This window comes from Ideonella sp. FW305-24, from assembly GCF_058788035.1.
Genome location: NZ_JBYTAI010000008.1, coordinates 166,681 through 221,449 on the forward strand (window position 1 = coordinate 166,681; position 54,769 = coordinate 221,449).

Below are 54,769 nucleotides of genomic sequence, written 5' to 3' on the forward strand. Positions count from 1 at the left end.
GGCCCTTCAGCCAGGCGGACCGCTCGACCACCCGGCGCTATGGCGGCACCGGCCTGGGCCTGGCCATCGCCCAGGAGCTGGTGCACCTGATGGGGGGCCGGCTGGAGGCCAGCAGCGAGCCCGGGCGTGGCTCGGTTTTCCTGGCCACCTTGCCAATGACGCTGGCCGCCATTTCAGCGCTGCCGGTGGCGCTGGCCGAGACGCCGGCAAGCCCGGCCGAGCAGCCGCGCCGCTTCCAGGGCCGGCGCGTGCTGCTGGCCGAGGACAACGCCGTCAACGCGATGGTGGCGCGGGCCATGCTGGAAGACCTGGGGTTCGAGGTCTTCGAGGCGGCCAACGGCAGGCAGGCCGTGGAGATGGCGCTGCGCCACGATCATGACCTGGTGCTGATGGACTGCCTGATGCCGGAGATGGACGGCTTCGAGGCCACGCGCCGGCTGCGCGAAGCCGGCCTGAACGATTTGCTGATCATTGCCCTCACCGCCAGCGCCATTTCCGGCGACATGGAGCAGTGCATCGCCGTCGGCATGAACGCCTACCTGGCCAAGCCGGTGACACGTTCGGCACTGGAAAGCATGCTGGACCTGTGGATGCCGCCGACGGTTTGAATCCGGGCGTCTGGGGCAACGACCGGACGTTTCGCGTCAAAGGCGGCAGGCTTTGGAAAATCCAGGGCCGAATTCTCCCGAATAGCCTCACGTCAAGCCGGCTGCGACCCCAAATTTCAGAAAAGCCGCGGGTCGAACTGACTACTGGTACTGTGGGTGGGCCGGGTTCAGCAGCAGGTTCATCTCCAACGGCTCGACGAACGAAGGGACCCACAGCGCAAGGCTCCGATTGCAGCCAGGCCATGCCGATGCGCTGGCTGATGGACTGGTCGTCACGCCAGTTCGCCAGCAGGGCCGAAGGGTCGGGCTGTGGCGCGGGGCAGTGGCCGATCCGCCAGACGCTGGTCAAGCCGCGCCGCCGTACTTGATGGCCAGCAGAAGGTCCCTGACGCGCTCGCCGCCGAAGGAGGTCTTGGCGGCTTCCAGCGGGCTGTCGCCTTCGAGCAGCGGGTTTGGTTTGCCCAGCCAGGCCATCGCACCCGCCGGGCACTCGAAGGTGTCCAGCGCCAGGTGCTGCAGTTCCAGCAGGCGCAACATGCTTTCGGCCGAATGGGTGGGCAACGGACGGTCGCTGGCGATCAGGCGGGCGGCTGTCGTGCGGTCCAGGTCGAGGTATTCGGCCAGCGCACCTTTGCCCAGGCCCAGGTATTTGCAGACCGGATCGATGGCCCGGCTGGAAATGCCCTGCTTATCCAGTTTGTGGTCCAGCTCCGGGCCAATCAGGAGGCCGGCCGCATCAGCCTCGGGCACGGGGTAGCGCTTGCGTGCCTCCTGCACTTGCAGTGGTGCCAGGGACAACAAGGCAGTCAGGATTGCAACATGATCTGTGCTCGGCCCTTGGCGCCACCGGTGATGCCTTGCGGCGGCCCCTGGGCGCCCGTCGGTCAGGCCGCCAGCTGGAAGCGGCGCACCGAGTGGGCCAGGCGTTCGGCCTGCTGGCTCAGCGCTTGCGCCGCGGCAGCGCTCTGCTCCACCAGTGCAGCATTCTGTTGGGTCATCTGGTCCAGTTGGGTCACGGCGATGTTCACCTGGCCGATGCCGTCGTGCTGCTCACCGGCAGCAGCAGAGATCTCGCCGATGATGTCCGAGACGCGCTGCACCGAGCCCACCAGCTCCTGCATTGTGCGGCCTGCATCCGCCACCAGCGCGGTGCCGCTGTCCACCCGCTCTGCCGAGGCGCCGATCAGGGCCTTGATTTCCTTGGCCGCCTGGGCCGAACGCTGGGCCAGCGTGCGCACTTCGCTGGCCACCACGGCGAAGCCGCGGCCCTGCTCGCCTGCGCGGGCCGCTTCCACGGCCGCGTTCAGCGCCAGGATGTTGGTCTGGAAGGCAATGCCGTCGATCACGCCGATGATGTCCACCACGCGCTTCGATGAGCTGTTGATGTCGCCCATGGTGGCGACTACCTGGGAGACGACAGCGCCGCCGCGGGCAGCCACTTCGGCGGCCGAGGCGGCCAGCTGGCTGGCCTGCCGGGCGTTGTCGGTGCTGTGGCCCACGGTGGCCGTCAGCTGCTCCATGGCCGAAGCGGTTTCCTGCAGGTTGCTGGCGGTCTGCTCGGTGCGCAGGCTCAGGTCCTGGTTGCCGGAGGCGATTTCACGGCTGGCAATGCCCATGCTGTCGGTCGAATCGCGGATGCCATGGATCATCTGGGCCAGGGCATCGCGCATCTGCGCCAGCGCGGTGAGCAACTGGCCGGTTTCGTCATGGCGGGCGGGCGGCGCGCTGCCCTGCTCTCGCAGGTCGCCAGCGGCCACGCGCTGGGCCTCGGCCACGGCGTGTCGCAGTGGCCCGGTCACGCTGCGGGTGATGGACCAGGCGCAGAACATGCCCAGGATCAGCGCCAGGCCGCCCAGCGCCAGCAGATGCTGGCGGGCCGCAGCGGCGTCTTTGTCGATGTCGGAACGCAAGCTGTCGATCTGTGCCCGCTCCGCATCCAGCAGGCCTTGCAAGGTCTCGAGATAGGCCTTGCCTGCGGGCATGAAGCTGCGCTCGAACAAGGCTTCGGCCTGGCCCGGGTCCTGGGCCTTGGTGGCGACGATCTCGTCGCGCGCTGCGACATAGCGCTTGCGCACCGTCATCACCTCTTGGTAGAGCTGGCGTTCCTGGTCGCTGCGCAGCAGCGCTTCCAGGCGCTGCGTCAGCTCGGTGATCTTGGCCGTGGCCTCCTTGTTCTCGGGCGCAAAGAAGGCGGCCAGAGAGGGGTCGGCGCTCTTCACGATCGCGGTGGTGCGGCGCACGCTGGTATGGATGCCCCGATACCAGTCGGAAACGATGCGCTCCTTGGCCAGTGGCTCGTCCATCATGTTGTGCATCGCGCGCATGGTGCTGTCCAGTCGCCACCAGGCGCTGGTCGTGATCACGATCAGCAAGGTGAGGACGGCGGCGAACCCCAGGCTGAGCCGGGTGCCGATTTTCCAGTGGGTCCAGGTGTTCATTGGGGCGCCTCTTTGGACAGCGTGTGTGGGGGAACCCCAGCATGCAAGCGGGCACGCATCAGAGCTTTCACCGCTATCGGCGCCTGTTTTCCAAGCTTGAGCAAGCTGCTCGGTCTTGGAAGCTTGAGTCCCCAATTTGTGGCGGATCAGGCCTTGTTTCGACCCGCCAAGGCGGTGCGGCGAGCGGCTGGCCTCTTCGCCAGCCCGGGCCGGATGCGTTCCAGGTGGCTGAGCAGCATGCCGGCCACGGTGCGGGCCACGGCCTGTTCGTCCAGGGCTTCGTCGAACAGCATTTCGACGGTGGCATAGATCAGCTCCACGACGATGCGGCTGGCCAGCCGCAGCTCGGCCTTGTTGGCCTGCGGCAGCGCCTGCGCCAGCAGCTCGGTCTGGGCCGCGGTGACTTCGGCATGCGAGGCCAGGCGCACCTGCTGCAGCGCGGGCACCGCGCGCAGCGCCCGCATGATCCACACGCCGCCCACGGTCTGCGCGGTGACGCGGTAGGTGTCCAGCACCAAGCCGGCCACCGCGTCTTCCAGCGCCTGCGGGCTGCCGGCAAACAGCTCGACGCTGATCCAGCGGCCCACCAGCTCGTTTTGCTGCTGCATCAGGCGCTGGCCGAGTTCGGACAGCAGTGCGTACTTGTTCGGGAAGTAGCGGTACAGGGCCGGTGGGCTCAAGCCGGCGCGCTCGCACACCAGGTTGGTCGACAGGCGCTCGATGCCCACGTCGGCCAGCGTGTGCGCCGTGACTTCCAGGATGCGCTCGTAGGTTTCCGTGGCGCGCGCCTGCGCGGGCTGTTTCTTGGTCGCCAGCGAAGGCGCGGGTTTGCGGGTAGCGGGCATCGGGTTCGGCAGGTCTGTTCGGGATTGTCCCAGCGAAAGGACGCCGGAAGAGTAGACAAAAACGATAGTCATCGCTATAAACTAGCCATGACTACCTGATGACGTTCTGATCCACCTCAAGCCTGGAGCGTTCCGATGCCAAAGATGTTTTGTTCGGTGCTGTGTTCGCTGGTGTCTGCGCTGGCCGGCGCGTCCTGTTGGGCCGCGGGGCCGGAAGAGGCCCAAGGCCTGTGGATGACGGCCGAGAAGGACGCGGTGATCGAGTTCAAGCCCTGCGCCGACCAGGCCGGCGCGCTGTGCGGCCGCATCGTCTGGGACAAGGACGCCGGCACGCCGGCCGACACCTGCGGCGTGCAGATCGCCCAGCTGGCGCGCTACGAGAACGAGGCCTGGCGCGATGGCTGGGTCTACGACCCGCGCGACAAGAAGAAATACAAGGGCGTGGTGCGCATCAAGTCGGGCGACCTGGCCATCCGCGCCTTCGTGGGCGTGGAAGTGCTGGGCCAGACCGAACTGCTCAAGCGGGTTGCCGCGCTGCCCGCGGCCCCGGTCTGCAAACCCTGACCCACCTGTCCACCCACCGGAGGAGACGACATCCATGCCCACGCCCCGTTTGCTCATCGCCGCCCTGGCCCTGGCCCTGCCCTTGGCCGCGGCCTTGCCGGCGCACGCGGAGTCCGACACCGCCAGCTTCGCGGTCGACACCTCGCTCAAGCTCAGCTCGGACCAGCGCACCCGCGGCATTTCCGATTCGCTGAAAAAGCCCGGCCTGCGCCTGAGCGTGGAGGCGGCGCACGAGAGCGGGCTGATCGGCCTGATCGAGGTGGCGACCGTCAGCAAGAAGCAGTTCCTCGAAGGCGACGGCCTGGGCTTCACGGTGGCCGGTGGCTACCGCTTTGGCGACCCGGAGGGCTGGCACTTCGGCCTGGGCCTGGCGACCGAGTTTTTCCCTGGCGCGAAGTTCGACGCACCGCACGGTTTCGACTTCGAGACCTTCACGCCCACCGACGTGCGCAGCAGCAACTTCAACAGCAAGTTCGCGGTGCTGGAGATCAACTACGGCGAGCTCGAAGGCCGGGTGCTGAACGTCATTTCCAAGACCTATCGCGGCGCGGACACCGGCGGCGTCTGCGGCACCATGCTGGCGCTGAACCCGGACCCGACGCCAGGCCTGGCCTGCTACGCCCGCGGCGACCAGAACTCGCGCGGCAGCTGGCTGTTCGACCTGGGCTACAAGTTCAACCTGGCGCCTGCCACCACGCTGAACCTGCATGCCGGCCTGCAGAAGATCAAGCACTTCAAGGAAGCCGATTTCTCGGACTACAGCATTGGCATCACCCACAAGCAATGGGGCTTCGAGTGGAACGCCGACTGGATGACCAGCAACACCAAGGCGCGCGAGCTCTACCTGGCGGTAGACGGTTCCAAGCTGCGCGCCACCGACGACAACCGCTTCGTCGTCTCGGTGCTGCGGCGCTTCTGATCCTGGTTCGTGCAGTTCATGCCACCACTCTCCGATGCGCGCCTGATCCTCGCGGTTGACCTCGGCACCTCCGGCTGCAAGTGCGCGCTGGTCTCGCTGGACGGTGTGGTCGTCGCCTGGGCCTTTCGCCCGGTGGCGCTGCGCGTGCAGGGTGCGCTGGCCGAGCAGCAGCCGGAGGACTGGTGGGCGGCCTTGCTGGGCGCCGCGGGCGAGCTGCTGGCGGCCGATACGGCGCGGCGTGCGCGCGTGGTGGCCGTCTGCTGCTCCACGCAGACGGAGGTGACGGTCTGCGTGGACAAGGCAGGCCAGGCCATCGGCCCGGCGATGAGCTGGCTGGATTCGCGCGGCGCCGTGGCCATTGCCCGCCGTGCGCGTGGCAAGCTGCTGAACATCGAAGGCTACGGGCCGCTGAAGCTGTGGCGCTGGCTGCGGTTGACCGGCGGCGCGCCGTCGGCCACCGGCCGGGACGCCGCCGGCCACATGGCCTACATCCGCGATGAAGAGCCGCAGCGCTACGCCCGCACGCACAAGTTCCTCAATGCGCTGGACTACCTGAACCTGCGCCTGACCGGCCGCTGCTGCGCGACGCAGGACGCGATGCTCACCGCCTGGGTCACCGACAACCGCGACGTGGAAAACCTGCGCTACGACGCCGGCCTGATCCGCATGCTGCGCATCGACGCCGACAAGCTGCCGCCGCTGGTCAAGTCCACAGCCATCCTCGGCCCGCTGCTGCCCGAGGTGGCGGCGGCGCTGGGGCTGCCGGCCAGCACCGTGGTGGTGGCCGGTGCGATGGACAACTCGGCGGTGGCGGTCGGCGCCGCGGTGGGCGACCATCAAGCTCACCTCTATTTAGGTACTTCTTCATGGCTGGGTGCCCATGTGCCGAAGATGAAGACCGATGTGCGCCACAAGCTCGCGGCCGTGCCCTGCGCGGTCACCGGCCGCTACCTGGCGATGGCGCTGCAGTCGACTGCCGGCGCCAACCTCTCGTTCCTGCGCGACCGCATCCTCTACCACCCCGACGAGCTGGCCAGCGACGAGGAGCACCCCGCCGTCTACGAGCTGCTGAACAAGATCGCCGCGCGGGTGCCGCCGGGTGCGCGCGGGCTGATCTACACGCCCTGGCTGATGGGTGAGCGCACGCCGGTGGACGACCCACACCTGCGTGCCGGGCTGCTGAACCTGTCGCTGGCGCATTCGCGCGAAGACATCTTCCGTGCCTTCCTCGAAGGCGTGGCGCTGAACACGCGCTGGATGCTGGAGCCGTTTGCGCGGCTGCTGGGCCGGGACGTGGGCACCATCACGGCGGTCGGTGGCGGCGCGCAGTCGGACGTCTGGTGCCAGATCATGGCCGACGTGACCGGCCAGCCGATTCGCCAGTTGGCCAGCCCGATCCAGGCCAATGCCATTGGCGCCGCCTTCATTGCCGCGGTGGCGCTGGGCGAGCTGGGATTCGATGAGCTGGACGGCATGCGGCGCGTGCGTGCGACCTACGCGCCCAACCTCGCACTGCAGCGCCTGCATCAGGACCAGTTCGAGACCTTCAAGGAAGTGCGCACCCGGCTCGCGCCGCTGTACCGCCGGCTGAACACGCCCCAGCCCGGCGCGTTGCCGGTGCCTGCCGCGCTGGAGTCCGCCGCATGAAACACGCCGCCGAACGCCAGACCGTGGTGGACCTGTGCCTGGCGCTGTCGCACCAAGGCTTTTTCGCCGGCACCGGCGGCAACCTGGCGCTGCGCATCGACGCGCAGCACTTCGCCGTCACGCCTTCGGCCACCGACTACCACGCGATGGCTGCGGCCGACGTGGCGGTGCTGCGGCTGGCCGACCTGGCGCAGCTCGAAGGCGCGCGCGCGCCATCGGTCGAAACAGGGCTGCATGCGCGTGTGCTGCGCGCCCGGCCCGACGTGGGCTGCAGCATCCACACGCACCAGCCGGTCGCCAGCGCCTGCGCGCTGCTGGGCCAGGCGCTGGCCGTGCCGCCCGCGCTGCGCGGCTCGCTGGGCCAGCGCGTGCCGGTGGTCGGCTATGCGCCTTCGGGTACCGGCTGGCTCGCGGCCAAGCTGGGCCGCGCGCTGCGGCCCGACGTGCACGCCTACCTGATGCGCAACCACGGCATCCTGTGCTGCGGCGCCGGCATCGACCAGGCGATGCGCGCGGTCGTGGACCTGGAGACGCTGGCGCATGCCGAACTGGCGCGGCGCATTGCCGAACGCGCCGCTGCCAACCTTGCCTTGCAACCTGCGCTGACACGGGTGCTGAACGCGCTGGCCGCGCAACCGATGATCGATCCGATGCCATGAACGCGTTGACCTCCGACCCCATTGCCTTTCCCGTCGCTGCAGTGGCACCTCGCCCTGCGATCTCCGCCTGGCCCGAGGTCGGCACGCTTTACCGCCGCTTCGCCGAACTGGTGAAACAGCCGATGCGGCCGATCCGCCCGGCCGAGATGGCCCGCGTGATGCGCTACTTCGATGAGCGCTGCCAGAGCTCCAGGCGCCTGGCCGAGCGGGCGCAGGCGGTGATCCCGGGCGGCGTGCAGCACAACCTGGCCTTCAACCACCCGTTCCCGCTCGCCGTCGCCCAGGCCGAAGGCGCGCACCTGACCGATGTGGACGGCAACCGCTACATCGACTTCCTGCAGGCCGGCGGCCCCACGCTGCTGGGCAGCAAGCACCCGGCGGTGCGGCAGAAGGTCAACGAGGTGCTGGACGCCTGCGGCCCGGTCACCGGCCTGCTGCATGAATACGAGGTCAAGCTGGCCGAGCTGGTCTGCAGCGTGATGCCGGGCGTGGACATGCTGCGGCTGCTGGGCTCGGGCACCGAGGCGGTGATGGGCGCGGTGCGGCTGGCGCGGGCCTACACGCGCAAGAAATGGATCGTCAAGATCGGCGGCGCGTACCACGGCTGGAGCGACCAACTGGTCTACGGCATGCGCCTGCCTGGCACCGGCCGCATGGAGGCCGTCGGCATTCCGCATGGCGTGACCGGCCACACGCAGGAGTGCCACCCGAACGACCTGGACGCGCTGCGTCGCAAGCTGCAGCTCAATCGCCTGCGCGGCGGCACTGCCGCGGTGCTGTTGGAGCCGCTGGGCCCGGAGAGCGGCACGCGCCCGGTGCACCCCGGCTACAACGCCGAGGTCCGCAAGCTCTGCGACGAGTTCGGCGCGCTGCTGATCTTCGACGAGGTCGTCACCGGCTTTCGCCTCGGCATGGGCGGCGCGCAGGCCTATTTCGGCGTCACGCCGGACCTGACGGTGCTGGGCAAATGCCTCACCGGCGGCTACCCGATGGCCGGCGCCATCGGCGGCCGCAAGGACGTGATGATGCTGCTGGTTGGCGGCATCGGCACCACCGCGCGGCGGGCGTTTGTCGGCGGCACGCTGTCGGCCAATCCACTCTCGTGCGTGGCTGGGTACTGCGCGCTGAAGGAGGCGCAGCGCTGCGACGCGGCGGGCGTGGCCGGCCGTGCCGGCGACCGGCTGCGCAAGGGGCTGGACGAGATCATCCAGCGCCGCGCGCTGCCCTACGTGGCCTACAACATGGGCTCCATCGTGCACCTGCAGACCTCGGGTGTGCTGTTGATGGACACCGGCAACCTCTACAAGCTCTGGCGCGCCAAGGACGAGGCCAAGGCCCGCAAGCACATGATGGAGGAGATGGGCGCGGCCTACACCGCGCACGGCCTGGTCACGCTGGCTGGCAGCCGCATCTACACCAGCCTGGCCGACACCGACGAGGTCATCGATGACGCCCTCAACCGCTTCGACGATGTCTTCGGCTGCGTCTGACCTGGACGCTGCATGGTGGCCGCTGTTCGTGCGGCTGCAGGCGCGCGGCGTGATGGGCCAGGTCGGCGAAAGCGCCGCCAGCCTGTCGCTGCGCCTGCCGGGGGAAGAAGCCATGTGGTGGAACAGCGCAGGCACCCACATGCCGCGCAGTGTGGCATGGCAAGGCGTCAACGCGCCGGCCGTCTGGCCAGGCGATGCCCGCACGCACGCGGCGATCTACCGGCTGCGGCCGGACGTGGGCGCCATCGCCATCGGCGGCGGCCCGTTCGGGCTGTGCCTGCCGGACTTTGGCGGCACCATGCCCACCGTCTTCGACGAACAGGCGCGGCACCTCGGCCGCATGGGTCCGGCCGTGGACGACCCGGCCGAGCTGGGCCGGTCCCTGGCGGCCGGCGGCAACGCGCTGCTGCTGCAAGGCCGCGTCGTCTGCCTGGGCGCCACCGCGACACGGCTGGCGCTGAATGCCGAGCTGTTCGAAAAATGCGCCAAGGCCTTTGTGCTGGCTGCCGCCACCGGCGACAAGGTCAGGCCCTTGCCGTGGCTGGTGCGCACCATTGCCAACGGCCGGCTGATGAAGGACGAGCAGCGGGCCATGGCACGCTTTGCGCAAGGCCTGTTGCCCGAAGAGGCAAAAGGCTATTGATCCACTAGGGTAACGGCGGAGGAGTGAGCATGAGCCGGAACGAAGGTGAGGCCTGGTCCACGGCGCAGGTCGCGGCGGCACTGGCGGTGGGCGCCATCGCGGTGCTGATCATCGGCACCCAGCCCATCGTGCTGGGCGCGCTGCTGGAGGCCAAGGCGCTGACGCTGGAAGGCGTGGGCCTGGTGGCGATGGGCGAGATCGTCGCAGTCGGCCTGGGCGTGGTGCTGGGCGACGCGCTGCTGCCGGGTGCGCAGTTGCGGCGCATCACCATCATTGCGGCGCTGCTCACAGTGGCCCTGGACCTGCTGACGCTGCGCGCCGTGGGCGACAGCGCGCTGATCGCCGTGCGCGCCGCGGCGGGTCTCGCCGAAGGCGTGCTGGTCTGGGGCACGACCGGCGTGATCGTGCGCTGCGCCCAGCCGGCGCGCATCGGCGGCGTGTTTTTCGTGGTGCAGACGCTGGCGCAGGCCGCGCTCGGGCTGGTGCTGGCCAAGGCGGTGGTGCCGCCGTGGGGCTGGCAAGGTGCGTTTGTCGCGCTGGCACTGCTGTCGGCGCTGGTGTGCGTGCTGGCCTGGCTGCAGCCGGCCAAGCTTGCGCCGCTGGCCCCGGCGGCTGCCTCGGGCTTTCGCTGGTCACTGGCCACTGCGCTGCCGCTGGCGGTGGTCTTCCTGCAGTTGGCCACGCTGGGCGCGTTCTGGGCCTATCTGGACCCGCTGGCGCAGGCCGCAGGATTCGATGCCGAAGCCGCGCAGACCTTGATTGCCGGCGTGCTGGTGATGCAGGTGATGGGCGGCAGCGTGGGCTCGCTGGCAGTGCGCCGCTGGCCGGTGTTGCCGCTGCTGGCGCTGGCCTCGGCGCTGCTGGCCGCCGCCACGCTCACGGTGCACAGCCTGCCACCGGGCCGGCCGCAGGCCTTTGCGCTGGCCTGCGCGGTGTTTGGCTTCGTCTGGCTGTTCATGCTGCCCTTCCACATCGGCCTGGCCTTCCGGGCCGATGCCAGTGGACGCCTGGCCGGCCTGGTGCCCGCGGCGCAGTTGCTGGGCAGTGCGTTTGGCCCGCTGGTGGCGTCCTTCACGGTGCAGGGCGAAGATGCCAGCCCGGTGCCGCTGGCCAGCGCCGGCTTTGCCGTGCTGGCCGCGCTGCTGTTGCTCGGCACCCGGCGCGCAGTGGCCGTGGCGCCGGCCTAGCCGTTACACTGCCACCAGCTTCAGGTGTCTTGCCAGGCCTTCGGGTTGGGCAGGATGAAACGGGAAGCCGGTGCGCAAGAACCCCCAGGGGTCTTCCAATTCCGGCGCTGCCCCCGCAACGGTAAGCGAGTTTCTGGCAGCCGATCGGCGACGGGCCTGGCCCGTCGTTTGACCACTGCGCCCGACAATCAAGGGTGTGGGAAGGGGATCGGCGGCCAGCCGGCGTGCACCTGCATGCCCGGCGGCTCGCGAGCCCGGAGACCGGCCTGTCGCATGTGAGCAGGCCGTTGCGGTGGGCGATGGGGTGCATGCGCCACCACGTCCGGGCAACCGGGCCCTCCAGCGCGTCCATCCCCGTTTTTCGTCTTCGTTGCGTCCTGCGCTTTGCAGCGCCATGCCCGGTGGGGGCGACGGAGGAAGACGAGATGCAACTGGCACCCGAAGCGCCGGCACCCGAGAGGCCTGTGGCCGCCGCACGCCCGGGCACGGTCTGGTTCGTTGGCGCCGGCCCGGGCGACCCGGACCTGATCACGGTCAAGGGCCGCGGCCTCATAGCACGCGCTGGCGCCATCCTGTTCGCCGGCTCGCTGGTCAACGAAGCCGCCACGCGCTGGGCGCCGGCCGGCTGCGAGATCGCCGACTCCAAGGACATGACGCTGGGCCAGATGGTGGCCTGGCTGACCGAGCGCGCCGGCCGCCACGCCACCGTGCTGCGCCTGCAGACCGGCGACCCGGCGCTGTACGGCACCTTGATCGAGGTGGTGCAGCCGCTGGACGCCGCCGGCATCCCGATCGGCGTGGTGCCGGGCGTCTCGTCGGCCATGGCCTCGGCCGCCGCGGCGGTCGAGAGCTTCACGCTGCCCGAGGTCACGCAGACGACGATCTTCACGCGCGTGGAGGGCCGCACGCCCATGCCGGCCGGCGAATCGCTGGCCGAGCTGGCGGCGCACCGCTGCACGCTGTGCATCTTCCTGTCCATCACCTTGCTGCACAAGGTCGAGGCAGGCCTGCGCGAAGCCGGCTGGCCGGAAGACGCACCGGTGCTGGTGGTGCACAAGGCCAGCTGGCCGGGCGAAGAGCGCATCGTGCGCGGCACGGTGGCCACGATCAAGCAGCTCTGCCGCGAGGCCGGCATCGTCAGCCAGGCCATGGTCATCGCCAGCCCCACGCTGGGCGCGCGCGGCTGGGCCGAGCTCACCAAATCCAAGCTGTACGACGCCACGTTCACGCACCGCTTCCGGCGCGCGAGCGAAGCCACGAAGGAAACCTCATGAACGACATCGTGCCCATCGCACTGCAAACCGCCGCGCACACCCACGCCGCACTGACCGATACGGTCCTGATCATCGGGCATGGGTCAAGAGAACGCAGCGGCAACGACGAGATCGAGCTGTTCGCCGCGCAGTGGCGAGCCAGGCACCCCGAATGGCGCATCGAGGTCTGCTTCATCGAATTCGCCGAGGTGATGCTGGAAGCCGGCCTGCGCCGCGCCGCAGTCGGCAGCCGGCGCGTGCTGGTGCTGCCGCTGATCCTCAACGCGGCCGGCCACGCGAAGATGGAAATCCCCGAGCACATCGCCGAGGCGCGGGCCGAAAACCCGGGCTTGCAGTTCCTCTACGCGCCGCACCTGGGTGCCGGCGAACAAATCCTGAAAATCCTCCGCCGCCAGCTGCGCAGCGCGATGAACACGCTGGACATGCCGGACCCGACCGGCACCGGCGTGATCGTGCTGGGCCGAGGTTCGTCGGACCGCGGCGCCAATGGCGAGCTGGCCAAGATGGTGCGCTGGCTGATGGAAGAGACCGACCACGAGCTGGTGGACCTGGCCTTCACCGGCATCACCTGGCCGCGGCTGGAAAAGGTCGTGCAGCGCCAGGTGCTGCTGGGCATGCGCCAGATCGTCGTGCTGCCGTATTACCTGTTCACCGGCACGCTGGTGCAGCGCATCGGCCGGCAGATCGATCACCTGCGCCTGCAGTACCCGCAAGTGCGCTTTGCCAGCGGCCACTACTTCGGTTTCGAGCCCGAAATCTTCGGGCTGATGGACCAGCGCGTGCACGACCTGCTGGACGGCGCGCCCGAGGCGCTGATGCCTTGCGACGGCTGCAAGTTCCGCCTGTTCGCCGAGGAGCACGGCCAGGGCCACCATCACCACGACGACGGCCACGTGCCGGCGCAGGCGCATGACCATGCACTTGAGCACGGGCATGAACACCCGCACGGGCATGCGCATGACCACGCCCACGCGCACGACCACGCGGGCCACAGCCATGCCTGAGATCCCGAACGGCAACGTCGTCACCGAGCAGCTGACGGCGGCCGGCCGCGCGATCGAGCACGACTCGTTTGCGGTGATCGACGCCGAGGTCGGACCGCAGGCCTTCTACACCTCCGCCCAGTGGTCCATCGTGCGCCGCATGATCCACGCCAACGCCGACTTCGACTTCAACGGCCTGACCGACTTCCACCCCGACGCGGTGGCCGCCGGCCTGCGCGCGGTGCTGGCCGGTGGCGCGCCGATGGTGGCGGACGTGGAGATGATCTGCGTGGGCCTCTCGCGCCCGCGGCTGGCCCACTTCGGCATGGCCACGCACCAGTTCATCAGCGACGCGGACGTGATCGCCCAGGCCACCGCCGAGGGCACGACGCGCGCCGTGCAGGCGATGCGCAAGGCCCATCGCCATGGCCTGCTGGACGGCGCCATCGTCGGCATCGGCAATGCGCCCACGGCCTTGATCGAGCTGGTGCGGCTGATTCGCGAAGAGGGCGCGAAGCCGGCGCTGGTCGTCGGCATGCCGGTGGGCTTTGTCTCGGCGGCCGAGTCCAAGGACCTGATGGCCACGGTGAACGAGGTGCCGTGGATCGTGATCCGCGGTCGCAAGGGCGGCTCGACGCTGGTCGTGGCCGCCATTCATGCGCTGCTCGGTCTCGCCGAAGCGCAGGAGCGAAGCTCGTCATGATGGAAAAGACCGCCAAGCGCGGCACCCGCACGGGCTTCACCACCGGCGCCTGCTCGGCGGCGGCGGCGCGCGCGGCGGTGCTGGGCCTGGTCGACGGCGAGGTGCCGGCCGAGGTCGATTGCGACCTGCCCAACGGCCAGCGCGTGCGCTTCGCGGTCACCGAACCACGCTGCGAAGGCCAGGGCTGGGCGCGCTGCGCGCACGCGGTCGTCATCAAGGACGCCGGCGACGACCCGGACTGCACCGACAAGGCCTGGCTCACCGCCGACGTGGCACTGCGCCCCGAGCTGCCTGGCCAGGTGCTGCTGTTGGGCGGCTTTGGCGTTGGCACTGTCACGCTGCCGGGCCTGGGCCTGGCGGTCGGCGGCCCGGCGATCAACCCGGTGCCGCGGCAGAACATCGAGGCCAATGTGCGCACTGCCGCAGGCGCCTTGCTGGACGAATGCGGCCTGGCGGTGACCATCTCGGTGCCGCAAGGCCTGGACATGGCCAGGAAGACGCTGAACGCGCGGCTGGGCATCCTGGGCGGCATCTCCATCCTCGGCACCACCGGCATCGTGCGGCCGTATTCGACGGCGGCCTACCGGGCCAGCGTGGTGCAGGGCGTGGAAGTGGCGGCCACGACAGGCGCCGGCATGGTGGTGCTGACCACCGGCGGCCGGACCGAGAAGTTCGCCATTGCCGAGCGCCCCGGCCTGCCTGAGGCCTGCTTCGTGCAGATGGGCGACTTCCTGCGCTACGCGCTGGACACCTCGGTCAAGGTCGGGCTGAAGCACATCGTGATCGGCGGCATGGTCGGCAAGCTGACCAAGATCGCGCAGGGCGAAACGATTACCCATGCCAACCGCGCCGAGGTCGACACCGGCCTGCTGGCCGAGTTGGCCGCGCGCATCGGCGCGCCGCCGGACGAATGCGCGGCGATTGCCGCGGCCGAGACGGCACGCTTTGCGTCCGAGCGCATGACAGCGCTGGGTCTGCTCGAACCCTTCCACCAGGCGCTGGCCGAGAAGGTCGTCGAAACCGTGATCGGCCGCTACCCGGGCCGCTTCCAGCTCGATGTGCTGGTCTGCGACTTCGACGGCGTGAAGATCGCCGAGGCCTCCTCTGGCCCGCTCACCGACGACCCGACGCTGCCTGTCTTTGAACCCGAACACGACCCCGCTGGGGAGGACGATTGACCATGCAGATGGAACACCTGCCGCCGCCACGCTGCCGCATCGTCGGCGTGCTGGACGATGGCGCCGCCAGCCTGGCGCCGCCGGCGCTGCAGGCGCTGGCCGAGGCCGACCTGGTGATTGGCGCGCGTCGCACGCTGGCGCTGCTGGAAGCCCGCATCTCGCCCGAGGCCGAGCGGCGCGAGCTGGCGGGCCTGGGCGCCGTGGTCGAGCAGATCCGCGAAGCGCAGGCGCGCGGCCAGCGCTGCGTGCTGCTGGCCACCGGCGATCCGCTGTGCCACGGCATTGCCGGCTACCTGGCGATGAAGCTGTGCCTGGACGCCATCGAGGTGCTGCCCAATGTCTCCACCATCCAGCTGGCCTGCGCCCGCGTCGGCCTGGTCTGGCAGGACCTGAAGATCGTCAGCATCCACTCGAAGGATGCCGGCGAGTGGCAGGTTGGCGCGGATCCGACGCACGGCCTGTACGCGCTGGCCCAGGCGCTGCGCCGCCACGAGCGCCTGGCGCTGCTGACCAGCCCGGCCAACAGCCCGGACCGTGTCGCCCGCCTGCTGCTGGCCGAAGGCCTGGGCGAGGACTTCCAGCTCGCGGTGGCCGAGCGCCTGCTGTTGCCGGACGAGAAGATCCACAGCGGCCTGAGCGCTGCGCAAGCCGCCGAGATGCGCTTCGCTGAGCCGAACGTGATGCTGCTGTGGCGCCACCAGGCCCGGCCGCGGCCGGTCAGCTTCGGCCTGCCAGACTCGGCCTATGAACAGCGGCAACCCGACAAAGGCCTGATCACCAAGCAGGAGGTGCGGGCGGTGTCGCTGGCGCGGCTGCAGCTGCGCGCGGACAGCATCGTCTGGGACATTGGCGCGGGCTCTGGCTCGGTGGGCATCGAGGCCGCGCGGCTGTGCCCGGAAGGCCATGTCTGGGCCATCGAGAAAAACGAGGCCGACGTGGCGATTGCCGGGCGCAACCGCGCCAGCTTCGGCGTGGCCAACCACACGCTGGTGCATGGCAAGGCGCCCGAACAGCTGGACGGCTGGGCCGACCCGGACGCCGTCTTCATCGGCGGCTCCGGCGGTGAACTCGCCGAGCTGATCGCGCTGTGCCTGCGCCGGCTGCGCAGCGGCGGCTGGCTGGTGATGAACTTCGTGACGCTGGAAAACCTCGCCACGGCGACGGCGGCGCTGAAAGAAGCCGACGTGGTTTGGGATGTCTTGCAGTTGCAAGCTGCGCGCAGCAAACCGATCTTGCACATGAACCGCATGGCGGCGGAGAACCCGGTGTGGATCGTCTGTGCGCAGAAAGCGTTGGTGAGCGCGTGACGACGCTTGGCAAGCTGTTCGGTGTCTCGCTTGGCCCGGGCGACCCGGAGTTGATGACTCGCCGCGCATTTGCGCTGCTGCAGCGGCCGGATGCCGTGTGGACCTGGCCGATCCGCAGCGGCAAGAGCGAAAGCTACGCGCTGGCGATTGCCTCGCGTGCCGGGCTGGTGCCGCCCGCGGCCAGCGCGGGTGAGTCGCAGGCCCTGCTGTTCCCGATGACGCACGATGGCGAGAAGCTGGGCCGGGCCTGGCTGCGCGCGGCGCAGGCGGTGCTGCCGCTGTTGCAGTCGGGTCTCGACGTGCTGTTCCTGGTCGAGGGCGATGCGTCCACCTACGCCACCTTCGGCCACCTGGCGCAGACGGTGAAAGCGATGGCGCCCGAGGTGGCGGTGGAGACCGTGCCCGGCGTGCCGAGCTTCATTGCCAGCTGCGCCGAGCTGGGCCAGCCGCTGGCCGAGCAGGACGACACCGTGGCCATCGTGCCAGCGGCCTATGGCGTGGACCTGGTCGAGCGCCTGCTGGACGACTTCGACACGCTGGTGCTGATGAAGGTCAAGCCGCTGCTGGACGAACTGATCGCGCTGTTCGAACGGCGCGGCCTGCTGGACCGCGTCTGCTTCGTCGAGAAGGCCGGCGCGCCGGAAGAACGCGTGGTGCGCGACATCACTACGCTGCGCGGCGAGAAGGTCAATTACCTCTCGCTGCTGATCGTGCAGAACCCTTTGCGCCAGCGCGGCGAGCGCATCAAGGGCTGCAAGAAAAAAACCTCCGGCACAGCGCCGGCTCCCATCACCGAAGAGGAAATGGCCGATGACTGAAGCCCCGAACCCCAACGTGCGCATCGCGCTTGTGGCCATCACCAAGCATGGCGCAGCGCAAGTCGCAGCGCTGGCCCGCGCATTGCCCGAAGCCGAGGTCTGCGTGGCCGCGAAGTTTGCCGACGCGATGGCCGGCCTCGCCAACCCGGTGCTGGCCTACAGCGGTGCCTTCAAGGACGAGATCGCCGGCCTGTTCCAGCGCTTCGACCAGATCGTGTTCTTCGTCTCGCTGGGTGCGGTGGTGCGCTTGATCGCACCGCACCTGAAGAGCAAGGACGAAGACCCGGGCGTGGTGGTCGTGGACGACGCCGGCCAGTTCGTGATCCCGGTGCTGTCTGGCCACGTGGGCGGCGCCAACGCCATGGCCGAACACGTTGCTGCGCTGCTGCAGGCCATGCCGGTGCTGACCACCGCTTCGGACGTGGGCAAGACCATACCGGTCGACATCCTGGGCCGCGAACTGGGCTGGCGCGTCGAGGCGCCGAAGCTGAACATCACGCGCGTCTCGGCCGCGGTCGTCAACCAGGAGCCTGTGGCCTTTGTGCAGGAAGCCGGCAGCCCGCACTGGTGGACCCGGCCCACGCCGCTGCCCGCCAACATCCACCGCTTCGACCGCTTCGAGGAAGTGGACCTTGCCCGCTTCGCCGCGGTGCTGTGGGTCACGCATGCCGAAGTGCCCGAGGCGCAGTGGCAGCAGCTCAACGAGAAACTGGTGGTCTATCGGCCGCCGGTGGCAGCATGATGAACGCGGGCCGAGCGCCGGGCCGCTCCCAAGCCGGCCCGCATCCCCTCGGGGGATCGGCCGATGTACCCGTCGGACGAGGGGGGGACAGGATTGCTTTGGGCCTGGGCTGCGACCGAGGAACGCCCAGCGAAACGCTGGCGCGGGCCATCGATCTCGCGTTGGCGCAAGCCGGTGCGACGCTGGCTGACGTGGCTGCGGTCGCCAGCATCACGCTGAAGGCCGACGAGCCGGGCCTGTTGGCGCTGGCCGCAGAGCGCGGCTGGGCTGTCCATTTCTACGAACCAGGCGAACTGGCCGCGGTCGCCGTGCCCAACCCATCCGAAACCGTGCGCCGCCACACCGGCACGCCTTCGGTCAGCGAAGCCGCCGCGCTGCTGGCCGCCGGCGCGGCCGATGCCAGCGCGCTGCGCGTCGAGAAGCTGCGCCACCGTGGCGCCGATGGTCGCAATGCCACGGTGTCGATTGCCCAGATGGCCTTTCAACCGATTTTTCCCTCACCCCTCAAGGAGCTGACATGACCACCACCACGACGCTGAACCCCACCACCTTTGGTACCCAGGCCCTGACCGGCACCCACCTCGCACGCCAGCTCGCTGCCGCAGCGCTGCTGGGCCTGGTGATGCTGTACGGCGTGGCCTTTGCCGACAGCCCGCTGGCGCACAACGCCGCGCACGACGTGCGCCACCTCACCGTGCGGCCCTGCCACTGAGCGAGGCGAGCATGTTGCTGCGACGCTTGATCTTTTGCGCGTTGGCGCTGGCGCTGGCCGTGGGCAGCCTGCAGTTCGCGCTGCAGCGTTGGCAGGCCGTGCCGCTGCTGCTGGCGGCCGAGGTGTTCGAGGGGCAGAAGGCCGAAGCGCCGGAAGCTGCCGAGCATGCGGATGCGCATGCCCACGAACATGCGCATGAAGAGGCCCATGACCACGACCATGGCGCCGGCGCCTGGGAGCCGGCCAACGGCGTCGAGCGCGGCTTCTGGACCTGGGTCGCCAACGTGATGAATGCGATGGCGATGGCGCTGCTGGTGCTGGTGGTCGCTTCGGTCGCCGTCTGGCGCCGCGCTGCACCGGTGGGCTGGCGCACGCTGGCCACCATCGCCGCCGCTGGCTGGCTCAGCCTGCACTTCTGGCCCTCGCTCGGCCTGCCAGCCGAACTGCCGGGCATGGACGCGCCGGCACTGTACCAGCGCCAGGCCTGGTGGCTGCTGAGCGCCGCCAGCGCCGCGGCCGCCTGCGCGCTGCTGGGCTTCGGCACGCGCGCCTGGCGCTGGCCGGCCGCCGCCGCGCTGCTGGCGCTGCCCTTCCTGGTCGGCGCGCCCCAGGGCGGCGACGCATTGGCCGGCTTCAGCGGCAATGCGCGCGAGCAGATGCAGTCGCTGGAACAGCAGTTCGTCTGGGCCACGACCTGGCTGTCGCTGGCCTTCTGGGCCTCGCTGGGCGCCGCCGCGCTGCTGCTGTTCCGCCGCTTCCTGCAGCCCTTGTTGCTGGCCGGCCGCAGCGGCACGGCGCTGCCCGTCGCGGCTCGCGCCTGACCTTGATTCGGAGCTTTTGCAATGACGACCGAGATCGATTCCCCCGAGACCGCCCAGCCCGCCGGCAAGATCATGCTGGTGGGCATCGGCCCCGGCAGCCAAGCCCACATGACGGCCCGCGCCCGCGAGGCGATTGCCGAGGCCGACGTGGTGATCGGCTACGTCACCTACATCAAGCTGGTGGCCGAGCTGCTGGAAGGCAAGGAGGTCGTGCGCAAGGGCATGACCGAGGAGCTGGACCGGGCCGTCAGCGCGCTGGAAGCGGCGCGCGCCGGCAAGAAGGTGGCGCTGATCTCGTCGGGCGACGCGGGCGTCTATGGCATGGCCGGCCCGACCTTCGAGGTGCTGTTCCAGGCCGGCTGGACGCCGGACGACGAAGTAAAAGTGAGATCGTGCCCGGCGCCTCCGCGCTGAACGCCTGCGCGGCCCTGGTCGGCGCGCCGCTGACGCACGACTTCTGCGCCATCTCATTGAGTGACCTCTTGACGCCGTGGCCGGTAATCGCGCGCCGGCTGGATGCAGTTGCCAGCGCCGACTTCGTGGTGGCTCTCTACAACCCGAAGAGTGGCCGACGCACTCGCCAGATCGTCGAGGCCCAGCGCCTGTTCCTGCGCCACCGCCGGGCCGACACGCCGGTGGCCATCGTCAAGAGCGCCTACCGCCGCCGCGAGCGCATCGAGTTCACCACGCTGGACAGGATGGCCGAGGCCGACATCGGCATGCTGACCACGGTGCTGATCGGCAACAGCCACACCTTTGTGCGCCACGGCCTGATGGTCACGCCGCGCGGCTATGCCAACAAGTACGACCTGGACGCTGGCGGCGATACACGCGAAGGCGAAAAGCCCGGCCGCTCGCTGTCCACCGGCCTGCTGGGCTGGTTGGACACCCTGCAGGCCGAGCATGCCGCAGGCGAGAGCGCCGAGGCGCTGGCGCTGCGACACCGGCTGCCGCTGGACTACATCGTGTCGACCCTGGCCGAGCCGGTCGAGGCCGCGGAACTGGCCGAAGCCGCCGCCACTGGAGACGAGGCATGAGCGACGCACCCGCCGCACCTGAAAACGCCGACACCGCAGCCACCGTCACCAAACCCAAGATCGGCGCCTACCGCCGCCACCTGCTGGTCTGCACCGGCACCCGCTGCACCGCCAACGGCGAGTCACAGCAGCTGTTCGACAGCCTGGGCGACAAGTTCAAGGCAGCAGGCCTGAACGACGGCGAGCTGCGTGTGAAGCGCAGCCGCGTCAGCTGCTTTGCGGCTTGCAAAGGCGGCCCGGTGATGTGCGTGCAGCCGGACGGCACCTGGTACTACAACGTCACCCCGGCCAACATGGACCGCATCATCGAGTGGCATCTGCTGCGGGGCGAGGTGGTCGAGGACCTGGTGTTTCACCAGGGGCCGATGGTTGGCTGATGGCCGCGGTGTCGGCTGCCCGGACTCAGGCAAGGCGGCAACGGTCATCAAGGGACGCTGCCCCTTGAGGGTCAGGATCCTCGCTTTGGCGTCAAGGTGGCGATGCCCTCGGCATCCTTTATCTTGGCGCTAGGGTTTTGAGGTGCCTTTTGACCGAACAGGAACTTGGCTGCGGCAGCCTCGGGTGGGAACGACGAAAACTGGGCGGTGACGATGTCGAGGCGGCCGTCGTGGTTGAAGTCTGCCAACCCGAGCGCATGCGGCTCCTCGGCGACAAAGGCGGTGTAGAGCTTCTCGAATTGAGCGCTGGGCGCGCCAGCCGGCGTTCGATTCAGGTAGATGGTGATCGCGCCATTGCCTTGGCCGTCGGAGTTCAAGTTTGCCAACACAATGTCGATTGTCCCGTCGCCATTCATGTCGGCGAGCCGCAGGTCATAGGGAGCACCTTCCACCATGTTCTGAACGGTGAAGGCAGGCGTGGGGGCTGCGGTTGCCGTGCGATTCAGCAGCACGCTGAATGTCTTCCCGGTTTGCTGCGAGCTGTTGTTGGCGCTGACGAGATCAGGAAGCCCGTCGCCATCCACATCGCCGGTTTCCAGGCCGGTGACGCCGTCGGCAACCGGGATTGCGATCGCAGGGGCGAAAGTGATGGGTCCACCTGCCGCGGTGGTGTTGATCAGGATGTCTACCTCAGGGGCCAGAAGGTTGCCGACGGCGAGGTCGGGCTTGCCATCGTGATTGACATCCAGGGTGCGCACCGAGAAGCTGTAGGAGCTCGCGCCGGGGCTGCTGGTGAGCGCGCCGACCTTGGTCAACTGAGGCGTTTCAGCGCCCTTCGGGGTGGTGTTCCTCCAAACCGACACGGTGCCGCTCACGCCTCCTGCCGTGGCGATGTCTTCGATGCCGTCGCCATCGAAGTCCGCGGTTGCCGCGTCGTAGGTGGCCGAGGACAGTGCGACATCGGTCCTGGAAAAGGCAAGGTCGTTCCCCCCAACTTTGGTGTCGTTCAGGAGCACGTAGAAAGCCGTCGCGTCCGAGGTCGAGACAATCAGGTCCGGGCGACCGTCACGGTTGAGGTCGGCACTGCTGACCCTGAACGGAGCGGAGGGAAGGGCAACAGTGATTGCCTTTGCGAATTTGGACTTCCCGGACTTCTCCGGCGTGGCGTTGCGCAGGATCGAGAGTGCGGGCGCGCCACTGCTGGCCGCGGTGAACACGGCGTCGGGCTGGCCGTCGCCGTTGAGGTCAGCGACCGCAGCGCCCTGCACAAAGTTCGAGATGCTTGACGAACCCGCTTCCAGCCAGACTTTTCCGGCGGTGGGCTGAGCCGCGGGGTTGGTCAATTTCAAGCCGAATTCCAGCGGCGTGCTGACCTGCCGGCCAGTGATTGGCACCGTGACCATCTTCATGGTTTGTCCAGGCTCAAAGCTGAGGGTTCCCTTGGTCTCGGTGTAGTCCCGCCCCGCCACGGCGGAGCCGTCCACGGTGGCGAAATCGACTTGTGCGTACGATGCAATGTCGCTGCTGCGAATGACCTCGAATTGCACCACGGTGGTGAATCGGTCTGGTTGCGCCGTGGTGTCGTGGACAGCAAATGCAACGCCGGCAAAGGCGTGCGTTGCCCATGTCCCGGACAGCGCCATGCAGACGGCGGCCGAACGAAGGGCTGACACAAGAGAGGGAGAGCGGGTCATGGGGTTGTGGATGATTCGATGCCTGTGGCGGGCGATGGTGCCGAGGAGGGTGCGCAACTGGAACTTCAAAATGCCAGGCGGTGAACGCCGCTGAAGCGACCCTTGCGGTGGAAATTCCCAGTCGGGAAAGTAACCTGCCGGGCGACCGAAAGTCCTGCCCTTTCGATGACCAAATCGTGACTGTCCCGAACGGGAATGTCCCGAGGCCCTCGTGTGTCATGACGACGTTCCCCCCAATCACCGCTGCCGCCACGACCGGTGAGTCATCAAGGCCAGGATTGGCGCCTGCCGCTGCACCGTCAATGGCGAGTCGCAGCAACTGTTCGACAGGCTGGGCGACAAGTTCAAGGCCACCGTCCTGAGCGATGGCGAATTGCGCGTGAAGTGCAGCCGCGTGAGCTTGGCCGCCTGCAAAGGCGGCCCGGGGGCGGGTTGAGCGGAGCAGGGGGCATATTTGCTGTGCAGCAAATATGTCTAAAACAGCTAATTTATGAGCTTGAGCTATATTGGCTGGGCAGCTAACATGAGCCCATGTCTGGCATCCTTCATGACGACAGCGACTTGGTGGCGGCCCTGCTGGAGGCGCTGACATCAGCGACCCAGCTCCACTGCCTGGCGCGCCGGGATGGCGTGCGCTTTCGCGACGGACATGAGGATGTGCGCGAGCTGGATGCGGCGCTGCAGGTGCGAATGCCTGACGGGCAAGTGCTTGAGCTTGCCATCGAGACCCGACGAACCGCCTATCCGAGAGATGTCCGTCTGGCGGTCGAGCAGCTCGGGGCCTACGAGGGCAGTCGAACCGAAGCTGCGCGGCAGGTGCCCGTGCTGCTGGTCGTGGCCGCTGACCACCTGAGCCAAGGTTCACGCGAGGCCTTGCGCAAGGCCGGCATCAACTACTTCGACACGAGTGGCACGCTTTATTTCCATCATGGCACTTGGCTGGTGGACATCGAGCGAGCGCCCCAGGCCCTGCCGGGGCGGCGCATTGGCAGTGTCTTTTCCGGCGCGCGTGAGCAGGTCGTGCATGCGATGCTGATGCATTGGCATCGCACTGCGGGGCGCGACTTCATTTCGGGCGCCGAACTGGCCCAGATGGCCGCGACTTCCGCCTACACCGTCTCCAAGACGATGCAGGAGATGGAGCGCCAGGACTGGGTGCAGTCAACGGGCGCAGGGCCGACCCAGCGGCGCCGAATTTCCCGGCCTGCCGAACTGTTGGATGCCTGGGCGGCTGTTTGGGCTGCGCGGTCCGAAGTGCGCAGTCGTTGGTACGGCTTCGCGCCAGAAGGCATCACGAGCGCGCTGGCCAAGGGGCTCGTCGAGCGAAATGGATGGGTACTTACCGGTGCGGCTGCGGCCAATCTGCTGGTTCCCACCTTGACCAGCGTGGACCGCGCGGTGGTCGTCGTGCCGCCAGGCAAGGGCGAGGATTGGGCAGAAGGGTTGAAGCTCAAGCCCGCGGACAAGGGTGCCAACTTCATGTTCATCGAACGCGAAGGTGCCGCGCTGCTGTTCGCCGAAGAGCTGCCGGATCATCCGGGCCTGCGCGCTGCCAGCCCCTTCGTCCAGTACCTGGACCTGCTGGACGGCGTGGGCCGCAACAAGGAACTGGCAGCCGAATTCCGGCAGCGCTACCTGAAGCTTGACGAGGCTAGCGATGTCTGACAAACCCAAGAAAGCCGCGGGGTACAGCCCCGACATGACGCTGGCGTGCGAGACCCTGTTGGTCTTGCTGCTCCGCGCCTTCGGTGAACTGGGCAGTGGCCTGCGTCTCATCGGAGGCTTGGTGCCGCGCTACCTCGCACCCGAGTCGCCGCCGGACGTGCCTGCCCACGTGGGATCCAACGACGTGGATGTGGTCCTCGATGTGGCGGTACTGGCGGGCCTCCAGACTCCGGGCGATCTGAGAGCTCGGCTGGAGAACGCCGGATTTGCCCCATTCCAGAACGGCAAGGGCGGGGAGAGCCGCTGGCAATGGGAGCGTGAGATCGACGGCAACTGGATGCGGGTTGACCTCCTGGTCAACACCACGGACTTCCAGGACTTCAAGCAAGTGCCCATCGCCGATGGCAGCCTGTTCGCAGGCGGCATGCCGTTCGCAGCCATGGCCACCGATTGGTGCCGCGAGCGGTCCTTGACGGTCGCGCTGCCCGATGGCGGCGAGACGGCGACGGAAGTTGTGCGGCATGCCGATGCCGGCGCCTTCATTGCACTCAAGGCGCTCGCCTTGGGCCGCCAGGAGCCCAAGGATGTGGCCGACATCGTCCACGTCCTTCGCTATCTTCCAGGCTCGTGGTCGGCGCTGTCTGCACTTTTTGTGGAACGCCTCCGACCCCGGGGCCCCTACCAGCAGGCCCTGCGCACCGCGCTCGACGCACTCGACCTGCATTTCTGTGACGACGCGCAGACAGAAGGCTTCCTCAAGGATGGCCCCAGTCGCTTCAGCGAGTTCCACGACATTCTCGATGAGGACGAGCGTTTGCTGGAGCAACGAAACGTCAGCGCGCTGGTCACCGCCTTTCTGGACTCGGTCGAAGCCAGCGGGGCATGGGCATTCAATAAGGGCCGCCGCTCGGTACGGATGACGGGCCGCCCAGGCCGAATTCCGCGGCGCGCTGGCGCACTGCGCTGATCATCAGCGTCACGTCGATGCCCACGGCAACGAAGCGAGCGCCCAGGTCCAGGTAGCGGCGGGCCGCGGCCACGTCGCCGGTGAGCGTGCCGGCGGCCTTACCGCTGGCGTGGATGCGGCGGATCGCGTCGTCGATGGCGGCCTGCACCTCGGGGTACTGGGGCTGGCCGAGATGGCCCATGGAGGCGGCCAGGTCGGCCGGCCCGATGAAGACGCCGTCCACGCCGTCTACCGCGCAGATCGCCTCCAGGTTGGCCAGCGCGGTGACGGTCTCGGCCTGGACCAGAAGGCAGACTTCGTCGTTGGCGCGGTGGACGTAGTCGGCGCGAGCGCCCCAGCGCGACACCCGGGCCACCGCGGCGCCCACGCCGCGCACACCTTGCGGTGGATAGCGCGTTGCAGCCACGATGGCGCGCGCCTGCTCGGGCGTGTCCACCATGGGGACCAGCAGGTTCTGGGCGCCGATGTCCAGCAGCTGCTTGATCAGCGCGGGGTCGCTGTTCACGCTGCGCAGCACCGGCTGGCCGCGATAGGGGGCCACTGCCTGAAGCTGGGCCAGGCTGGCGCGCACGTCGTTGGGCGCGTGCTCGCCGTCGATCAGCAGCCAGTCGAAGCCGGCCGTGGCACAGATCTCGGCGCTGTAGGGATGGGCCATGGACAGCCACAGGCCGATCTGCGGCTCGCCGCGGGCCAGCGCGGCCTTGAAGGGGTTGCCGGCGGCGATCATGCCAGGCCGCCTTGGCAAAGGTACTTGATGTGCATGTAATCCTCCAGGCCGTGGCGTGACCCCTCGCGGCCGTAGCCGGATTCCTTGACGCCGCCGAACGGGGCCGCCTCGGCGGCAACCGCGCCTTCGTTGATGCCGACGATGCCGCATTCCAGCGCGCTGGCCACGCGGGCGATGCGCCGCACGTCCTGCGAGTAGAAGTAGGCGGCCAGGCCGAAGGGCGTGTCGTTGGCGTCCCGGAGCACCTCGTCCTCCTGCTCGAAGCGGAACAGCGGCACGACCGGGCCGAAGGTCTCCTCGGCGCACAGCGCGGCGGCCTTGGTGGCGCCAGCCAGCACCGTAGGGGCAATGTAGTTCGGGCCCAGCTCCTCGCGCACGCGGTGGCCGCCCACCAGCACCTTGGCCCCCTGCGCAACCGCGTCGTCGATGTGGCGCAGGATCTTGTGGACCGCGCGCTCGTTGATCATCGGCCCGATCTGTGCATCGGCCTCGGTGGCCGGACCGACGCGCAACGCACCCGCCTGGGCCGCCAGCTTGTCGGCAAAGGCTTCGAACACACCGGCCTGCACGTAGACGCGGTTGGGGCAGACGCAGGTCTGGCCGCCATTGCGGAATTTGGCGGCCATCAGGCCCTGGACTGCGGCGTCCAGGTCGGCGTCGTCGAACACGATGAAGGGGGCGTTGCCGCCCAGCTCCAGCGAGAGCTTCTTGAGGGTCGCGGCCGACTCGCGCGCCAGGTGCTTGCCCACCGGCGTGGAGCCGGTGAAGCTGATCTTGCGCACCCGCCCGTCGGCCAGCCAGGCATCGACCACGGCAGGCGTTTGGGCGCGCGAGGCGCAGATGATGTTCAGCACGCCGGCCGGCAAGCCGGCCTGTTCGGCCAGGTGCACCAGGGCCAGGGCCGTCAGCGGCGTGTCCTCGGCAGGCTTGGCCAGCACGCTGCAACCTGCGGCCAGGGCCGGCGCGATCTTGCGGGCGATCATCGCCGCGGGGAAGTTCCAGGGCGTGATGACCGCGACCACGCCCACCGGCTCCTTGATCGCGAACATCTGCCGGCCGACCACCGGCGGGGCGATCACGTCGCCGCAGATGCGCACCGCTTCTTCGGCGAACCATTCGACATAGCTGGCTGCGTACAGCACCTCGGCCCGGCCTTCGGCCAGCGGCTTGCCCTGTTCGCGCGAGATCAGGCGGCCCAGGTCGTCCTGGTTCGCCAGGATCAAGGCCAGCCAGCGCTTGATGACCTGGGCCCGGGCCTTGGCGGGGGTGGCGCGCCAGGCCGGGAAGGCGGCGTAGGCGGCATCGGCCGCCTGTTGCGCGTCGTCGGCGCTGCTGTCGGGCACCTCGGCGATCAGGCGCTGGTTGGCCGGGTCAGTCACCGGCAGCGTGGCGCCGCCAGCCGCGGCGCGCCAGGTGCCGGCAATGAAATTCCGGGTGCGCAGCAGCTCGCTGTTGTGCAGGGTCAGGTCGTGTTGCATCGGGATGTTCAGCTCACAATTCCAAGGTGCCAGGGGACGAATTCATGGTCGCCCAGGCCAAGTTTTTCGCTGCAGGTGGCTTCGCCAGAGGCCGCACGCAGGATGTGCTCGAAGATCTGGCGGCCCATCTGGTCAATGCCGAGCTTGCCGTCGATGACCAGGCCGCAGTTGATGTCCATGTCTTCGCTGAGCCGCTCGAACATCGGCGTGTTGGAGGCCAGCTTCAGCGTGGGGGCCGGCTTGGAGCCGAACATCGAACCGCGGCCGGTGGTGAAGCAGATCAGGTTGGCGCCGCTGGCGATCTGGCCGGTGGTCGCCACCGGGTCGTAGCCTGGCGAGTCCATGAAGACAAAGCCGGTTTCGGTGATGGGCTCGGCATATTCGTAGACCGCGCGCAGCGGCGTGGTGCCGGCCTTCATCGCCGAGCCCAGCGACTTCTCGACGATGTTGGCCAGCCCGCCGGCCTGGTTGCCGGGGCCCACCACGCCGTTGAACTGGCCGTTGTGGCCGGCGGTGTAGCGCTTCCACCAGTCCAGCCGGGCCAGCAGCTTGCGGCCCACGGCCTCGCTGACCGCGCGGCGCGTCAGCAGGTGCTCCACGCCATGGATCTCCGGCGTTTCCGACAGGATGGCGGTGCCGCCATGGGCGACCAGGATGTCCATTGCCGCACCCAATGCAGGATTGGCGCTGATGCCGGAAAAACCGTCCGAGCCGCCGCATTCCAGGCCGATCTTCAGGTGGCTGGCGGGCACCGGCACGCGTTGGATGTCATTGGCCGCCGGCAACATGGCCTGCACGGCGGCAATGCCTGCCACGATGGTGGCGCGGGTGCCGCCCGTCTGCTGCATCACCAGGCTCTGCAGCTGCCGGCTCTCATACAGGCCTTGCGAGGCCATCAATTCAGGCACCTGATTTCGCTCGCAGCCCAGGCCCACGACGACGACGCCGCCCAGGTTCGGGTGGCGGGCATAGCCTGCCAGCGTGCGGCGCAGCACATCGAAATGTTCGCTGGGCGAGGACATGCCGCAGCCGCTGGTCTGGGCGAAGGCGACGACACCATCGACATTCGGATAGGCGGCCAGCCGCTCCGGCGTGAACCATTCGGCCACCTTGTGGATCACCGTGGAGGAACAGTTCACCGAGGCGATCAGGCCGATGTAGTTGCGCGTGGCCACCCTGCCATCGGCACGCACGATGCCCAGGAAGGTGGCCCGCTCGTGCGCTGGCAGCGGGGCCGCGGGCTTCAGGTCGGTGCCGAATTCGTAGGCGAAGCCGTCGCGTTCCTCGTGGCGGATGTTGTGCGTGTGCAGGTACTCGCCGGCTTCGAGCGCACGCGCCGCGAAGCCGATCACGGTGTCGTACTTTAGGACGGCTTCGCCCTCGGCGATGGCGCGGGCCGCGATCTTGTGCCCGGCCGGCACCTGGGCGCGGGCGCGCAGACCCATGCCAGCCAGGGTTTCGCCCAGCGCAATGGGGCGCCGGGCGATCAGCACGTTGTCCCGCGGGTGCAGGCGTATCAGCGGTGCGTTGTTTTGCATGAAGCCTTGAAGGAGGGCGGTGGTGGTCATCCCTTGGCAAGCAGCTCGCGCAGCTTGAGCTTGTCGATCAGCAGCTTTTCCTTCTGCATGGTTTGGGCCACGTACTTCTCGTAGTCCGGGCCGTCCAGGTACATCAGCGGCGCATCGATCCTGCCGCAGGCGGCAGCGAACTCCGGGCTGGCGGCGGCCTGCCTGAAGGCCGCGCGCAGCCTGGCCAGCACGGCAGGGTCCAGTCCCTTGGGGCCGCCAATGCCATTCGGTGCGTCCACCACCACCGGGAAGCCCTGCTCGCTGACGGTGGGCACGTCCTTGAAGTCATTCGTGCGGCGTGCTCCCAGCGTGCCCAGCAGACGCAGCTTGCCGGACTGCACATGCGGCGCCCAGGAACTGGAGTCGATCAGCAGGTCGACTTCGCCACCCAGCACGGCCTGCAGGGCCGGTGCACCGCCCTTGTAGGGGATGTGCAGCATCTCGATGCCGGCGACCTGGTTGAATTCCTCCATGCCCACATGCGTGGCGCCGGCCACGCCCGCGCTGGCATAGGTCAGCTTGCCAGGGTGGGCCTTGGCATCGGCCACCAGCTCCTTGATGTCCTTCCAGCGCGCCTCGGCCTGGCACACGATGCCAAAGGTCTGGCCCGACACGCGGGCGATGTAGCTCAGGTCCTTCAACGGATCGAGCGGCACCGAGCCCAGCTGCGAGAAGCGCGCCACCGAGATGGGAATCTGGCCGATGGTGTAGCCATCGGCCTTGGCCGCGGCCAGCGCGCGCAGGCCCAGCATGCCGGCCGCCCCCGCCTTGTTGTCCACCACGATGGTCTGGCCCAGTGGCTTGGCAGCCTCCGCGCACAGCACGCGCATCGTCATGTCCGCCGTGCCGCCTGCGGGCCACGGGCAGACGAAGGTGATGGGGTGGTCGGGATAGCCGGCGGCAGAAGCGCGGCTGGTGGCAGCGAGCGCAGCGGCGCTCAAGCTGCCAAGGATGAAGTGGCGGCGGCTGGCATGCATGGGGAATGTCTCCTGTTGTAGTGGCGCCCATTCTTCGCCTTTGGCTCATGGCGATCCAATCACATAGTGGACTGTCTTCATTCCGTCCAGGTTATGGTCGCGGGATGGCTGACATTGACCGTGTGCTGCGCTCCAACCTCAAGCTGCGCCACCTGCAACTGCTGGTGGCCCTGGATGAATTCCGCCACCTGGGGCGGGCTGCCGAGTTCCTGTCGGTGACCCAGCCGGCCGTCTCCAAAACGCTCGCGGAGATCGAGCGCATGTTCGAGCTGAGTCTGTTCGACCGTTCTACGCGCGGCACCGAGCCCACCCCGTATGGCGCCGCGGTCGTGCGCTTCGCCCGCTCGGTGCTGGCCGACTACGGGCGCACCCGTGACGAGATCGCATCCGTGGCCAGCGGCGCGGCTGGCCGCACCAGCGTGGGCTGCATGGTGGTGGCCATGCCGGTGCTCTTGACCCGGGCGGTGGCCTTGCTCAAGGCCCAGTCGGCACAGAGCACGGTGCTGGTTGAAGAGGGTGACCTGACCCGTTTGCTGCCGCGGCTGCGGGTGGGCGAGCTGGATCTCTTCGTCGGCCGGTTGGAACCTGGCTATGCCGCGCCGGACCTGGCGACCGAAGCGCTGTACGAGGAGCCGATGCGTGTCGTGGCCCGTCCCGATCACCCGCTTGCCAGGCAGGCAAAGCTCGCGTGGCGCGACCTGGCGCGCGAGCCCTGGGTCGTGCCACCGCCCTGGGCTTCCTCGCGCATCAAGCTCCACCAGATGTTCTACAAGCATGGGCTGAACCCGCCGGCGGATCTGATCGAGTCGGCTTCCTTCCTGGCCACGCTCAGCTTCGTGCGCGACCGCGCCGCACTGGGCTTTCTCGCCCAGCAGGTGGCGCTGCATTTCGAGCGCGAGGGCCTGCTCAAGGTGCTGCCCATCAAGGTGCCGATCGAATTGCCGCCGGTGGGCATCATCACGCTGCGCACTCGCGTGAACACGCCCAGCAGCGCGCAACTGATCCGTTGCCTGCGAGAGGTCGCAAACGAGTTGGTGAGCGGCCAGTAAGGCGGAGCGAAGGTTGGCAGGCAGCGCTGGGCCGAAGAGGCTGACGTGCAGCTACTTCGTCCCGAACAGCCGATCCCCCGCGTCCCCCAGCCCCGGCACGATGTAGCCGTGTTCGTTCAGGCCGCGGTCGATGGCTGCGGTGTAGACGGGCACGTCCGGGTGGGCTTCGGTGAAGTTCTTCAGGCCTTCGGGGGCGGCGAGCAGGCAGACGAAGCGGATGGACTTAGGGCGGGTTTCCTTCAGGCGGTCGACGGCGGCGACGGCGGAGTTGCCGGTGGCGAGCATGGGGTCGAGCACGATGGCGTCGCGGTTTTCCATGTCGGCCGGCATCTTGAAGTAGTACTCGACGGCCACCAGCGTCTTCGGGTCGCGGTACAGGCCGATGTGGCCGATGCGGGCACCGGGCACGACGTTGAGCATGCCGTCCAGGAAACCGGCTCCCGCCCGCATGATGCTGATGAACACGGTTTTCTTGCCGTCGATCACCGGGCTCTGCATGGGCTCCAGCGGCGTCTCGATGTCGATCAGCTGCGTGGGCATGTCGCGCGTCACTTCATAGGCCATCAGCATGCTGATCTCGCCCATCAGGCGGCGGAAGCTGTTGGTGCTGCGGTCCCTCTCGCGCATCAGCGTGAGCTTGTGCTGGATCAGCGGGTGGGTGACGTGGTGAATCATGACTGCCTTGTTGCTCAAAACACCGTGCCGTCGCTGGCGATGTTCAGCGGCGGCTTGCCGCCTTCGCGCAGCGTCCTGGCGATCTCGCGGCCTGCCGCCCAGGTGCCGCCTTCGAGGATGCAGGCCAGCGGCATCTCGGCGGCGGTCTTGCCAAGCCGGGCGCGCACCAGCGGCGCGAGTTCATCGACCAGCGCGACGGTGAGTGCGCGCCACTCGATGATGGCCTCGTCGGCCGCGGTGTACGGGCGCGCCGCGAAGTCCGGGTCGCGCGGCAGCAGCACCTGCGTGTCCAGCAGCAGGCCGCCATTGCGGTACTCGGGCAGGCCGGTCATGCCGTCCAGGTCGGTCAGCGTGATGCCGGCCCACTCGAAGGGTTCGAGCAGCGAGTAGGTCAGCCACTGGCTGAGCTTGTGGAAGGGCACCCAGCCGGCGGTGGTGCCGCTGCCGCCCGCGGCGGGGTGCTGCCAGCAATCGCCCAGCGGCACGCCTTCAAGTTCGCTGCCGGTGAGCCAGATGGGGCTCAGGTGGTCGAGCAAGGCCTGCAGCACGCGCGGCGCGGGCAGGTGGGTGGTTTGGCCGTTGTCGGTGAGCAGGTCTACCAGGCCGCCAGGGCGGCCTTCGGCGCCGAAGGCCGCGGGCTGGGCGGCCAGCGTGTCGCCGAGCCGGCGCAGCAAGGTGGCTCGGCCTTCGAGGCCGACGAGCGGGTTGTCGCTGCCGACCTGGAACATTGCGGCCAGCATTGCTGCGTCCAAGCGTTGCAGTGCCGCGGCGTCCACCCGCAACGGGTCGTTTGCGTCGGACGAAAACAGCCCCTGCAGGAAGCCGCGGAAGCTGGCGACGCCCAGGCCCTCGGAGCGGGTGAACGTCTGGCCTGAGGCCGCCTCGGCATAACGCCATTGCGGCCCGGCGCCGGCGTCCAGCAGCACGCTGACCAGTGTCAGGTCGATGCGCGCGCGGGCCTGCGCGGCTGCGTCGCGCCCCGCCAGCAGGGAGTCGAGCTCGCCCTTGCGGTCCACGCCGCCGGATTCGAAGTGCCGCCAGCGGCTGTGGTACGGAATGCGCAGGTCCGGGTACTGCCGGCGCGTCACCTGCTCGACCAGTTGGGCGGCGGCTTCAAGTCGGCAGCGCTGCACGGTGAAGTGGCGCGACTGGCCTGCGTCGGCCGCGGCGAGGATGTTGCCGCAGCGCTCGCGGATGGTCGTGGTGGATCGCAGTTTGGAAGCCAGGTCAGCCAAGCGTGCGCCCCTTGGTGGCTGCGAGCTGATCTCCGTCCGGGACTGCACCGTCCGTGAAATACCCCGCAGCGATCTTGGCCTCGATCTCGACCCGTGCATCGGCTGGCACCAGCTCGTCCGGGATCTTCACGCGCTCGCCGACCTCGATGCCGCTGCCGGTGATCGCGTCGAACTTGTCGTTGCTCATGCTGACCAGGCGATGGATCTTGCGAATGCCCAGCCAGTGCAGCACGTCGGGCATCAGCTCCTGGAAGCGCATGTCCTGCACACCGGCCACGCACTCGGTGCGCAGGAAATACTTGTCCGCGCTGTCGCCGCCGAGCTGGCGCTTGCGGGCGTTGTAGACCAGGAACTTGGTGACTTCGCCCAGCGCCCGGCCTTCCTTGCGGCTGTAGGCGATCAGCCCCACGCCGCCTTGCTGCGCGCCCTTGATGCATTCCTCGATCGCGTGCGTCAGGTAGGGCCGGCAGGTGCAGATGTCGGAGCCGAACACGTCCGAGCCGTTGCACTCGTCGTGCACGCGCGCGGTGAGCGTCACGTTCGGATCGGCCAGGTCGCGCGGGTTGCCGAAGATGTACAGCGTCTGCCCGCCGATGGGCGGCAGGAAGACTTCCAGGTCGCTGCGTGTGACCAGCTCCGGGTACATGCCGCCGGTTTCCTCGAACAGGTTGCGCCGCAGGTCGGCCTCGCTCACATTGAATCGCCTGGCCACGCCGGGCAGCCACCACACCGGCTCGATGGCCACCTTGGTGACCACGGCCGAGCCGTTTTCCAGCAGCACGCGGTTGTCCGGCACCAGGCGCTGGAAGACCATTGCGTGGCGGATCTCGGGCAGGTCGATGTGGGCCTTGGTGACGGCAATCGTCGGCCGCACGTCGTAGCCCTGGGCGATGTGCTCGCTGAACACGTCCGCCACGCTGGCGCCCCAGGGGTCGATCGAGACCATTTTCTCGGCCTCGCCCCACTGCGGGTTCGGGCCGATCAGGTCGGTCGGCGAGGTGTTGGTCAGGTCGGCCCGGTGGCCCTTGACCAGGTTGCCCGCCGCGACCGCCAGCGCGCGGTACACGCCATAGCTGCCGCTGTGGGTGCCGATGACATTGCGCTGGCTGCGGTTGGTGGTGGTGCCGATGACCGGGCCGCGCTCGGCCGCGGTGGCCGCGCCCCAGTGGATCGCGGGCGCGCCGCTCGGGCCCTGCTGGCCCGGGTGGCTGGTGAGGCGGATGTGCCGGGTGGCACGCACGTCCCCTGACTTCTCACTGCTCATCTCGCACCGCTCCTGCTTGGTGGCCGACGTGAACAAGCATACGCCGTCGTGGCAACAACGCGAGCAAGTCCCGGGCCACCAAGGCGTGGCGGACGGTGCGCGTGGCAGGTTAAGCGTTAGATATACTAATTATCGCAATGCCGATTCCCGCGGCGGTTGGCCGTTCCGGCGCGGTCACACGATGTCCCTGGATTCTCCGGGGCCGCAGCCTACCAACCCGCACCCATCTCCCGCAAGGTTCCGATCACGTGTCAGCTTCCCCCCTCAAAGGCAAACCAGCAGCGCGGCGTCCGCGGGCCGCAGCCATGTCCGACGACCCTTTGGCGCGCTTCGATTTCCTGACGGGCTCGCTTGGATACTCCCTGCGCCTGACGCAGGTGCGGATGTACAACCTGTTCTTCGAGATGATCGGCGACTTGGGCCTGACGCCGGCGCGTGTGACGGCCTTGTCCCTCATCGCCACCGGCGACGACATGAACCAGGCCAAGCTGGCGCGCAGCCTGGACATCGCCGGTCCGAGCGCGCTGAAGATCGTCGATGCGCTCGAGGCCGCAGGCCTGATCTGCCGGCTCGACGTGCAGGGTGACCGGCGCCGCTACGTGCTGGCGCTCACCGCCACGGGCCGCGCCAAGCTCGAGCAGCTTCGCGTGCGGATGGCCGAGTACGAGGACCGCATCGCCGCAGGCCTGTCGCCCGCAGAGCGCGAGCAGCTGATCGGGCTGCTCAACCGCACCGCGCTGCCGGGATGAGAGCGGCGCGCGCTCGCAGGTCCACATGCGCCCCGGCGCTGAAGGTCGGCAGCGTCTGGCCGGCCAGCTCGGGCACTGGCGTCTTCGGGACGGGTGTTCAGCGCGGTGCCATGCGCAGCGCGCCGTCGAGGCGGATGACCTCGCCGTTGAGGTGGCCGTTGACGGCGATGTGCAGCGCCAGGGCGGCGAACTCTTCAGGGTGCCCAAGGCGCTTGGGGAACGGAATGGACTCGGCAAGCGACTGCTGCACCGGCTCGGGCAGCGCCTTCAGCAGCGGCGTGGCGAAGATGCCCGGCGCGATGGTGCAGACGCGGATGCCCCATTGCGCCAGGTCGCGCGCCAGCGGCAGCGTCATGCCGGCGATGCCGGCCTTGCTGGCGGCGTAGGCCTCCTGGCCTACCTGGCCGTCGAAGGCGGCGATCGAGGCCGTGTTGACGATCACGCCGCGCTCACCGTCGGCCAGCGGCGGCAGGGTGGCTGCCTGCGCCGCCATCAGCCGCACCATGTTGTAGGTGCCCAGCAGGTTGATGCGCAATGTGCGCTCGAAGTCGGCCAGCGGCGCGGGGGTGCCGTCGCGCTGGATGACGCGGCGTGCGCCACCCACGCCTGCAATGTTCATCAGCACGCGCGCCGGGCCATGCGCGGTCGCGGCGGCTTCGAGCGCTGCGGTCGCGCTGTCGGCATCGCTGATGTCGCAGAGCCAGGCGTTGGCTTGAAGGCCCAGCTCGCGCAGGCTCGCCGCCACGCGCTCGGCGCGGTCGAGGTCGATGTCCAGCAAGGCCACGCGGGCGCCGCCGGCGGCCAGGGCGCGGGCCACGGCCTCGCCCAGGCCGGAGCCGGCGCCGGTGACGACGGCCGACTGATCTTGGATGTTCATGTGCGGATCTCCGGGTCCTCGAGAATCAGGTGGCCCACGGCCGTGTTGGACGCGGGCACGTGGTAGAAGCGTCGCGCCAAGCGCGGGGGCGGTTGTCCGGCCAGGTCGCCCATGGCGCCGCGCGCCACCAGCCACATCACGAGCTCGATGCCTTCGGATCCGGCCTCGCGCACGTAGTCGACCGTGGGCACTGCGGCCAGCGCCTCGGGCTCGGAGATCAGCCGGTCGATGAACTGCTGGTCCCAGGCGCGATTGATCAGGCCGGCGCGGCGGCCCTGCAACTGGTGGCTCATGCCGCCGGTGCCCCAGACCTGGACGTTCAAGGGCGCGGGAAAGCCATGGACCGCGCGACGCAGTGCGCGGCCCAGGGCAAGGCAGCGGCGGCCCGACGGCACGGGGTACTGCACCACGTTCACGGCCAGCGGGATCACGCGCACCGGCCATTGCCCGGTGACGGGCTGCTCGCCGAACATCAGCGACAGCGGCACCGTCAGGCCATGGTCAACCGGCAAGCGGTTGGCCAGGGTGAGGTCGAAGTCTTCCTCGATGAGCGACTGCGCGATGTGTGCCGCCAGTTCGGGGTGACCCTGCACCGGCGGTACCGGGCGAGGGCCGAAACCCTCGTCGGCGATGGGGAACTCGGCGGCGGTACCCAAGGCGAACGTGGGAACCAGCTCCGGGCCGAAGGCCGTGGCGTGGTCGTTGTAGACCAGCACCACCACGTCCGGGCACCGCGCGGCGACCCATTCCTTGGCGAACTGGTAGCCCTCGAAGACTGGTTGCCAGTACGGCTCTTGCGTCTTGCCGTGGTCGAGCGCTGCGCCGATGGCGGGCACATGCGAGGTATAGACCGAAGCTGTGATCCGGGCCATGGCGTGTTCAGTCCGCGGTTCGGGGTGCTTGCGCATCGCCGTGTTCGCCGAGTCGGCGGTTGCCCTCGGGCGAGCGCCCGCCGGTCAACATCATGTGGCGATACCCGTCTTCGCTCATTCCGCTCATCGAGCTCACCAGCTGCAGCGCGCTGATGCCATCGGTGGCACCGATCTTCACGAGGAAGTAGATGTTCCCGCCCAGCGCGATGCAGGCGTTGTAGTCGCGGGCCCGGACGGCCGCGCGCTGCTCGGGCGTCATCGGCCAGGCTGCGAGGTAGGCGTCTTCGTCGGCTCGGAAGCGGGTCCGGTTGCCGGCCTGCATCAGTGACATGCAGAACTGGTTGAGCCCGTAGCCGCGGCGTGCCATGTCGGCATCGAACACGGTGGTGCCCGGAATGTCCAGGTAGGGCTTGGAAAGGGGTGGGCTCATGCGAATGCGCTCTAAGGTCTGGCGCTGCCGGCAGGCAGGCCGTCCAGCATGCGGGGCCGACCACGCGGCTGCGTGCGCACCGGCGGCAAGCTGCGGGCGGCGAGCAGGGCCGGGGCGATGTGGTGGGTGAAGGGCATGGCGCGGCGAGTGAGGCGTCAAACCTGCGGCAGATCGGGTGTGTGCAGATCGAAACAGGCCACGCGCTGGTCGATGCGCCAGCCCTGCGCGCTGCGAACGAACCGGTCGATGAACCGGCCGACGATCTGCCGCCCTTCGGCAGCGCGGCCCTGAGGGCCGCTGTCGGCGCGCAGGTCCGCGGCCCACAGCAGCACGCGGGTGGTGGCCTCGGCGTGGTCCGGGCCGACTTCGTCGAACAAGGTGCCGCAGACCAGGTGCACCGTGATGCGGTGCGCGGGACGCTCACGGTAGGCTCGGGCGATGGCTTCGCGGCCCTTGAGCGCCACGCCGTTCGGGCGCGTCAGATGCGCGTCGGCCGTGAACAGCGCGGCCAGCGCATCGGCCTGCCCGGTGTCCGCCAGCGTTGCGGCCCGCAGCACCAGTTCGCGGCAGGCGGCTTCGTCGAGCAGGCGCCGCATCGCATCGGCCTGGCGTTCCGGATCAGGCTGCTGCATCGCAATGCGCCAGCCACTGTGCCAGTGCGGCCGACACGGCCGCGGGCTGCTCCATGGGGCTCATGTGTCCGCACTCGCCGATGAACCGCAGCACCGAGCCCGGCAGCAGGGCCTGCATGGCGCGGTGGCGCTCCGGCGGGCTCCAGCGGTCCTGCTCGCCGCAGACGAGCAGGACCGGGCTGCGGACGCCGCGCAGCACCGGTTCGGCATCGGGGCGATGCAGCAGCGCCTGCACCTGCGCGGCGAAGCGGGCGGGATTGCTGCGCAACACCATCGTCACCATGCGCTCGAACAGCGCGGTGCCGATCACGGCGGGGTGCACCATGGGTGGCAGCCATTCGCGGCTCACCGCCTCCATGCCCTGGCTTCGCGCCAGCGCCACCAGGGCGTGGCGCGAGCGGTACTCGGCCTCGCCGGCGGCGCCGTCCGGGCGCGCAGCCGTGCCGCTGTCCAGCAAGGCCAGCCCGCCCACGCGCTCGGGCGCCTGGCGCAGCATTTCCAGGGCAATGCGCCCGCCCATCGAGTGTCCGGCCACGGCGAACCGCGGCGCCGCAATGGCAGCGAGCAGCTGCCGCGCCATCGCGCCGAGGTGGTCGACCGTGTCGTCGACCCCGAGCGGGCCGACCATCACCTCGCGCGTGCTGCCCAGGGCCTCGGCCTGGGCCGCCCAGACGTCTTCGTCGCACAGCAGGCCGGGAAGCAGCAGCAGCGGCATGGCAGGGTTGCGGGATGGCATGCCGGCCCCCTCAGCAGCACTCGCCCGAGGGCGGCTTGAGCCGCGAGTAGCGGCCATTCACGGGATCGCGGTCCAGGCCCAGCAAGCGGATGGCGTTCTGCTTGAGCACCAGCGGCCGCACCTCGGGACGGATGTCCAGCGTCTCGAAGTCCTTCAGCCAGCGATCAGGCGTGATCACCGGGTAGTCCGAGCCGAACAGCATCTTGTGCTTGAGCAGCGAGTTCGCGTATTTCACCAGCTGGGGCGGAAAGTAGCGTGGCGACCAGCCCGAGAGGTCGATGTAGACGTTGGGCTTGTGGGTGGCCACCGCCAGCGCGTTGTCCTGCCAGGGGAACGAGGGGTGGGCGATGACGATGGGCATCTGCGGGAAGTCCACCGCCACGTCGTCGAGGAACATGGGGTCGGAGTACTTCAGCCGGATGCCGCCGCCGCCAGGCAGGCCGGCGCCCAGACCGGTCTGCCCGCTGTGGAAGATCGCCGGCAGGCCGACCTCGGCGATGGCTTCGTACACCGCGTAGGCGGCGCGGTCGTTTGGGTAGAAGCCCTGGGCCGAGGGATGAAACTTGAAGCCCTGCACACCCCAGTCCTTGACGAGGCGGCGCACTTCGCGCGCACCCATCTTGCCGCGCATCGGGTCGATGCTGGCGAAGGGGATCAGCGCGTCGGGGTGGCGAGCCGCCTCTTCGGCGACCTCCTCATTGGTGATGCGGGCCTGGCCGGTCTCGCGTTCGGTGTCGACGGTGAAGATCACCGCCAGCATGCGTCGTTGCCGGTAGTACTCGGCCGTCTCGCTGATCGTCGGCCGCGCCATCGGCTGCTTGAAGTAGGCGTCCATTGCCGCATCCATCGCGATCGCCACCTCGTCGGGCGGGTTGCGCGTCGAGACGGTGGCGTGCGTGTGGATGTCGATGGCGACGATCGCGTCGAGGAAGCCCTGCCCCAGCAGCGGTGCCTCGCTCATCGCACCACCACCAGCGCGTCGAGCGCCAGCACGCCACGTTCCGGTCCGTAGGCCAACAGCGGGTTGACGTCGATCTCCGCGATCTCGGGCCGCTGCAGCATCAGTGCGCCTATCGTGGCCACGGCGCGTGCCACCGCGTCCAGGTCCACCGGCGGCGCACCGCGGAAGCCCTGCAGCAGCTTGGCGGCCTTCAGCGAGCGCAGCCTGGCGACGATGGCGGCGTGCGGAAGGTCGGGACTGAGCAGCCGCACGTCGCCCAGCGCCTCCACCCAGATGCCGCCCAGGCCGAGCATCAGCACCGGGCCCCATTGCGCGTCGCGCACCGCGCCCACCACCAGCTCCAGGCCCTTGGCGGCCATGGTCTCGACGAGCACGCCGTCCAGCACCATGCCGGGCGCATGGCGCGCGATGTTGTCGTGCAGCCGCTGCCAGGCCTGGCGCAAGGCGGCCTCGTCGGCAATGTTCAGCAGCACGCCGCCGGCCTCGGTCTTGTGGGCCAGGGCGGCAGCCTGCGCCTTCATCACCACCGGGTAGCCGATGCGCGCGGCGGTGGCCAGTGCCTCTTCCAGCGAGCGTGCCAGCGCGCCGGGCGGTGTGGCCAGGCCGGCGGCGGCGAGCACCTGCTTGCCCTGCCACTCGGGCAGCGTGCCGCCGGCCAGCTTCGGCAGGGCGGACAGCGGCAGGGACATCTGCGACGGCCCCGCGTGCCACTCGGCCCGCAGGCGGCCGAAGCGCGTGAAGGTGGCCAGCGCGCGCAGCGCACGCTCGGGCGAGCGCATCACCACCGTGCCCAGGCGCGCAGCGCGCTCCACCATGGCCGGCGGCAGGGGCGTGTCTTCGTTCTGCATCACGAAGATGGTTGGCTTGGTGCGGCCTTCCATGCCGAGCAGGTGGGCGTCGAGCCACACCGGGGCGATCTCGGGCGAGGGCATGGGCAGCGAGACCAGCAGGCTGCCGATGGCGGGATCGTCCTGCTCGGCGACCACGCCCAGCGTGATCAGCTCCGGCCGCGGGCCGATGAGTGTGCCCAGATCCAGCGGGTTGCGTGGCGGCGTGTAGGCGGGCAGCTGCTCGCGCAGTGCCTCGACCTGCGGTGCCGACATCGGGGGCATCTCCAGATTGAGCGGTTCGAGGTAGTCGAGCGCGATGCCGCACAGCGCCCCGGACGCGGTGATCAGGCCCAGCCCGCCGACCGGCGGCTGCGGGAAACGCAGCATGAGCTGGCCGAGGTCGATGGCTTCCTCAAGGCTGTCCACGACCAGCACGCCGGCACGCTCTGCAGCCAGCCGCATGGCGCCGTGGTTGCCGGCCAGCGCGCCGGTATGCGAGCTGGTGGCGGCCTGGGCGCCTTCGCTGCGACCGGGGTGCAGCAACACGACGCCCTTGCCGGCGGCATGCATGCGCCCGAAGGCCGCGAGCACCTCGGGCGCCGAGCGGATCTGCTCGGCGTAGACCACCGCCGTTCGGGTGCTGGGGTCGTCGGCCAGGAAGGAAAGCGTCTCCGACAGGCCGACCTGGGCCTCGTTGCCGGTGGTCAGCACATAGGAGACCGGCACGCCGCGCGCGCGCAGCGAGGCCGACACATGCACGCCGATGCCACCGCTTTGGGCCACCACGGCCACGGCAGGGCCGTCTTCGGGCCGAAGCTTCGGCGGCAGCACGAGTTCGACCATCGAGACATGGAAGCCGGCCACGCTGTTGAAGAAGCCGATGGTGTTGGGGCCCAGCAGCGCCAGGCCGCCGGCCCGTGCCGTCTCGGCGATCAGCTGCTGGCGCGTGCGACCCTCCTCGCCCATTTCGGCAAAGCCCGAGGCGAAGCAGACGGCGCCGCGCACGCCGCGTTCGACACAGGCCTTCAGGGTGTCGAGCACGGCCTCCGAAGGCACCAGCAGGATGGCCAGATCCAGGCCTGGCGGCAGCTCGGCGATCGAGGTGTGGACGGTGCGTCCGCCGACGCTGCCGCCGCTTCTGCCCACCAGGTGCAGCGCGCCGTCGTAGCCAGCCTGGAGCAGGTTCTGCAGTACCACCAGGCCGGCCGAGCCTGGCTTGGTGGACAGGCCGACGATGGCGACCGAGCTCGGGGCGAGCAGTGGCCGGAGATCGGGGGTGTTGGACATCGCGGGCATCGGCGTTCTCCTCAAGCGTTGCTCACGCGGGCCTCGGGCGGCGCCACCTTGGCGACGCGCTTCTCCAGGAAGGCGCGCATGCGCGCCTTGGCTTCGCCGTCGGACTGGGTCACGGCGGCCATCAGACCCTCGGTGAGCAGGCCGTGGGCCATCGGCTGTTCGGCGATCAGCGGCAGCGCCTGCATGATCGCGAAATTGGACAGCGGGGCATTGCTGGCGATGCGTCGAGCCAGCTCCAGGCCCCTGGCCAGGCCTTCGCCCTCGGGCACGGTGTAGTGCGTCAGGCCCACCTGGAAGGCTTCCTCGGCGTTGTACACGCGGCCGGTGAGCATCATTTCAGCCACCCGCGAGCCGCCGATCAGCTTGGACACGCGCACCGATCCGCCGCCGCCCAGGAAGATGCCACGCTGGCCTTCGGGCAGACCGAAGTAGGCCGACCGCTCGGCCACGCGAACATGCGCGACCGAGGCCAGTTCCAGCCCGCCACCCACCACGGCGCCGTGCATCACGCACACCACCGGCCGCCGTCCGAACTGGATGCGGTCGAAGACTTCGTACCAGGAGCGTGAGTGCATCAGGCCCTCGGCCGGCGAGGTCTCGGTGAGCTCGCTGAGATCGAGGCCGGCACAGAAGTGCTCGCCGCGCCCGCTGAGGACCACCGCGCGCACGGCATCCGGCAGCGACTCGAAGGCGGCGCGCAGCTCGCCGACCACGCCCAGGCTCAGCGCGTTGCGCTTGTTGGGGCGATTCAGCGTCAGCGTGGCGACGCAGTCGTGCAGTTCGACCTCGACGAGCGCCGGAGCGCCCACAGGCCTGGACAGGGAGGAATCCATCATGGTTTGAGCGGCATTGATGACATAGTTAAATCATTATCTTGGATAATAATGTGTGTGGCAATTGGATATCGACAGAAGCCGATCGGTGCAAACCCTGATCGCCGCCGGGAAGGCATGCGCGGGGAGTCGGCCTGGTGGCACATGCGTTGTGCCGGCAGCGGCCGCGTCTTCGAGTCGCTCCTAAGGGTTGGTCCCGAGGCGATGCGCGTGGCGCATTGGATGCAAAGCCAATAACATGCATAGCCACACTAACTATTTGTGGAGAAAACATACGTGAGAACATCCACCTTCCTTGACTTCGACGCCTGGCGCGAGCACATCTACAGCAACGGTTGGCGCGCCGCTTCGCAGTCGGCCGACATCGTCGAGCCCGCCACGGGCCGGGTGCTGGCGCGCGCCGGCCGCGCCGTGCCGGCCGATGTGAAGAGCGCCGCCGAGGTCGCCGTTGCCGCGCAGGCCGTGTGGGCCGCGAAGCCGCCGCGCGAGAAGGCCGCCGTCTTCCGCAGGGCCGCGGCATTGCTTCAGCAGCACTTCGACGAACTGGCGTTGTGGATCACCCGCGAGACCGGCGGCGTGCTGCCCAAGGGGCAGCACGAGGTGCGCGAAGCCATGGCTTTTTGCGAGCAGGCCGCCGCGATGCCGATGCAGCCGCAGGGCCAGGTGCTGCCCAGCGTGCCGGGCCGCACAAGCGTGGCGCGGCGGGTGCCGCATGGCGTGGTGGGGGTCATCAGCCCGTTCAACTTCCCACTGATCCTGACGCTGCGCGTGGTGGCCCCGGCGCTGGCTGCGGGCAATGCGGTGATCGTCAAGCCCGACATGCGTACACCGGTGTCCGGCGGTTACCTGCTGGCGCAGCTGTTCGAGGCCGCCGGCCTGCCGGCCGGCATGCTGCATGTGCTGCCCGGTGGCGCCGACGTGGGCGAGGCGCTGGTTGCCGAACCGTCCATTCACATGATCTCGTTCACCGGCTCGGTCGCCGCAGGTCGACGTGTGGGTGAACTGGCCGCTCGCCAGTTGAAGAAGGCTTCGCTGGAACTGGGAGGCACCAATTCACTGGTGATCCTGGAAGACGCCGACATCGACCTCGCCGCCAGCAACGCTGCCTGGGGCGCGTGGGGGCACCAGGGCCAGATCTGCATGGCCACCAACCGCGTGATCGTGCACGAGTCGATTGCTGCGGCGCTCACCGAACGATTGCTTGCCAAGGCAAGGCATCTGCCGCTGGGTGACGGTGCCACGCAGCAGGTGGCGCTGGGTCCGCTGATCGACGAACGCCAGCGTGACCGCGTGCACGGCGTCGTGCAGGACAGCGTGAAGGCCGGTGCCCAACTGTTGGCCGGTGGCACCTACGACGGGCTCTTCTACAAGCCCACCGTGCTGGCCGGCGTGGGGCGCGGCATGCGCGCGTACGACGAGGAGATCTTCGGCCCGGTGCTTTGCCTGATGACCTTCAGGACCGACGACGAGGCGGTGGCGCTGGCCAACGACCACGCCGGCGGCCTGGCCGCGGCCGTGATCTCGCGAAACGTGGGCCGCGCCAGCGGGATCGCACAGCGGCTGAAGGCCGGCATGGTGCACGTGAACGACCAGACCGTGAACGACGACATCGTGAACCCGTTCGGCGGCCCCGGCGTCGCCGGCAACGGCAGCGTGCACGGTGGACCGGCCGACTGGGAGGCCTTCACCACATGGCAGTGGTTGACCGTCAAGGACACGCCTCCGGCGTATCCGTTCTGAACCCGGCCCAGGAGGATTCATGAGTCTCAAGGACAAGACCATCGTCGTCACCGGCGCGTGCTCGGGCATTGGTGCCGAAACTGTGCGCGTGCTGCGTGCCCGCGGCGCGCGCGTGATCGGCATGGACCGCAGCAACCCGATGCTGACACTGGACGGATTCGTCAAGGCCGACCTGTCGGAGCAGGCCGCCATCGACCACGCGATGAAGCAGCTGCCGACGCAGGTCGATGCGCTGGCCAACGTGGCTGGCGTGCCCGGCACCGCACCGGCCGAGCTGTTGGGGCGAGTGAACTACCTCGGCCTGCGGCACCTGAGCGAGCGCGTGGCAGAGCGCATGTCGGCAGGCGCCAGCATCGTCAACGTGTCGTCGATCCTCGGTCACTTCTACATGCAGCGGCTGGACCAGCACAAGGCCCTGGCCGACACCCGCAGCTTTGAGGCTGGCCTGGCCTGGCTGGCGCACAACCCGGTCCCGCAGGCCACCTGCTATGAGTTCTTCAAGGAAGCGCTGATCGTCTGGACCATGCGTCGCGGCCACGCGCTTTTCCTTGAGCGGGGCATCCGCATGAACGCGGTTGCGCCTGGGCCGGTGTTCACGCCGATCCTGGGCGAGTTTGCCACCCAGCTGGGTGAGGCACGCGTGCAGGCCGATGCCTCGCGCGTCAAGCGTCCCTCGTTCGCTGACGAAGTAGCGCCGGCGATCGCGTTCCTCTGCAGCGACGACGCGCGCGCAATCGTTGGTGCCAACCTGCCGGTGGACGGCGGATTTGAAGCCAGCTACCTCTGATCGAACCGAAGAAGACCCACAGGAGACAACAATGAAACTGCACCTGACGGCAGTGGCGGCGGCGGCGCTTGCCGCCTGCACGGCACACGCCTTCACCATCGACACACCGGACCCGGATCTCAAGGTCCGGCTGGACCTGACGCCGAAGTTCAGCGCCGGCTATCGGCTGAAGGACCCGTCGCGCGACCTGACGCGCGTGGACGTGGCCGACGACCCCGGTGTCGTCAACGAGGACGATGGCGACCACAACTTCAGGAAGGGGCTGATCAGCCGCCGGTTCGAGTTGCTCACCGAACTGGATGTGCAGGCCCCCAACTTTGGCGGTCGCCTGTCGGGCACGGCCTGGTATGACGGCATGTACCTGGGCCGCAACGACTACAACGGCACGCCGCTGTATGCCGGCGGCGTGCCGCTCGGCCCGGTCATTGACACCAGCAACAACCAGATCGGCCAGGATCCCAACGAGTTCGTGTCCGCCACGCGGCGTCGGCACGGTCGCGGCACGGAGCTGCTCGATGCCTTTGTCTTTGCCAAGGGGGAGGTTGCGGGAATGGCGGGCACGGTTCGCCTCGGAAGGCACACCCTGCAGTGGGGTGAGAGCTTGTTCTTCGGCCAGAACGCCATTGCCAACGCGCAGGGGCCGGTGGACATCGCGAAAATCGTCTCCGTGCCCAGTTGGCAGTTCAAGGAAGTGCTTCTGCCGGTGGAACAACTGTCGGGCTCGCTGCGCGTGGCCGAGGGCGTGCAACTGGGTGCGTACTACCAGCTCAAGTGGCGCAAGAGCAAGCTGCCCGGTGTCGGCAGCTTCTTCTCGAACCAGGACTACATCGGCGGTGACCAGGTCAACTTCGGCAATGCACCCGACGGCAGCCCGATCATCCTGCCGACGCTGACCGAGCGCGACAAAACACCGGGCAACAGCGGCCAGGGTGGCGTGCAGTTGCGCTGGAGCCCGCCCGGTGGCGACTATGAGTTCGGCTTCTACGCCGTTCAATACCATGACAAGACGCCCAGTGCGCTGGTCATGGACTTCGTCAACGGCGACGTGCACGTCGCCTACGCGAAGAACATTCGCGCCTATGGCGCCAGCATGACTTCGTCGCTGGGTCAGCTGAACTGGGCGCTGGAGGGCAGCGTGCGACAGGACACGCCGCTCACCAGCGACCCCGCAGTGCTTGGCGGTGCGAGTCCGGTGCTGGCCTGCGACAACGGCAAGGAAAACCCCTGCTACGCGCTTGGCAACACTGCGCACCTGAACCTGTCGGGCATCTACGTGCTGCAGCCTTCGACACTTTGGGGTGGCGGCGCGGTGCTGGGCGAGATTGCCTACAACTACCGGCTGAAGATCAAGCGCGACATATTCGCCGGAGCGGACGGCAGCAGCCAGGGCATCGGCGGGCTGGACCCGAACACCACCAAGGGCGCCTGGGCCGCCCGCGCGCTCTTCGAGCCGGCGTACTTCCAGGCGGCATCGGGGCTGGACCTCTCGGTGCCCATCTCCGTGGCCTACAACTTCGCAGGGCGGTCATCGGCCGTGAGCAACTTCGCCGGCGGCGTTTCCGATGGCGGCGAGTGGAGCCTTGGCCTGAAGGGCAAGTACCAGAACGCCTGGAATTTTTCGTTGGCCTACACCGACTACTTCGGCAAGGCCAAGACCTTTACCGAGACGCTGGTGCCAGGCAGCGCAGCGCTGCGCCAGCTGAGCTTCGGCCAGACCCTGCGCGACCGCGCCAACCTGTCGTTCAGCGCCTCGCGCACTTTCTAAGGATCATCACCATGAAGCACAAGCTCATTGCACTGGCTTGCGCCGCGCTCCTGCCGTTCACGGCCCATGCCGCGGTGTCGGCCGAAGAGGCCGCCAAGCTCAAGACCACGCTCACGCCGCTGGGCGCCGAGAGGGCCGGCAACAAGGACGGCACCATCCCTTCGTGGGAAGGGGGCCTGACCAAGGCCGCCGCCGGCTACAAGAACGGCGACCCGCGGCCCGACCCCTTCCCGGGCGACAAACCCATCCTGCAGATCAGCGCCAAGAACATGGACCAGCATGCCGCGAAGCTGTCCGACGGCGTGAAGGCGTTGATGAAGAAGTACCCCGACTTCCGCATCGACGTGTACCCCACGCGTCGCAGCGCGGCGGCGCCGCAGCATGTGTACGACAACACGTTCAAGAATGCGACCAAGGCCAAGCTTGTGGACAACGGCCTGGGAGTGGAAGGCGCGTTCGGCGGCACCCCGTTTCCGATTCCCGCCAGCGGCGACGAGGTCATCATGAACCATCGCCTGGCCTGGACCGGCATGGCCATGCAGACGCCTTTCCGTGTGTGGGTGATGACGGCCGACGGCAGGCGCAGCCTGGCCTCCGGCGGCACGCAGTCGTGGTGGCGCCCCTACCACGATCCGAACCTCGCGGCAGACAAGTTCGACGGCTTCTACGCGCTGGGCAAGTTCATTGCCAGCGAGCCGGGCTCGAAGGCCGGCGAAGCGATCCTGGCGCACGACGGCATCGACGCCCAGCACCCGCGCGGCCTTTGGCAATACCTGGTGGGTCAGCGCCGCGTGCGCAAGTCGCCCTCGGTCGGCTACGACACACCGGACGCGGTGACCAGCGGCATCGGCCTGTTTGACGAAGCCTTCATGCTCTTCGGTCCGATCGACAAGCACGAGCTCAAGCTCATCGGCAAGAAGGAGATCTACATCCCCTACAACAATAACCGCGCCGCGCTCGCCAAGGTCGACCAGCTCGTCACGCCCAAGACACTGAACCCCGACCTCGTGCGCTGGGAGCTGCACCGCGTGTGGGTGGTGGAAGCTGCGCTGGCCCCGGGCAAGCGGCACGTGGCAGCCAAGCGCAGGTACTACCTCGACGAAGACACCTGGCAGATCATCCTGCTCGACGGCTGGGATGCCAATGGCGAGCTCTGGCGCACCAACTTCACGCTCACGCTGACGGCGCCCGACGTGCCGGCCGTGATCGGCACCGTGCAGTGGGGTGGCTACGACCTGCAGACCGGCGCCTACTACCTGAACCTTGCGTTGAACGAGCTGCCGGTCCAGATGAAGGTGCTGCCGTCGTTCCAGCGCAGCTTCTTCAGCCCCGAGGAACTGGCCAACGAGGGGCTGCGATGAACCGACGGCGCCGCAGCCTGGTGCTGGCCCTGGCGGCCGGCGCGACCGGTGCGCGAGGCGCGCTCGCCGCGCTGCCGCCGGTGCTTGATCGCGCTGCCGTGTCCACGTCGCTGGCCCGCGGGGCGGTGCTGCTGGCCGCGGCGCGGGCCGGCAGCCGCCTGGTGGTCGGCGGCGAGCGCGGCATCGTGCTCTACAGCGACGACGACGGCGCCACCTGGCAGCAGGCCGCAGTGCCGGTGCAGGTGAGCCTGACCTCGCTCTCGTTCGCCGACGCGCAGCATGGCTGGGCCACCGGACATTTCGGCGTGCTGCTGCGCACGCAGGACGGTGGCGCCCGTTGGCAGCGCATGATGGACGGCACCCGGGCCGCCGAACTGCTGCTGAACGAAGCCAGCGACGACAGTCAGCGCGCAGTTGCGCAGCGCCGCCTCAAGGAGGGGGCCGACAAGCCCTTCTTCGACATCGCCCAGGCGGGGGAGCGCTGGCTGGCCGTCGGCGCCTATGGCATCGCGCTGCAGACCCGCGACGGCCAGGCCTTCCAGGGCTTGACGCCGCGCCTGCCCAATCCCAGGCAGCTGCACCTCTATGGCATCCGCGCCGCTGGCGAGCGCGTGTTCATCGTGGGCGAGCAGGGCCTGTTGCTGCGTTCGGTGGACAGCGGCGAGAGCTTCGAGGCACTGCCTTCGCCCTACAAGGGAAGCCTGTTCGGCCTGCATCTCACCGCCGCCGGCAGCGTGATCGCCTTCGGCCTGCGCGGCAACGTGTGGCGCTCGGTCGACCACGGCGAGCACTGGGCCCAGGTGCCAATGCCGCATCCGGTGTCCGTGAGCGCGGCCACTGCGCTGCCTGGGGGAGGCTTTGCGCTGGTGACTCAGAACGGCGAGCTGCTGGTGAGCCGCGACGACGGTGCCACGCTGAGCCTGGCTGCACAGGCGCAGCCCTTTCCGGCCGCCGCGCTGGCGGCGACCACGGGCGGCGAGCTCGTCGTCACCGGTCTTCGCGGCCTGCAGCGCCGCCCCAAGGTCTGAACCCCAACCGATTACGAGTACCCCGTGGCCATCTCCACTGACGACAGCACCCAGCCGGTCATCCAGCGACTGGAAGACTTCGACCCCGCGAGCGGATCGCGCACCGAGCGCCTGTTCTTCAACCACCGCCCCTGGGTGCTGTTGCTGTGCCTGCTGGCCACACTGGTGCTGGGCTGGCAGGCCGCGCGCATCGGCCTGGCCGCGAGCTTCGAGAAGACCATCCCCACGCACCACCCTTACGTGCAGAACTTCCTCAAGCATCGCGAGCAGCTGGCGGGTGGCGGCAATGCGCTGCGCGTTGCGGTGGCCGCGAAGCAGGGCACGATCTTCGACCCCGGCTACCTCGACACGCTGCGCCAGATCAACGACGAGCTGTTCCTGATGCCCGGCGTGGACCGGCCGTTCATCAAGAGCCTGTGGACCGCCAACACGCGCTGGGTGGCCGTGACGGAAGACGGCCTGGACGGCGACACGGTGATGAGCGACCGCTACGACGGCAGCCCTGCCGCGCTGGCGGAGGTTCGCGCCAACGTCGAGCGCTCGGGCGAGATCGGCCAGCTGGTCGCGGCCGACTTCAAGAGCAGCATTGTCTACGTGCCGCTGCTGGACAAGGACCCGCGCACCGGCGCGCCGCTGGACTACGGCGACCTCGGCCGCCGGATCGAGGAGCTGCGCCAGCGCCACACCAACGGCAAGGTGGACATCCACATCGTCGGCTTCGCGAAGGTGATGGGTGACCTGATCGAAGGGGTGCACCAGGTGGCCCTGTTCTTCCTGGCGGCGCTGGCCATTTGCGCCGGCGTGCTCTTCGGCTACACGCGCTGCGCGCGCTCGACGTCCATCGTCGTTGCCTGCTCGCTGGTCGCGGTCGTCTGGCAGCTCGGCCTGCTTCGCCTGCTGGGCTACGCGCTGGATCCGTACTCGGTGCTGGTGCCCTTCCTCGTGTTCGCCATCGGCATGAGCCACGGCGCGCAGAAGATGAACGGCATCCTGCAGGACGTTGGCCGCGGCACGCACCGCGTGGTGGCGGCGCGCTACACCTTCCGCCGCCTGTTCGCCGCCGGCCTGACGGCACTGCTGTGCGACGCGGTGGGCTTCGCCGTGCTGGCGCTGATCGACATCCGTGTGATCCAGGAGTTGGCCATCAACGCCAGCATCGGCGTCGCATTGCTGATTTTCACCAACCTCGTGCTGCTGCCGGTGCTGCTCTCCTACGTGGGCGTCAACCCGCAGGCCGCGCAGCGCAGCCTCAGGCAGGAGCAGGCGGCGCAGCTGCGTGGTGCGTGGGCGGTGCTTGCCGGCTTCACGCGCACCCGGCCGGCGCTATGGGCGTGTGCGGCAGCGGCGCTGCTGCTGGCCGGAGCGGCGGCGCTGTCGTCGCGCATCCAGGTGGGAGACCTGGACGCCGGCGCCCCGGCGCTGCGTGCCGATTCGCGCTACAACCGCGACAGCGCCTTCGTGGTGCAGAACTACGCCGCCAGCTCCGACATCTTGACGGTGATGGTCACCACGCCCGATGACCAGTGCACGCGCTACGCCAACCTCAGCCGTGTCGACGAGCTGGCCTGGCGGCTCAAGCAACTGCCCGGCGTGGAGGGTACGCAGTCGATGGCGGGGCTGGCCAAGCTGGCGATGGTCGGCTTCAACGAAGGCCAGTTCAAGTGGTACGAGCTGATCGCCAACGACAAGTCGCTCGGCGGCGTGCAGGCCATCGCGCCGCGCGAGCTGTTCAACAAGGCCTGCTCGTTCCTCGCGCTGCACGTCTTCCTCAAGGACCACAAGGCGCAGACGCTGGAGCGGGTCGTTGCCGCCACCGAAGCCTTCATCGCCGAACAGCCGCAGGGTGCCGATGGCGACGTGCACTTCATGCTGGGCGCCGGCTCGGCCGGCATCGAGGCGGCCACCAACATCGTGGTGCGCCAGGCCATGCATCAGATGCTGCTGTGGGTGTACGGCGCGGTGCTGCTGCTGTGCCTGCTGACCTTCCGCTCGTGGCGTGCCACCGTGGTGGCGGTGCTGCCGCTGGCGCTCACCTCGATGCTGTGCGAGGCCTTGATGGTGGTGCTGGGCATGGGCGTGAAGGTGGCCACCTTGCCGGTGATCGCGCTGGGGGTGGGCATCGGTGTGGACTACGCGCTGTACGTGCTGGCCGTCATGCTGCAGCGGCTCAAGCGCGGTGACAGCCTGGACGCCGCGTGGCGCGCCGCGCTGCAGTTCACCGGCCGCGTGGTGCTGCTGACCGGCATGACGCTGGCGCTGGCGGTGGGCACCTGGCTTGGCAGCCCCATCAAGTTCCAGGCCGACATGGGGCTGCTGCTGGCGTTCATGTTCCTCTGGAACATGGTCGGGGCCCTGGTGCTGTTGCCGGCGCTGGCGCGCTGGCTGTTGACGCCGCCCAAGCCCGGTGCCGCGACCGTGGCCGCGCCGGTCGGCCAGGTGGCCTGAATGGCACCCATTCGTTCAAACCAGGAGTAATCAATGCTCGACAAGCAGATCCAGCAGGTGCTGGACGCCGCCCGCGCCAATGGCGCCCCCGATCTCTGCGACGTGCCGCTGCCGGTGGCGCGCGAGAACTATCGACAGATCATGGGCGGCGCCGGCGCACCGCCGGCCGGGGTGGACACCCGGGACATTGCGGCGGCTGGCGGCGTGCCCGCACTGCGTGTCTACACGCCGCCCGGCGCGCAGGCCGCTCCGGTCGTGCTGTGGACGCATGGCGGCGGCTGCGTGGTCGGCGGCCTGGACGAATACGACGTGGTGGTGAAGCAGCTCGCGGTGGACGCGCGGGCGGTGGTTGTCTCGGTGGCCTACCGGCTGGCGCCGGAGCACCCGTTCCCGGCCGCCTTCGACGATGCCTGGGCGGCATTGAAGTGGGTGGCCTCGCCGGAAGGCGTGCGGGCGCTCGGCACGGTGGCCGACACGGGCCGGCTCGCCCTGGCGGGTGACAGTGCCGGCGCGCTGCTGGCCATCACCACCGCGCTGCGAGCGCGTGACGAAGGGGGTCCGGGGCTTCGCAGCCTGGCCCTGGCCTACCCGCTGGCCGCGGGCGGTCACGGCGACTATCCATCGCACACGGCGCACGCGGCCGGGCCGACGCTGACGAAGCGCACGATGGACTGGTGCAGCCACCATTTCTTCGGCGACGCCGGCCGCGCGCCCGATCATCGCGGCGCACCCTTGTTGGCGGACGACCTGTCGAGATTGCCTCGTACGCTGCTGATGCTGGCAGCGCTGGATCCGCTGCGCGACGAGGGCCTGGCCCTGGGAGCACGCCTCAACGACAGTGGCGTGCTGGTCAGCGTGATCGAGTGTCATGGCCTGCCGCACGGCTTCTTGTCGCAAGGTGGATTTTCGGCGGCCGCGCGCGCTGCGCAGCGGCAGCTCGGTCGCGCCTTGGGCGACGCGCTGCACGAGGCCTAGGGCAAGCTGCACGTCAAGGTAAAGCGCCAGCGTCAGGTGTCGATTGCAGCAGCGCTTCGATCATGCCGGGCAGTTGCACATCCCCATCAGGATCAAGTCGCGCGGCTGGTGTGCGATGGCAGCGAGCGCCGAGGCCGCGTCGATGGCCGTCACCGCCGGATGGCCGTTGTCGCCGAGCACGCTGGAGACCAGCGCCAGGTTCATCGGCCTGTGGCACCCGAACAGCTGCGTGGCGGATGTCACTGGCCGATCAGGTAGTCCACATCGTGCGCCTCCCACGGCAGCGGCAGTTCCCAGCGGTGCAGCATGCGCGCCAGGGCCTGCTGGCTGAGCGTGGTGTCGCGCAGGCGGTTGCGCTGGAACAGCGTGGCATGCGGCACCTCCAGGTAGACCAGCTGCACCTGCGCGTCGTAGGCGTAGAGCAGGTCCAGGGTCTTGTTGCGCATCTGCTCGCTGAGGTGTGTGGCGTTCCACACGAAAGGCGCGTGCCGGCGCAGCAAGGCCTTGGCCTTGTCAACCGCGTGGTGTGCGGCCATGCCGTCGTTCTCGCCATGCTTCAGGCCGAGCTCGGTCTTCGCGTCGTCGAACGAGACCACCGGCAGGCCGGCCGCGTGCCGGTCCACCCAGGTGTTCTTGCCCGAGGCCGGCAGGCCGCTGAGCACGATGACCTGCGAGCCGGGCGGCTGGAACAGTGGCGTGTCCAGGTGCAGCGCTGCACCGCGGGCGTACATCAGCCGCGTGTGGGCCGACGCGGCGGCCTTCGGTTGGTCCCAGCAGCCGTCCTCCCGCGCCAACTCCTCGAACAGCGCGATGTCGTCCAGCCGCACCTGCTGGTCCTCGCAGATGCGCCCGCGCATGTCGGCCCGCGCCACGCAGACCAGGTCGCACAGGTCCAGCCCCCAGGACAGCTTGCGGGCGATGAACTCGGGCGACTCGCCGCGGCGTGAGTCGAAAGCGAAAAAGGGCACCTGATGCGCGGCAACGATGCGGCAAATGGCCTCGCGCACCGCAAACGGCAGGCCGGCCCGCCACAGCAGCACCCGCACGTCGACCGCGCCGCGCCGCGAGTGGCCGGGCTGGCCGATGTCGCCGGTCAGCGGGTCCACCACCGTGGTCTCCGGCTTGCACAGGTCGTGCAGCAGCGCGGCCAGGAACAGCACCAGGCGGCGCGTGTCGCCTGCCGCCTGGTAGTGCGGGTCGGCCAGCAGCGCGTCCAGCACCATGCGGGTGTGGATGCCCACATTGCCTTCGGCGTGGTAACGCGGGCTTTGCGGCGTGGTCTCCAGCGCATGCAGGCGAGGGATGGCCTCGCAGCAGGCGGCCCAGTCGTAGCCTTGCCCCGGCGCAGGGCACAGCGCGCGCAAGGTGTCGGCGTTCATGCGGTCCTCCCATCGTGGTTGGGTTGTGGCCAGCCGATCAGCGGCTGCGGCGCGTAGAGGTCCACGCCATCGGCCAGGCCGTTGGGGATCAAGGGTCGGGTGCTGTGGTGCGAGCCGGAGTCCAGGATGGTCTGCACGAAGTCCGGCCGCACCCACTTGTAGCGGCCCAGCACCTGCTCGCCGTCTTCGAGCTTGATGTAGAGGCCTTCGGCCAGGTCGGACGCGTCGGTCTGCCGCCAGGCCAGCGCCAGGTCCAGCGACTGGCGCCGCACCGCCTGCTGTTCCGTGCCATTAATGTCCGAGACATGCCATTGATGTCTGAGACAACCTCGGACGACGAGGTCTAGAGACCTTCGCGCTGGCGGCGCACGGCAAGCCGTACAAGAGCTACAGGCGCAACCGCCTGAAACGGGTTGCGAAGTAAGGGCAAGGGCAGACCAGGGGCAGGCGCGTCGCGTCAGGCAGCATCGCAGCAGCGGCGGCGCCGATGGTTCAGCGTGCTTCTTAGAGCCACTGGTGCAACAATCTAATATTCTCTAGAATGTAGTTATGAGAGAAACCAAGAACCGCCTGTATGAGCAAGTCGCCCGCGTCGGGAAGGCCGTGGCGAGCCCCAAGCGGCTGGAGCTCATCGAGCTGCTGTGCCAAGGCGAGAAGACTGTCGAAGTGCTGGCCGGTCAAGCCGACATCAGCGTGAAGCTCGCCAGTGCGCATTTGCGGGAGCTGCGCCTCGCGCACCTGGTGGTCACACGCAAGGATGGCAAGTACGTGCTGTACCGGCTTGCATCGACCGGCGTGGCCGATCTCTGGGTCACGCTGCGC

53 protein-coding genes, 2 pseudogenes and 1 riboswitch (2 of these 56 running past the window's edge) are annotated in these 54,769 nt (G+C 68.8%); of the genes and pseudogenes, 32 read left to right on the forward strand and 23 right to left on the reverse strand.

All coding sequences use genetic code 11. From position 1 onward, the window contains the following. Positions 1 to 608, forward strand: the end of a protein-coding gene (locus tag AC3WR5_RS21525; RefSeq protein WP_492487018.1) for a hybrid sensor histidine kinase/response regulator. The gene continues 1,627 nt to the left of window position 1, outside the view; 608 of the gene's 2,235 nt are visible here — the last part of the coding sequence; its start codon lies off the left edge, out of view; it ends in the stop codon at positions 606 to 608. 345 nt (positions 609 to 953) lie between these two features. Here AC3WR5_RS21525 and AC3WR5_RS21530 read toward each other — a convergent pair whose 3' ends face one another. From AC3WR5_RS21530 to AC3WR5_RS21540, 3 genes are all read right to left on the reverse strand, one after another. Next, positions 954 to 1,406 (reverse strand): Xre family toxin-antitoxin system antitoxin, encoded by a 453-nt coding sequence (locus AC3WR5_RS21530; protein ID WP_492487020.1) that lies wholly within the window; start codon positions 1,404 to 1,406, stop codon positions 954 to 956. 86 nt (positions 1,407 to 1,492) lie between these two features. Further along, positions 1,493 to 3,046 (reverse strand): methyl-accepting chemotaxis protein, encoded by a 1,554-nt coding sequence (locus tag AC3WR5_RS21535; protein ID WP_492487021.1) that lies wholly within the window; start codon positions 3,044 to 3,046, stop codon positions 1,493 to 1,495. A gap of 146 nt (positions 3,047 to 3,192) precedes the next feature. Beyond that, a complete protein-coding gene (locus AC3WR5_RS21540) occupies positions 3,193 to 3,891 on the reverse strand; it encodes a TetR/AcrR family transcriptional regulator (protein ID WP_141288558.1) in 699 nt (232 codons plus the stop codon). Positions 3,892 to 4,026: 135 nt separating this feature from the next. Here AC3WR5_RS21540 and AC3WR5_RS21545 point away from each other — a divergent pair, with 135 nt between their 5' ends. From AC3WR5_RS21545 to AC3WR5_RS21635, 19 genes and pseudogenes are all read left to right on the forward strand, one after another. Continuing rightward, positions 4,027 to 4,455 (forward strand): DUF2147 domain-containing protein, encoded by a 429-nt coding sequence (locus tag AC3WR5_RS21545; protein ID WP_492487023.1) that lies wholly within the window; start codon positions 4,027 to 4,029, stop codon positions 4,453 to 4,455. 34 nt (positions 4,456 to 4,489) lie between these two features. Then, positions 4,490 to 5,374, forward strand: coding sequence for a TorF family putative porin (locus tag AC3WR5_RS21550; RefSeq protein WP_141288557.1), 885 nt, complete (start codon positions 4,490 to 4,492; stop codon positions 5,372 to 5,374). An 18-nt stretch (positions 5,375 to 5,392) separates the two neighbouring features. Next, a complete protein-coding gene (locus tag AC3WR5_RS21555) occupies positions 5,393 to 7,021 on the forward strand; it encodes a xylulokinase (protein WP_492487025.1) in 1,629 nt (542 codons plus the stop codon). After that, positions 7,018 to 7,680 (forward strand): class II aldolase/adducin family protein, encoded by a 663-nt coding sequence (locus AC3WR5_RS21560; protein ID WP_492487027.1) that lies wholly within the window; start codon positions 7,018 to 7,020, stop codon positions 7,678 to 7,680. The genes AC3WR5_RS21555 and AC3WR5_RS21560 overlap by 4 nt, the downstream gene beginning before the upstream one ends. Then, a complete protein-coding gene (locus AC3WR5_RS21565) occupies positions 7,677 to 9,170 on the forward strand; it encodes an aspartate aminotransferase family protein (RefSeq protein ID WP_492487028.1) in 1,494 nt (497 codons plus the stop codon). Before AC3WR5_RS21560 ends, AC3WR5_RS21565 begins: the two co-directional genes overlap by 4 nt. Further along, entirely contained in the window at positions 9,151 to 9,813 is a 663-nt protein-coding gene (locus tag AC3WR5_RS21570; RefSeq protein ID WP_492487030.1) for a hypothetical protein, read from the forward strand. The genes AC3WR5_RS21565 and AC3WR5_RS21570 overlap by 20 nt, the downstream gene beginning before the upstream one ends. A gap of 29 nt (positions 9,814 to 9,842) precedes the next feature. After that, positions 9,843 to 11,000 (forward strand): MFS transporter, encoded by a 1,158-nt coding sequence (locus AC3WR5_RS21575; protein ID WP_492487031.1) that lies wholly within the window; start codon positions 9,843 to 9,845, stop codon positions 10,998 to 11,000. A gap of 5 nt (positions 11,001 to 11,005) precedes the next feature. Continuing rightward, positions 11,006 to 11,284: riboswitch (cobalamin riboswitch) on the forward strand. A gap of 141 nt (positions 11,285 to 11,425) precedes the next feature. Continuing rightward, positions 11,426 to 12,274, forward strand: coding sequence for a precorrin-4 C(11)-methyltransferase (gene cobM / locus AC3WR5_RS21580; protein ID WP_492487033.1), 849 nt, complete (start codon positions 11,426 to 11,428; stop codon positions 12,272 to 12,274). Beyond that, complete coding sequence (locus tag AC3WR5_RS21585) at positions 12,271 to 13,278, forward strand: sirohydrochlorin chelatase (protein WP_492487035.1); 1,008 nt, start codon at positions 12,271 to 12,273, stop codon at positions 13,276 to 13,278. The genes cobM and AC3WR5_RS21585 overlap by 4 nt, the downstream gene beginning before the upstream one ends. Further along, complete coding sequence (locus AC3WR5_RS21590) at positions 13,271 to 13,960, forward strand: precorrin-8X methylmutase (RefSeq protein ID WP_492487209.1); 690 nt, start codon at positions 13,271 to 13,273, stop codon at positions 13,958 to 13,960. Before AC3WR5_RS21585 ends, AC3WR5_RS21590 begins: the two co-directional genes overlap by 8 nt. Beyond that, positions 13,957 to 15,138, forward strand: a complete 1,182-nt coding sequence (locus tag AC3WR5_RS21595) for a cobalt-precorrin-5B (C(1))-methyltransferase (protein WP_492487036.1) — start codon at positions 13,957 to 13,959, stop codon at positions 15,136 to 15,138. The genes AC3WR5_RS21590 and AC3WR5_RS21595 overlap by 4 nt, the downstream gene beginning before the upstream one ends. 8 nt (positions 15,139 to 15,146) lie before the next feature. Then, positions 15,147 to 16,445: a precorrin-6y C5,15-methyltransferase (decarboxylating) subunit CbiE gene (cbiE, locus tag AC3WR5_RS21600; RefSeq protein WP_492487210.1), complete on the forward strand. Its 1,299-nt coding sequence runs from the start codon at positions 15,147 to 15,149 to the stop codon at positions 16,443 to 16,445. Continuing rightward, the gene (cobI, locus tag AC3WR5_RS21605; protein WP_492487038.1) at positions 16,442 to 17,263 is read left to right on the forward strand and encodes a precorrin-2 C(20)-methyltransferase; all 822 of its coding nucleotides are present in this window, start codon (positions 16,442 to 16,444) and stop codon (positions 17,261 to 17,263) included. The genes cbiE and cobI overlap by 4 nt, the downstream gene beginning before the upstream one ends. After that, a complete protein-coding gene (locus AC3WR5_RS21610) occupies positions 17,256 to 18,005 on the forward strand; it encodes a cobalamin biosynthesis central domain-containing protein (protein ID WP_492487040.1) in 750 nt (249 codons plus the stop codon). Before cobI ends, AC3WR5_RS21610 begins: the two co-directional genes overlap by 8 nt. A gap of 98 nt (positions 18,006 to 18,103) precedes the next feature. Then, positions 18,104 to 18,526, forward strand: coding sequence for a cobalamin biosynthesis protein (locus AC3WR5_RS21615; RefSeq protein WP_492487042.1), 423 nt, complete (start codon positions 18,104 to 18,106; stop codon positions 18,524 to 18,526). Further along, entirely contained in the window at positions 18,523 to 18,717 is a 195-nt protein-coding gene (locus AC3WR5_RS21620; protein ID WP_492487044.1) for a CbtB domain-containing protein, read from the forward strand. The genes AC3WR5_RS21615 and AC3WR5_RS21620 overlap by 4 nt, the downstream gene beginning before the upstream one ends. An 11-nt stretch (positions 18,718 to 18,728) precedes the next feature. Beyond that, entirely contained in the window at positions 18,729 to 19,538 is an 810-nt protein-coding gene (locus tag AC3WR5_RS21625; RefSeq protein WP_492487045.1) for a CbtA family protein, read from the forward strand. Positions 19,539 to 19,610: 72 nt separating this feature from the next. Beyond that, a pseudogene (gene cobJ / locus AC3WR5_RS21630) lies at positions 19,611 to 20,575 on the forward strand (precorrin-3B C(17)-methyltransferase). After that, positions 20,572 to 20,952 (forward strand): (2Fe-2S) ferredoxin domain-containing protein, encoded by a 381-nt coding sequence (locus AC3WR5_RS21635; protein ID WP_492487047.1) that lies wholly within the window; start codon positions 20,572 to 20,574, stop codon positions 20,950 to 20,952. Before cobJ ends, AC3WR5_RS21635 begins: the two are co-directional and overlap by 4 nt. 71 nt (positions 20,953 to 21,023) lie before the next feature. Here the strand turns inward: AC3WR5_RS21635 and AC3WR5_RS21640 are convergent, their stop codons facing one another. Then, positions 21,024 to 22,646, reverse strand: coding sequence for an FG-GAP-like repeat-containing protein (locus AC3WR5_RS21640; RefSeq protein WP_492487049.1), 1,623 nt, complete (start codon positions 22,644 to 22,646; stop codon positions 21,024 to 21,026). Positions 22,647 to 23,210: 564 nt separating this feature from the next. On the opposite strand from AC3WR5_RS21640, the gene AC3WR5_RS21645 reads away from it, so the two are divergent. After that, the gene (locus tag AC3WR5_RS21645; protein WP_492487051.1) at positions 23,211 to 24,311 is read left to right on the forward strand and encodes a type IV toxin-antitoxin system AbiEi family antitoxin; all 1,101 of its coding nucleotides are present in this window, start codon (positions 23,211 to 23,213) and stop codon (positions 24,309 to 24,311) included. After that, positions 24,304 to 25,278: a hypothetical protein gene (locus tag AC3WR5_RS21650; RefSeq protein ID WP_492487053.1), complete on the forward strand. Its 975-nt coding sequence runs from the start codon at positions 24,304 to 24,306 to the stop codon at positions 25,276 to 25,278. The genes AC3WR5_RS21645 and AC3WR5_RS21650 overlap by 8 nt, the downstream gene beginning before the upstream one ends. Here AC3WR5_RS21650 and hpaI read toward each other — a convergent pair. From hpaI to AC3WR5_RS21670, 4 genes are read right to left on the reverse strand one after another with little or no spacing between them, the layout of a single operon-like run. Then, entirely contained in the window at positions 25,202 to 26,002 is an 801-nt protein-coding gene (hpaI, locus tag AC3WR5_RS21655; protein ID WP_310733313.1) for a 4-hydroxy-2-oxoheptanedioate aldolase, read from the reverse strand. The genes AC3WR5_RS21650 and hpaI overlap by 77 nt on opposite strands. Further along, positions 26,002 to 27,483 (reverse strand): NAD-dependent succinate-semialdehyde dehydrogenase, encoded by a 1,482-nt coding sequence (locus AC3WR5_RS21660; RefSeq protein WP_492487055.1) that lies wholly within the window; start codon positions 27,481 to 27,483, stop codon positions 26,002 to 26,004. The genes hpaI and AC3WR5_RS21660 overlap by 1 nt, the downstream gene beginning before the upstream one ends. A gap of 8 nt (positions 27,484 to 27,491) precedes the next feature. Continuing rightward, a complete protein-coding gene (locus AC3WR5_RS21665; protein ID WP_492487057.1) occupies positions 27,492 to 29,021 on the reverse strand; it encodes a UxaA family hydrolase in 1,530 nt (509 codons plus the stop codon). 26 nt (positions 29,022 to 29,047) lie between these two features. Next, positions 29,048 to 30,028 (reverse strand): tripartite tricarboxylate transporter substrate binding protein, encoded by a 981-nt coding sequence (locus AC3WR5_RS21670; RefSeq protein ID WP_492487059.1) that lies wholly within the window; start codon positions 30,026 to 30,028, stop codon positions 29,048 to 29,050. A 104-nt stretch (positions 30,029 to 30,132) separates the two neighbouring features. On the opposite strand from AC3WR5_RS21670, the gene AC3WR5_RS21675 reads away from it, so the two are divergent. Beyond that, positions 30,133 to 31,077 carry a LysR substrate-binding domain-containing protein gene (locus AC3WR5_RS21675; RefSeq protein WP_492487061.1) on the forward strand — a complete coding sequence of 315 codons (945 nt, stop codon included), beginning with the start codon at positions 30,133 to 30,135 and terminating at the stop codon, positions 31,075 to 31,077. A 51-nt stretch (positions 31,078 to 31,128) separates the two neighbouring features. On the opposite strand, the gene upp is transcribed toward AC3WR5_RS21675, so the two are convergent. From upp to AC3WR5_RS21690, 3 genes are read right to left on the reverse strand one after another with little or no spacing between them, the layout of a single operon-like run. Beyond that, complete coding sequence (gene upp / locus AC3WR5_RS21680) at positions 31,129 to 31,752, reverse strand: uracil phosphoribosyltransferase (protein WP_492487062.1); 624 nt, start codon at positions 31,750 to 31,752, stop codon at positions 31,129 to 31,131. Between the two features lie 14 nt (positions 31,753 to 31,766). Beyond that, positions 31,767 to 32,987: a URC4/urg3 family protein gene (locus AC3WR5_RS21685; RefSeq protein WP_492487064.1), complete on the reverse strand. Its 1,221-nt coding sequence runs from the start codon at positions 32,985 to 32,987 to the stop codon at positions 31,767 to 31,769. Next, the gene (locus AC3WR5_RS21690; RefSeq protein ID WP_492487066.1) at positions 32,980 to 34,251 is read right to left on the reverse strand and encodes a GTP cyclohydrolase II; all 1,272 of its coding nucleotides are present in this window, start codon (positions 34,249 to 34,251) and stop codon (positions 32,980 to 32,982) included. The genes AC3WR5_RS21685 and AC3WR5_RS21690 overlap by 8 nt, the downstream gene beginning before the upstream one ends. Positions 34,252 to 34,556: 305 nt before the next feature. On the opposite strand from AC3WR5_RS21690, the gene AC3WR5_RS21695 reads away from it, so the two are divergent. After that, positions 34,557 to 35,000, forward strand: a complete 444-nt coding sequence (locus AC3WR5_RS21695) for a MarR family winged helix-turn-helix transcriptional regulator (protein WP_170201116.1) — start codon at positions 34,557 to 34,559, stop codon at positions 34,998 to 35,000. 97 nt (positions 35,001 to 35,097) lie between these two features. Here the strand turns inward: AC3WR5_RS21695 and AC3WR5_RS21700 are convergent, their stop codons facing one another. Genes AC3WR5_RS21700 through AC3WR5_RS21740 form a run of 9 tightly spaced genes read right to left on the reverse strand, consistent with a single transcriptional unit; the run spans position 35,098 to position 42,470 of the window. Further along, on the reverse strand, positions 35,098 to 35,877 hold the full coding sequence (locus tag AC3WR5_RS21700; RefSeq protein WP_492487068.1) for an SDR family NAD(P)-dependent oxidoreductase: 780 nt from the start codon (positions 35,875 to 35,877) through the stop codon (positions 35,098 to 35,100). Continuing rightward, positions 35,874 to 36,749, reverse strand: coding sequence for a class III extradiol dioxygenase subunit beta (locus AC3WR5_RS21705; protein ID WP_492487070.1), 876 nt, complete (start codon positions 36,747 to 36,749; stop codon positions 35,874 to 35,876). Before AC3WR5_RS21705 ends, AC3WR5_RS21700 begins: the two co-directional genes overlap by 4 nt. Positions 36,750 to 36,756: 7 nt before the next feature. Then, entirely contained in the window at positions 36,757 to 37,179 is a 423-nt protein-coding gene (ligA, locus tag AC3WR5_RS21710) for a protocatechuate 4,5-dioxygenase subunit alpha (protein WP_492487072.1), read from the reverse strand. 11 nt (positions 37,180 to 37,190) lie between these two features. Further along, a complete protein-coding gene (locus AC3WR5_RS21715) occupies positions 37,191 to 37,316 on the reverse strand; it encodes a hypothetical protein (RefSeq protein WP_492487074.1) in 126 nt (41 codons plus the stop codon). Positions 37,317 to 37,334: 18 nt separating this feature from the next. Beyond that, the gene (locus tag AC3WR5_RS21720; RefSeq protein WP_492487076.1) at positions 37,335 to 37,811 is read right to left on the reverse strand and encodes a nuclear transport factor 2 family protein; all 477 of its coding nucleotides are present in this window, start codon (positions 37,809 to 37,811) and stop codon (positions 37,335 to 37,337) included. Further along, positions 37,798 to 38,547 (reverse strand): alpha/beta fold hydrolase, encoded by a 750-nt coding sequence (locus AC3WR5_RS21725; protein WP_492487078.1) that lies wholly within the window; start codon positions 38,545 to 38,547, stop codon positions 37,798 to 37,800. The genes AC3WR5_RS21720 and AC3WR5_RS21725 overlap by 14 nt, the downstream gene beginning before the upstream one ends. Positions 38,548 to 38,557: 10 nt before the next feature. Further along, entirely contained in the window at positions 38,558 to 39,508 is a 951-nt protein-coding gene (locus AC3WR5_RS21730) for an amidohydrolase family protein (RefSeq protein ID WP_492487080.1), read from the reverse strand. Beyond that, positions 39,505 to 41,634, reverse strand: a complete 2,130-nt coding sequence (locus AC3WR5_RS21735; protein WP_492487082.1) for an acetate--CoA ligase family protein — start codon at positions 41,632 to 41,634, stop codon at positions 39,505 to 39,507. The genes AC3WR5_RS21730 and AC3WR5_RS21735 overlap by 4 nt, the downstream gene beginning before the upstream one ends. 11 nt (positions 41,635 to 41,645) lie before the next feature. After that, on the reverse strand, positions 41,646 to 42,470 hold the full coding sequence (locus tag AC3WR5_RS21740) for a crotonase/enoyl-CoA hydratase family protein (protein WP_492487084.1): 825 nt from the start codon (positions 42,468 to 42,470) through the stop codon (positions 41,646 to 41,648). Between the two features lie 273 nt (positions 42,471 to 42,743). Between AC3WR5_RS21740 and AC3WR5_RS21745 the strand changes: the two genes are divergently transcribed. From AC3WR5_RS21745 to AC3WR5_RS21775, 7 genes are read left to right on the forward strand one after another with little or no spacing between them, the layout of a single operon-like run. Next, positions 42,744 to 44,207, forward strand: a complete 1,464-nt coding sequence (locus AC3WR5_RS21745; protein ID WP_492487086.1) for a benzaldehyde dehydrogenase — start codon at positions 42,744 to 42,746, stop codon at positions 44,205 to 44,207. A gap of 19 nt (positions 44,208 to 44,226) precedes the next feature. After that, on the forward strand, positions 44,227 to 44,994 hold the full coding sequence (locus tag AC3WR5_RS21750) for a coniferyl-alcohol dehydrogenase (RefSeq protein WP_492487087.1): 768 nt from the start codon (positions 44,227 to 44,229) through the stop codon (positions 44,992 to 44,994). 31 nt (positions 44,995 to 45,025) lie between these two features. Continuing rightward, positions 45,026 to 46,759, forward strand: a complete 1,734-nt coding sequence (locus AC3WR5_RS21755; protein ID WP_492487089.1) for a DUF1302 domain-containing protein — start codon at positions 45,026 to 45,028, stop codon at positions 46,757 to 46,759. A gap of 11 nt (positions 46,760 to 46,770) precedes the next feature. Continuing rightward, on the forward strand, positions 46,771 to 48,120 hold the full coding sequence (locus tag AC3WR5_RS21760) for a DUF1329 domain-containing protein (RefSeq protein ID WP_231011726.1): 1,350 nt from the start codon (positions 46,771 to 46,773) through the stop codon (positions 48,118 to 48,120). Continuing rightward, positions 48,117 to 49,148 (forward strand): WD40/YVTN/BNR-like repeat-containing protein, encoded by a 1,032-nt coding sequence (locus tag AC3WR5_RS21765; protein WP_492487091.1) that lies wholly within the window; start codon positions 48,117 to 48,119, stop codon positions 49,146 to 49,148. The genes AC3WR5_RS21760 and AC3WR5_RS21765 overlap by 4 nt, the downstream gene beginning before the upstream one ends. Before the next feature lie 30 nt (positions 49,149 to 49,178). Next, positions 49,179 to 51,593 (forward strand): efflux RND transporter permease subunit, encoded by a 2,415-nt coding sequence (locus AC3WR5_RS21770; RefSeq protein ID WP_492487212.1) that lies wholly within the window; start codon positions 49,179 to 49,181, stop codon positions 51,591 to 51,593. A 33-nt stretch (positions 51,594 to 51,626) separates the two neighbouring features. Beyond that, entirely contained in the window at positions 51,627 to 52,568 is a 942-nt protein-coding gene (locus AC3WR5_RS21775; protein WP_492487093.1) for an alpha/beta hydrolase, read from the forward strand. 60 nt (positions 52,569 to 52,628) lie between these two features. Here the strand turns inward: AC3WR5_RS21775 and AC3WR5_RS21780 are convergent, their stop codons facing one another. The 3 genes and pseudogenes from AC3WR5_RS21780 to AC3WR5_RS21790 form a co-directional block, all read right to left on the reverse strand. Then, positions 52,629 to 52,772, reverse strand: a complete 144-nt coding sequence (locus tag AC3WR5_RS21780; RefSeq protein ID WP_492487094.1) for a hypothetical protein — start codon at positions 52,770 to 52,772, stop codon at positions 52,629 to 52,631. Between the two features lie 35 nt (positions 52,773 to 52,807). Next, complete coding sequence (locus tag AC3WR5_RS21785) at positions 52,808 to 53,947, reverse strand: AAA family ATPase (protein ID WP_492487095.1); 1,140 nt, start codon at positions 53,945 to 53,947, stop codon at positions 52,808 to 52,810. After that, positions 53,944 to 54,228, reverse strand: a pseudogene (locus tag AC3WR5_RS21790) (RNA ligase family protein); the annotation flags it as partial. The gene AC3WR5_RS21785 and the pseudogene AC3WR5_RS21790, both read right to left, overlap by 4 nt. A 268-nt stretch (positions 54,229 to 54,496) precedes the next feature. On the opposite strand from AC3WR5_RS21790, the gene AC3WR5_RS21795 reads away from it, so the two are divergent. Beyond that, a protein-coding gene (locus AC3WR5_RS21795) for an ArsR/SmtB family transcription factor (RefSeq protein WP_492487096.1) crosses the window boundary here: on the forward strand, positions 54,497 to 54,769 show its 5' portion. The gene runs 390 nt beyond the window's last position; 273 of the gene's 663 nt are visible here — the first part of the coding sequence; the start codon lies at positions 54,497 to 54,499; its stop codon lies beyond the right edge, outside the window.

What these genes read in the sequence shown, in the direction of transcription:
- AC3WR5_RS21535 (WP_492487021.1), bottom strand. Translation starts at nt 3,046, where the DNA reads ATGAACACCTGGACCCACTGGAAAATCGGCACCCGGCTCAGCCTGGGG.
- AC3WR5_RS21540 (WP_141288558.1), bottom strand. Translation starts at nt 3,891, where the DNA reads ATGCCCGCTACCCGCAAACCCGCGCCTTCGCTGGCGACCAAGAAACAG.
- AC3WR5_RS21545 (WP_492487023.1), top strand. Translation starts at nt 4,027, where the DNA reads ATGCCAAAGATGTTTTGTTCGGTGCTGTGTTCGCTGGTGTCTGCGCTG.
- AC3WR5_RS21550 (WP_141288557.1), top strand. Translation starts at nt 4,490, where the DNA reads ATGCCCACGCCCCGTTTGCTCATCGCCGCCCTGGCCCTGGCCCTGCCC.
- AC3WR5_RS21555 (WP_492487025.1), top strand. Translation starts at nt 5,393, where the DNA reads ATGCCACCACTCTCCGATGCGCGCCTGATCCTCGCGGTTGACCTCGGC.
- AC3WR5_RS21560 (WP_492487027.1), top strand. Translation starts at nt 7,018, where the DNA reads ATGAAACACGCCGCCGAACGCCAGACCGTGGTGGACCTGTGCCTGGCG.
- AC3WR5_RS21565 (WP_492487028.1), top strand. Translation starts at nt 7,677, where the DNA reads ATGAACGCGTTGACCTCCGACCCCATTGCCTTTCCCGTCGCTGCAGTG.
- AC3WR5_RS21570 (WP_492487030.1), top strand. Translation starts at nt 9,151, where the DNA reads ATGTCTTCGGCTGCGTCTGACCTGGACGCTGCATGGTGGCCGCTGTTC.
- AC3WR5_RS21575 (WP_492487031.1), top strand. Translation starts at nt 9,843, where the DNA reads ATGAGCCGGAACGAAGGTGAGGCCTGGTCCACGGCGCAGGTCGCGGCG.
- cobM (WP_492487033.1), top strand. Translation starts at nt 11,426, where the DNA reads ATGCAACTGGCACCCGAAGCGCCGGCACCCGAGAGGCCTGTGGCCGCC.
- AC3WR5_RS21585 (WP_492487035.1), top strand. Translation starts at nt 12,271, where the DNA reads ATGAACGACATCGTGCCCATCGCACTGCAAACCGCCGCGCACACCCAC.
- AC3WR5_RS21590 (WP_492487209.1), top strand. Translation starts at nt 13,271, where the DNA reads ATGCCTGAGATCCCGAACGGCAACGTCGTCACCGAGCAGCTGACGGCG.
- AC3WR5_RS21595 (WP_492487036.1), top strand. Translation starts at nt 13,957, where the DNA reads ATGATGGAAAAGACCGCCAAGCGCGGCACCCGCACGGGCTTCACCACC.
- cbiE (WP_492487210.1), top strand. Translation starts at nt 15,147, where the DNA reads ATGGAACACCTGCCGCCGCCACGCTGCCGCATCGTCGGCGTGCTGGAC.
- AC3WR5_RS21610 (WP_492487040.1), top strand. Translation starts at nt 17,256, where the DNA reads ATGACTGAAGCCCCGAACCCCAACGTGCGCATCGCGCTTGTGGCCATC.
- AC3WR5_RS21620 (WP_492487044.1), top strand. Translation starts at nt 18,523, where the DNA reads ATGACCACCACCACGACGCTGAACCCCACCACCTTTGGTACCCAGGCC.
- AC3WR5_RS21625 (WP_492487045.1), top strand. Translation starts at nt 18,729, where the DNA reads ATGTTGCTGCGACGCTTGATCTTTTGCGCGTTGGCGCTGGCGCTGGCC.
- AC3WR5_RS21635 (WP_492487047.1), top strand. Translation starts at nt 20,572, where the DNA reads ATGAGCGACGCACCCGCCGCACCTGAAAACGCCGACACCGCAGCCACC.
- AC3WR5_RS21640 (WP_492487049.1), bottom strand. Translation starts at nt 22,646, where the DNA reads ATGACCCGCTCTCCCTCTCTTGTGTCAGCCCTTCGTTCGGCCGCCGTC.
- AC3WR5_RS21650 (WP_492487053.1), top strand. Translation starts at nt 24,304, where the DNA reads ATGTCTGACAAACCCAAGAAAGCCGCGGGGTACAGCCCCGACATGACG.
- AC3WR5_RS21660 (WP_492487055.1), bottom strand. Translation starts at nt 27,483, where the DNA reads ATGCAACACGACCTGACCCTGCACAACAGCGAGCTGCTGCGCACCCGG.
- AC3WR5_RS21665 (WP_492487057.1), bottom strand. Translation starts at nt 29,021, where the DNA reads ATGCAAAACAACGCACCGCTGATACGCCTGCACCCGCGGGACAACGTG.
- AC3WR5_RS21670 (WP_492487059.1), bottom strand. Translation starts at nt 30,028, where the DNA reads ATGCATGCCAGCCGCCGCCACTTCATCCTTGGCAGCTTGAGCGCCGCT.
- AC3WR5_RS21675 (WP_492487061.1), top strand. Translation starts at nt 30,133, where the DNA reads ATGGCTGACATTGACCGTGTGCTGCGCTCCAACCTCAAGCTGCGCCAC.
- upp (WP_492487062.1), bottom strand. Translation starts at nt 31,752, where the DNA reads ATGATTCACCACGTCACCCACCCGCTGATCCAGCACAAGCTCACGCTG.
- AC3WR5_RS21690 (WP_492487066.1), bottom strand. Translation starts at nt 34,251, where the DNA reads ATGAGCAGTGAGAAGTCAGGGGACGTGCGTGCCACCCGGCACATCCGC.
- AC3WR5_RS21695 (WP_170201116.1), top strand. Translation starts at nt 34,557, where the DNA reads ATGTCCGACGACCCTTTGGCGCGCTTCGATTTCCTGACGGGCTCGCTT.
- AC3WR5_RS21700 (WP_492487068.1), bottom strand. Translation starts at nt 35,877, where the DNA reads ATGAACATCCAAGATCAGTCGGCCGTCGTCACCGGCGCCGGCTCCGGC.
- AC3WR5_RS21705 (WP_492487070.1), bottom strand. Translation starts at nt 36,749, where the DNA reads ATGGCCCGGATCACAGCTTCGGTCTATACCTCGCATGTGCCCGCCATC.
- ligA (WP_492487072.1), bottom strand. Translation starts at nt 37,179, where the DNA reads ATGAGCCCACCCCTTTCCAAGCCCTACCTGGACATTCCGGGCACCACC.
- AC3WR5_RS21715 (WP_492487074.1), bottom strand. Translation starts at nt 37,316, where the DNA reads ATGCCCTTCACCCACCACATCGCCCCGGCCCTGCTCGCCGCCCGCAGC.
- AC3WR5_RS21720 (WP_492487076.1), bottom strand. Translation starts at nt 37,811, where the DNA reads ATGCAGCAGCCTGATCCGGAACGCCAGGCCGATGCGATGCGGCGCCTG.
- AC3WR5_RS21725 (WP_492487078.1), bottom strand. Translation starts at nt 38,547, where the DNA reads ATGCCATCCCGCAACCCTGCCATGCCGCTGCTGCTGCTTCCCGGCCTG.
- AC3WR5_RS21730 (WP_492487080.1), bottom strand. Translation starts at nt 39,508, where the DNA reads ATGAGCGAGGCACCGCTGCTGGGGCAGGGCTTCCTCGACGCGATCGTC.
- AC3WR5_RS21735 (WP_492487082.1), bottom strand. Translation starts at nt 41,634, where the DNA reads ATGCCCGCGATGTCCAACACCCCCGATCTCCGGCCACTGCTCGCCCCG.
- AC3WR5_RS21740 (WP_492487084.1), bottom strand. Translation starts at nt 42,470, where the DNA reads ATGATGGATTCCTCCCTGTCCAGGCCTGTGGGCGCTCCGGCGCTCGTC.
- AC3WR5_RS21750 (WP_492487087.1), top strand. Translation starts at nt 44,227, where the DNA reads ATGAGTCTCAAGGACAAGACCATCGTCGTCACCGGCGCGTGCTCGGGC.
- AC3WR5_RS21755 (WP_492487089.1), top strand. Translation starts at nt 45,026, where the DNA reads ATGAAACTGCACCTGACGGCAGTGGCGGCGGCGGCGCTTGCCGCCTGC.
- AC3WR5_RS21760 (WP_231011726.1), top strand. Translation starts at nt 46,771, where the DNA reads ATGAAGCACAAGCTCATTGCACTGGCTTGCGCCGCGCTCCTGCCGTTC.
- AC3WR5_RS21765 (WP_492487091.1), top strand. Translation starts at nt 48,117, where the DNA reads ATGAACCGACGGCGCCGCAGCCTGGTGCTGGCCCTGGCGGCCGGCGCG.
- AC3WR5_RS21775 (WP_492487093.1), top strand. Translation starts at nt 51,627, where the DNA reads ATGCTCGACAAGCAGATCCAGCAGGTGCTGGACGCCGCCCGCGCCAAT.
- AC3WR5_RS21780 (WP_492487094.1), bottom strand. Translation starts at nt 52,772, where the DNA reads ATGAACCTGGCGCTGGTCTCCAGCGTGCTCGGCGACAACGGCCATCCG.
- AC3WR5_RS21785 (WP_492487095.1), bottom strand. Translation starts at nt 53,947, where the DNA reads ATGAACGCCGACACCTTGCGCGCGCTGTGCCCTGCGCCGGGGCAAGGC.